General features: G+C 66.8%; 52 protein-coding genes and 1 tRNA gene (1 of these 53 running past the window's edge). 14 read left to right on the top strand and 39 right to left on the bottom strand.

The window, feature by feature from the left end; genetic code table 11:
- The 4 genes in view from murU to A6M56_RS20595 are tightly spaced (at most 8 nt apart) and all read right to left on the bottom strand, a layout consistent with a single transcriptional unit that may run on beyond the window.
- Positions 1-318 carry the 5' portion of an N-acetylmuramate alpha-1-phosphate uridylyltransferase MurU gene (gene murU / locus A6M56_RS20610; protein WP_102080969.1) on the bottom strand. Its footprint begins 390 nt before the window's first position, so only the first 318 of its 708 coding nucleotides appear in the window; the start codon lies at positions 316-318; the stop codon falls past the left edge of the window.
- A gap of 8 nt (positions 319-326) precedes the next feature.
- Positions 327-653, bottom strand: coding sequence for an AzlD domain-containing protein (locus tag A6M56_RS20605; protein ID WP_045785829.1), 327 nt, complete (start codon positions 651-653; stop codon positions 327-329).
- Positions 650-1,375, bottom strand: coding sequence for an AzlC family ABC transporter permease (locus A6M56_RS20600; protein ID WP_045785830.1), 726 nt, complete (start codon positions 1,373-1,375; stop codon positions 650-652). The genes A6M56_RS20605 and A6M56_RS20600 overlap by 4 nt, the downstream gene beginning before the upstream one ends.
- A 5-nt stretch (positions 1,376-1,380) precedes the next feature.
- Positions 1,381-2,442: an aminoglycoside phosphotransferase family protein gene (locus tag A6M56_RS20595; protein ID WP_102080737.1), complete on the bottom strand. Its 1,062-nt coding sequence runs from the start codon at positions 2,440-2,442 to the stop codon at positions 1,381-1,383.
- Between the two features lie 165 nt (positions 2,443-2,607).
- Between A6M56_RS20595 and A6M56_RS20590 the strand changes: the two genes are divergently transcribed.
- From A6M56_RS20590 to rsmA, 4 genes are all read left to right on the top strand, one after another.
- On the top strand, positions 2,608-5,037 hold the full coding sequence (locus A6M56_RS20590; protein ID WP_045785832.1) for an LPS-assembly protein LptD: 2,430 nt from the start codon (positions 2,608-2,610) through the stop codon (positions 5,035-5,037).
- Positions 5,038-5,044: 7 nt separating this feature from the next.
- Positions 5,045-6,535, top strand: coding sequence for a peptidylprolyl isomerase (locus tag A6M56_RS20585; protein ID WP_180964282.1), 1,491 nt, complete (start codon positions 5,045-5,047; stop codon positions 6,533-6,535).
- Between the two features lie 84 nt (positions 6,536-6,619).
- Positions 6,620-7,636, top strand: coding sequence for a 4-hydroxythreonine-4-phosphate dehydrogenase PdxA (gene pdxA / locus A6M56_RS20580; RefSeq protein WP_045785834.1), 1,017 nt, complete (start codon positions 6,620-6,622; stop codon positions 7,634-7,636).
- A 28-nt stretch (positions 7,637-7,664) separates the two neighbouring features.
- Positions 7,665-8,510, top strand: a complete 846-nt coding sequence (rsmA, locus tag A6M56_RS20575) for a 16S rRNA (adenine(1518)-N(6)/adenine(1519)-N(6))-dimethyltransferase RsmA (RefSeq protein WP_045785835.1) — start codon at positions 7,665-7,667, stop codon at positions 8,508-8,510.
- Here the strand turns inward: rsmA and A6M56_RS20570 are convergent.
- The 26 genes from A6M56_RS20570 to A6M56_RS20445 form a co-directional block, all read right to left on the bottom strand.
- Positions 8,497-9,402: a DMT family transporter gene (locus tag A6M56_RS20570; RefSeq protein ID WP_102080738.1), complete on the bottom strand. Its 906-nt coding sequence runs from the start codon at positions 9,400-9,402 to the stop codon at positions 8,497-8,499. The genes rsmA and A6M56_RS20570 overlap by 14 nt on opposite strands.
- On the bottom strand, positions 9,386-9,793 hold the full coding sequence (gloA, locus tag A6M56_RS20565) for a lactoylglutathione lyase (protein WP_045785837.1): 408 nt from the start codon (positions 9,791-9,793) through the stop codon (positions 9,386-9,388). Before gloA ends, A6M56_RS20570 begins: the two co-directional genes overlap by 17 nt.
- Positions 9,794-9,893: 100 nt before the next feature.
- Entirely contained in the window at positions 9,894-10,775 is an 882-nt protein-coding gene (locus A6M56_RS20560; RefSeq protein ID WP_102080739.1) for a M48 family metallopeptidase, read from the bottom strand.
- Positions 10,772-11,524 carry a lysophospholipid acyltransferase family protein gene (locus tag A6M56_RS20555; RefSeq protein WP_102080740.1) on the bottom strand — a complete coding sequence of 251 codons (753 nt, stop codon included), beginning with the start codon at positions 11,522-11,524 and terminating at the stop codon, positions 10,772-10,774. The genes A6M56_RS20560 and A6M56_RS20555 overlap by 4 nt, the downstream gene beginning before the upstream one ends.
- 9 nt (positions 11,525-11,533) lie before the next feature.
- Positions 11,534-12,112, bottom strand: a complete 579-nt coding sequence (gene gmhB / locus A6M56_RS20550) for a D-glycero-beta-D-manno-heptose 1,7-bisphosphate 7-phosphatase (RefSeq protein ID WP_045785840.1) — start codon at positions 12,110-12,112, stop codon at positions 11,534-11,536.
- Positions 12,113-12,131: 19 nt separating this feature from the next.
- The gene (gene glyS / locus A6M56_RS20545; RefSeq protein WP_102080741.1) at positions 12,132-14,225 is read right to left on the bottom strand and encodes a glycine--tRNA ligase subunit beta; all 2,094 of its coding nucleotides are present in this window, start codon (positions 14,223-14,225) and stop codon (positions 12,132-12,134) included.
- 72 nt (positions 14,226-14,297) lie between these two features.
- Positions 14,298-14,957, bottom strand: a complete 660-nt coding sequence (locus A6M56_RS20540) for a hypothetical protein (RefSeq protein WP_045785842.1) — start codon at positions 14,955-14,957, stop codon at positions 14,298-14,300.
- Positions 14,954-15,934: a glycine--tRNA ligase subunit alpha gene (glyQ, locus tag A6M56_RS20535; protein WP_045785843.1), complete on the bottom strand. Its 981-nt coding sequence runs from the start codon at positions 15,932-15,934 to the stop codon at positions 14,954-14,956. The genes A6M56_RS20540 and glyQ overlap by 4 nt, the downstream gene beginning before the upstream one ends.
- A 165-nt stretch (positions 15,935-16,099) precedes the next feature.
- Entirely contained in the window at positions 16,100-17,620 is a 1,521-nt protein-coding gene (gene lnt / locus A6M56_RS20530; protein WP_102080742.1) for an apolipoprotein N-acyltransferase, read from the bottom strand.
- Between the two features lie 68 nt (positions 17,621-17,688).
- Complete coding sequence (locus A6M56_RS20525) at positions 17,689-18,582, bottom strand: CorC family transporter (protein ID WP_045785845.1); 894 nt, start codon at positions 18,580-18,582, stop codon at positions 17,689-17,691.
- Positions 18,583-18,714: 132 nt separating this feature from the next.
- Entirely contained in the window at positions 18,715-19,788 is a 1,074-nt protein-coding gene (locus A6M56_RS20520; protein ID WP_286758372.1) for a hypothetical protein, read from the bottom strand.
- A 356-nt stretch (positions 19,789-20,144) separates the two neighbouring features.
- On the bottom strand, positions 20,145-20,945 hold the full coding sequence (ybeY, locus tag A6M56_RS20515; protein WP_045785848.1) for an rRNA maturation RNase YbeY: 801 nt from the start codon (positions 20,943-20,945) through the stop codon (positions 20,145-20,147).
- Between the two features lie 12 nt (positions 20,946-20,957).
- Entirely contained in the window at positions 20,958-21,950 is a 993-nt protein-coding gene (locus A6M56_RS20510) for a PhoH family protein (RefSeq protein ID WP_045785849.1), read from the bottom strand.
- A 21-nt stretch (positions 21,951-21,971) separates the two neighbouring features.
- Complete coding sequence (gene miaB / locus A6M56_RS20505) at positions 21,972-23,330, bottom strand: tRNA (N6-isopentenyl adenosine(37)-C2)-methylthiotransferase MiaB (protein ID WP_102080743.1); 1,359 nt, start codon at positions 23,328-23,330, stop codon at positions 21,972-21,974.
- Between the two features lie 56 nt (positions 23,331-23,386).
- On the bottom strand, positions 23,387-23,797 hold the full coding sequence (locus tag A6M56_RS20500; protein ID WP_045785851.1) for a hypothetical protein: 411 nt from the start codon (positions 23,795-23,797) through the stop codon (positions 23,387-23,389).
- Between the two features lie 90 nt (positions 23,798-23,887).
- The gene (locus tag A6M56_RS20495; protein ID WP_045785852.1) at positions 23,888-24,886 is read right to left on the bottom strand and encodes an NAD(P)/FAD-dependent oxidoreductase; all 999 of its coding nucleotides are present in this window, start codon (positions 24,884-24,886) and stop codon (positions 23,888-23,890) included.
- 151 nt (positions 24,887-25,037) lie between these two features.
- A complete protein-coding gene (locus A6M56_RS20490) occupies positions 25,038-25,964 on the bottom strand; it encodes an OmpW/AlkL family protein (RefSeq protein ID WP_062739044.1) in 927 nt (308 codons plus the stop codon).
- Positions 25,965-26,164: 200 nt separating this feature from the next.
- Positions 26,165-27,055: a DUF1571 domain-containing protein gene (locus tag A6M56_RS20485; protein ID WP_045785854.1), complete on the bottom strand. Its 891-nt coding sequence runs from the start codon at positions 27,053-27,055 to the stop codon at positions 26,165-26,167.
- A 29-nt stretch (positions 27,056-27,084) separates the two neighbouring features.
- On the bottom strand, positions 27,085-28,827 hold the full coding sequence (locus A6M56_RS20480) for an AMP-binding protein (RefSeq protein ID WP_102080744.1): 1,743 nt from the start codon (positions 28,825-28,827) through the stop codon (positions 27,085-27,087).
- An 85-nt stretch (positions 28,828-28,912) separates the two neighbouring features.
- Positions 28,913-30,244: an acetyl-CoA C-acetyltransferase gene (locus A6M56_RS20475; RefSeq protein ID WP_045785856.1), complete on the bottom strand. Its 1,332-nt coding sequence runs from the start codon at positions 30,242-30,244 to the stop codon at positions 28,913-28,915.
- A 4-nt stretch (positions 30,245-30,248) separates the two neighbouring features.
- Positions 30,249-31,181 (bottom strand): MaoC family dehydratase, encoded by a 933-nt coding sequence (locus tag A6M56_RS20470; RefSeq protein ID WP_102080745.1) that lies wholly within the window; start codon positions 31,179-31,181, stop codon positions 30,249-30,251.
- Positions 31,182-31,188: 7 nt separating this feature from the next.
- A complete protein-coding gene (locus A6M56_RS20465; protein WP_062739041.1) occupies positions 31,189-32,601 on the bottom strand; it encodes a 3-oxoacyl-ACP reductase in 1,413 nt (470 codons plus the stop codon).
- 32 nt (positions 32,602-32,633) lie between these two features.
- Positions 32,634-35,144 carry an acyl-CoA dehydrogenase gene (locus A6M56_RS20460; protein WP_102080746.1) on the bottom strand — a complete coding sequence of 837 codons (2,511 nt, stop codon included), beginning with the start codon at positions 35,142-35,144 and terminating at the stop codon, positions 32,634-32,636.
- A gap of 117 nt (positions 35,145-35,261) precedes the next feature.
- The gene (locus A6M56_RS20455) at positions 35,262-36,296 is read right to left on the bottom strand and encodes a TetR/AcrR family transcriptional regulator (RefSeq protein WP_102080747.1); all 1,035 of its coding nucleotides are present in this window, start codon (positions 36,294-36,296) and stop codon (positions 35,262-35,264) included.
- A gap of 257 nt (positions 36,297-36,553) precedes the next feature.
- Positions 36,554-37,588, bottom strand: a complete 1,035-nt coding sequence (locus tag A6M56_RS20450) for a histone deacetylase family protein (protein ID WP_062739038.1) — start codon at positions 37,586-37,588, stop codon at positions 36,554-36,556.
- Between the two features lie 24 nt (positions 37,589-37,612).
- Complete coding sequence (locus tag A6M56_RS20445; protein WP_045785862.1) at positions 37,613-38,920, bottom strand: MFS transporter; 1,308 nt, start codon at positions 38,918-38,920, stop codon at positions 37,613-37,615.
- Positions 38,921-39,062: 142 nt separating this feature from the next.
- Between A6M56_RS20445 and A6M56_RS20440 the strand changes: the two genes are divergently transcribed.
- From A6M56_RS20440 to A6M56_RS20430, 3 genes are all read left to right on the top strand, one after another.
- Positions 39,063-40,061: a LysR family transcriptional regulator gene (locus tag A6M56_RS20440; protein ID WP_286758375.1), complete on the top strand. Its 999-nt coding sequence runs from the start codon at positions 39,063-39,065 to the stop codon at positions 40,059-40,061.
- A gap of 224 nt (positions 40,062-40,285) precedes the next feature.
- Positions 40,286-41,899 carry a DEAD/DEAH box helicase gene (locus A6M56_RS20435; RefSeq protein ID WP_102080749.1) on the top strand — a complete coding sequence of 538 codons (1,614 nt, stop codon included), beginning with the start codon at positions 40,286-40,288 and terminating at the stop codon, positions 41,897-41,899.
- Between the two features lie 5 nt (positions 41,900-41,904).
- Positions 41,905-42,948, top strand: coding sequence for a serine/threonine protein kinase (locus A6M56_RS20430; RefSeq protein ID WP_102080750.1), 1,044 nt, complete (start codon positions 41,905-41,907; stop codon positions 42,946-42,948).
- 27 nt (positions 42,949-42,975) lie between these two features.
- On the opposite strand, the gene A6M56_RS20425 is transcribed toward A6M56_RS20430, so the two are convergent.
- Positions 42,976-43,872, bottom strand: coding sequence for a pirin family protein (locus A6M56_RS20425; RefSeq protein WP_045785866.1), 897 nt, complete (start codon positions 43,870-43,872; stop codon positions 42,976-42,978).
- Positions 43,873-44,021: 149 nt separating this feature from the next.
- On the opposite strand from A6M56_RS20425, the gene A6M56_RS20420 reads away from it, so the two are divergent.
- The 3 genes from A6M56_RS20420 to A6M56_RS20410 all read left to right on the top strand — a co-directional run bounded on the left by A6M56_RS20420 (position 44,022) and on the right by A6M56_RS20410 (position 46,559).
- On the top strand, positions 44,022-44,939 hold the full coding sequence (locus A6M56_RS20420) for a LysR family transcriptional regulator (protein WP_062739033.1): 918 nt from the start codon (positions 44,022-44,024) through the stop codon (positions 44,937-44,939).
- Positions 44,940-45,405: 466 nt separating this feature from the next.
- Entirely contained in the window at positions 45,406-46,146 is a 741-nt protein-coding gene (locus A6M56_RS20415) for a response regulator transcription factor (protein ID WP_045787765.1), read from the top strand.
- 116 nt (positions 46,147-46,262) lie between these two features.
- Positions 46,263-46,559, top strand: coding sequence for a cupin domain-containing protein (locus tag A6M56_RS20410; protein WP_045787766.1), 297 nt, complete (start codon positions 46,263-46,265; stop codon positions 46,557-46,559).
- Here A6M56_RS20410 and A6M56_RS20405 read toward each other — a convergent pair.
- From A6M56_RS20405 to A6M56_RS20395, 3 genes are all read right to left on the bottom strand, one after another.
- Positions 46,543-46,683 (bottom strand): hypothetical protein, encoded by a 141-nt coding sequence (locus A6M56_RS20405; RefSeq protein ID WP_180964297.1) that lies wholly within the window; start codon positions 46,681-46,683, stop codon positions 46,543-46,545. The genes A6M56_RS20410 and A6M56_RS20405 overlap by 17 nt on opposite strands.
- Before the next feature lie 20 nt (positions 46,684-46,703).
- Positions 46,704-47,912 (bottom strand): FAD-dependent oxidoreductase, encoded by a 1,209-nt coding sequence (locus A6M56_RS20400; RefSeq protein WP_062739032.1) that lies wholly within the window; start codon positions 47,910-47,912, stop codon positions 46,704-46,706.
- A gap of 74 nt (positions 47,913-47,986) precedes the next feature.
- On the bottom strand, positions 47,987-48,634 hold the full coding sequence (locus A6M56_RS20395) for a TetR/AcrR family transcriptional regulator (RefSeq protein ID WP_045785869.1): 648 nt from the start codon (positions 48,632-48,634) through the stop codon (positions 47,987-47,989).
- A 94-nt stretch (positions 48,635-48,728) separates the two neighbouring features.
- On the opposite strand from A6M56_RS20395, the gene A6M56_RS20390 reads away from it, so the two are divergent.
- Together A6M56_RS20390 and A6M56_RS20385 are read left to right on the top strand one after the other, a co-directional pair.
- Complete coding sequence (locus A6M56_RS20390) at positions 48,729-50,258, top strand: flavin-containing monooxygenase (protein WP_102080751.1); 1,530 nt, start codon at positions 48,729-48,731, stop codon at positions 50,256-50,258.
- A gap of 15 nt (positions 50,259-50,273) precedes the next feature.
- A complete protein-coding gene (locus A6M56_RS20385; RefSeq protein WP_102080752.1) occupies positions 50,274-51,236 on the top strand; it encodes an alpha/beta fold hydrolase in 963 nt (320 codons plus the stop codon).
- Here the strand turns inward: A6M56_RS20385 and A6M56_RS20380 are convergent.
- Complete coding sequence (locus tag A6M56_RS20380; protein WP_045785872.1) at positions 51,233-51,556, bottom strand: hypothetical protein; 324 nt, start codon at positions 51,554-51,556, stop codon at positions 51,233-51,235. The two genes, A6M56_RS20385 and A6M56_RS20380, sit on opposite strands and share 4 nt — an antisense overlap.
- A gap of 435 nt (positions 51,557-51,991) precedes the next feature.
- Here A6M56_RS20380 and A6M56_RS20375 point away from each other — a divergent pair, with 435 nt between their 5' ends.
- Together A6M56_RS20375 and A6M56_RS20370 are read left to right on the top strand one after the other, a co-directional pair.
- On the top strand, positions 51,992-52,396 hold the full coding sequence (locus A6M56_RS20375; protein ID WP_257984089.1) for a hypothetical protein: 405 nt from the start codon (positions 51,992-51,994) through the stop codon (positions 52,394-52,396).
- Positions 52,397-52,573: 177 nt separating this feature from the next.
- Positions 52,574-53,815, top strand: coding sequence for an RDD family protein (locus A6M56_RS20370; RefSeq protein ID WP_102080753.1), 1,242 nt, complete (start codon positions 52,574-52,576; stop codon positions 53,813-53,815).
- 144 nt (positions 53,816-53,959) lie between these two features.
- On the opposite strand, the gene A6M56_RS20365 is transcribed toward A6M56_RS20370, so the two are convergent.
- From A6M56_RS20365 to A6M56_RS20350, 4 genes are all read right to left on the bottom strand, one after another.
- Positions 53,960-54,036: transfer RNA gene (locus A6M56_RS20365), tRNA-Met, on the bottom strand.
- Positions 54,037-54,089: 53 nt separating this feature from the next.
- A complete protein-coding gene (locus tag A6M56_RS20360; RefSeq protein WP_045786038.1) occupies positions 54,090-55,793 on the bottom strand; it encodes an MFS transporter in 1,704 nt (567 codons plus the stop codon).
- A 211-nt stretch (positions 55,794-56,004) separates the two neighbouring features.
- Positions 56,005-56,310: a DUF4212 domain-containing protein gene (locus A6M56_RS20355; protein WP_102080754.1), complete on the bottom strand. Its 306-nt coding sequence runs from the start codon at positions 56,308-56,310 to the stop codon at positions 56,005-56,007.
- The coding region (locus A6M56_RS20350; protein WP_286758371.1) for a sensor histidine kinase at positions 56,307-56,621 on the bottom strand (315 nt) is incomplete at its 5' end. The genes A6M56_RS20350 and A6M56_RS20355, both read right to left, overlap by 4 nt.

The raw sequence follows: 56,621 nt of genomic DNA, 5'->3' as shown, positions 1-56,621 counted from the left end.
GATGAACACGCCGTTGCCTTCGCCGGCCTGCAGCAGCGGTATGGCCTGGGCCACGCCGCCGGCCGTCTCCAGCGCCTCGCCTTCGGGCGAATACGCGATCCGCACGCCCCAGGCACCGCCGTCACCGAGCGCCGCTTCAATCTGCGCACCGAGCCACGCGTGGTTGATGACGATGTGGCGCACGCCCGCTGCGGCCAGGCGCTCGATCTGCCAGACGATCAGCGGTTTTCCACCCACCGGCAGCAGTGGTTTGGGCGTGTGGTCGGTCAGCGGACGCATGCGGTCGCCGCGTCCGGCGGCGAAGATCATCGCCTGGATCGTCGAATTCAAGCCATCACCTTCATGAGAATCAGCAGCACGGCCATGCCGCCCACGATGGTCCACATCGCACTGTTGGTGACGCGCGCAATGGCGATGGCGACGATGCCCGCGACCAGGCGCGGGTTGTCTGCCGATACCGCCAGCGCACCGTCGCGCATCAGCAGGTCCGGTGCAATCAGCGCGGTCAGCATGGCGGCCGGCACGTAGGGCAGGGCGCTGCGAAACCACAGCGGCAGGTTCATGCGCCCTTCAAGCGCGATGAACGACAGGCGGATCAGGTAGGTGGCTGCGCCCGAGATCAGCAGCACGCCAAGAAGGATCAGGGCCTTCATGCGGCCGCCTCCTTGTTGCGCCGGTCCACCAGCCGCTCGACCAGCGCGCCGATGGCGATGCCGACACACGCAGCACTCATCAGCCCCAGCTTGTGCGGCCAGCCCGTCCATGCGACGGCCAGCGCGGCGCCGGTCAGCGCGGCGGTCAGTTGCGCGCGTGTGCGCAGCGCCGGCACCACGATCGCGATGAAGGTGAGCGGCAGGAAGAAATCGAGCGGCCACGTGTTCGGCACCTGTGCTCCGAGCACCACGCCGACGATGGTCGACGCCTGCCAACTCGTCCACAGCGCCACACCGGCGCCCAGGAAGTACCAGTGGCGATACGTGGCTTCTTCCGTGCCGGGGCGCGAGTTGACGACGCGCCGGTTCATGGCCGCAAACGCCTCGTCGGTCAACAGGTAGGCGATCAGCCATTTCCAGCGGCGCGGCAGGTGCGCCAGGGTCGGCGCGATGCTGGCCGAATACAGCGCGTGCCGCAGGTTCACCATCGAGACCGTCGCCGCAATCACAAGCGCGGGCGCGCCCCCGGCCCACAACTGCACGAGGATCATCTGCGACGCGCCGCCAAAAACGATTGCGCTCATCGCCACGGCCAGCCACGCGGGCATGCCGGCCGACGTGGCCAGCACGCCATAGATGAGGCCGAACGGCACCACACCGAGCAGCATCGGTGCGAGCGCCAGCATGCCGGCGCGGAACTCGACAGCCCGTGCGGAGGCCATGGGAGTCAGAAGGTGTAGCCGACCTGCTGGGCGCGATCTTCCAGCTGATCGAGCAGGCGAGCCAGTGGCGCCAGCGCGTTGTAGCGGCTGCATACGCGGCGCAGGTAGGCGATGAAGCGCGGGGTGTCTTCCACGTAGCCGGCCTTGCCGTCGCGGTAGCACAGGCGCGCGAAGATGCCCGCCACCTTCAGGTGACGCTGCGCGCCCATCCATTCGAGGGCGCGGTAGAACTCGCCGAAATCGGCGTCCACGGGCAGCTTGGCGGCGCGGGCGGCTTCCCAGTAGCGCACCGCCCAGTCCAGCTCGTGTTCTTCATCCCACGACAGGAAGGCGTCGCGCAGCAGCGAGGCGGCGTCGTACGTGATCGGGCCGTAGACCGCGTCCTGGAAGTCCAGCACGCCCGGCTGCGACGGGTCGGCCGCGTTGATCATCAGGTTGCGCGGCATGTAATCGCGGTGCACGTACACGCGCGGCTGGGCGAGCGCGCTGTCGACCAGCAGCTTGAAGATCTTGTCGAGCGATTCGCGCTGCGCGGCATCCAGCGGGCGCTGCAGGTGCCGCTCGACATACCAGTCGGGAAACAGCGACAGCTCGCGGCGCAGCAGGGCCTCGTCGTACGGCGGCAGCTCGCCTTCGCGCGAGGCGAGCTGCCAGCGCACGAGCGTGTGGATGGCGGGGCGGAACAGCGTGTTGGCGTAGGCCAGGTCGAAATCGTGCTCGCGCAGCGATTGCAGATACGTCTGCGGGCCGAGGTCGGTCAGCAGCAGGAACCCCTGCGCGAGATCCTGTTCTAGCACCTGCGGCGCGCGCACGCCTGCCCCGTTGAGCAGGCCGGCCACGTGGACGAACGGTCGGCAGTCTTCCTGCGGCGGCGGGGCGTCCATGACGATCAAGGTGCCGCCGGCGCCTTCCAGGCGGAAATAGCGGCGGAAACTGGCATCGGCCGAAGCGGGTTGCAGCGTGTTGATGCGCAGGCCGTGCGCAGCGGGCAATGTGCCGAGCCAGTCGCGAAGTTGGGTCAGGCGTGCGTCGGTCGCGCCGGTGGTGGCGCCAGGGGTCGAAACCATGCTGAGAGAACGCTGGAATGGGGCTGGAAGGAAGCCCCGTATAATACCCGACCGAGTTTCGCCGCGAGCGAGCGCCAGCCCTGTCGGGGCCGCGCGCAGCGGCGGGACACCGACGATGATGTGCCCCCGTGCGCGCCTGCGCGCGCAGCCCTGTTCCCGATCTGCATGACCGAACCGAACCGAGCCAGGAAAAACCGGCAGCGCCCTGCTGTTGCCGCGCCCGACCAGCGAACCGCCCACCGGCGCAACACGCTGGCATTGCGCCCGCTGGTGTTCGCCGTGGCCGGTGTCTGGACGGCGACGTCCGCGGCGCAGAGTGCGGACCCGACGCAATCGACCGCGTCTGCGGCGACACCGGCTTCATCCGTCACGGCCCTGGCCACGTCCGGGCCCACCACCCCGGGCGGCAGCCCGCTGGTGCCCAAGATGGCCGAGCCCATCAAGCGTCCGGACAACACGGTCCCCACCTTCACGGCGGCCGACACGATGGACGGCCGCACGAACGAGGACATCCACCTGCGCGGCCACGGCGAGCTGCGCCGCAACGGTGCCGTCATCAAGGGTGACACCCTCGATTACAACCAGGACACCGACGTCGCCACCGCCACCGGCAACGTGCGCATCTTCCGCGACGGCACGCTCGTCACCGGGCCGGATGCCAAGCTGAAGGTCACGGCCAACGAAGGCACCATCAGCACGCCGGCCTACGAGTTTCACACCACGGGCGGCCACGGCACGGCCGAGCGCATCGACTTCCTGGACAAGGACAACAGCCGCATCACGCGCGGCACGTACACGACGTGCTCGCCGGACAACGTCGACTGGTACTTCAGCGCAAGCCGCATCGACATCGACAGCGACCGCCAGGTCGGCACAGGCCGCAACGGCGTGCTGCACTTCTTTGGGGTGCCCGTGTTCGCCGCGCCGGTGATGGACTTTCCGCTCAACGACGACCGGCGCAGCGGCTTCCTGCCGCCGGTGTTCGGCTACAACAGCCGCAGCGGCGCAGACGTCACGCTGCCGTATTACTTCAACATCGCGCCGAACCGTGACCTGACGCTGTATCCGCGCCTGCTCACGCAGCGCGGCCTGCAGCTCGGCGCGGAATACCGTTATCTCGGCTCGAGCTACGGCGGCGTCCTGCGCGGCGAATTCCTGCCTAACGATCGCGAGGCCGACCGCGACCGCTGGTCGATCGCGTTGCAGCACACGCAGCGCCTGGCGCCGGGGCTGAACGCCTACGTGAACTACAACAAGGTCTCCGACAACACGTATCCGGATGACCTCGGGCGCAGCATCGTCACGGCGACGCAGCGCCAGTACACGCAGGAAGGCGGCGTCACGTATTCCATCGGTGATTGGCTCGCGACGGCGCGCGTGCAGAAGTTCCAGACGCTGTCGACCGAGACCACGCCGCTGTCCCCGCCGTACGAGCGCCTGCCGCAGTTGAACCTGATGTACAACCGGTACGACATCGGCGGGTTCGACATCAACTTCCAGACCGACTACACGCGATTCTCGATCCCCACGGCCAACACCGTGCAGGGCGAGCGCCTCTTCATGCAGCCGACGATCAGCTACCCGATCGTCCGCCCCGGTTGGTACGTCACGCCGAAGTTCATCCTCAACACCACGGCGTACCGCCTCGATCGCCCCGCCGGCGACACGCAGGACACGCAGATCAACCGCACGCTGCCCACGTTCTCGCTCGATTCGGGCATGACGTTCGAGCGCGATGCGCCGATGGTGTCCAAGCTCTTCGGCGTGAGCTACATCCAGACGCTGGAGCCGCGCCTGTTCTACGTGTACACGCCGTACCGTGACCAGTCGCAGATTCCGCTGTTCGATACCGGCCAGTCCGACTACAACCTCGGCCAGATCTTCACCGAGAACCCGTACACCGGTTACGACCGCATTGCCGACAACAACAAGCTGACCGCGGGTGTGACCACGCGCTTCATCGAGGCCGAATCCGGCATCGAGCGCCTGCGCGCCACCATTGCGCAGCGGATCGACTTCGAGGGGCAGCGCGTCACGCTGGCAGGCGCGGCGCCGACGTCGGTGCGCCGCTACTCGGACCTTCTGGGCGCGACCACGATCCAGATGTTCCGCGGCATCTTTTTCGATACGAACCTTCAGTACAATCAGGACATCGACCGCATCATGCGTTCGACCGTGGCGTTCAGCTGGAAACCCGAGGCCAACAAGGTCATCAACCTCGGCTACCGCTATTACCGGCAGGACGCCAACACCGGTCAGTTGCCGCTGGAGCAGGCCGATATCTCTGCGCAGTGGCCGATCACGCGGCGCCTGTACGGCCTGGGCCGCATCGGCTACGACATGGATGCGAAGAAGCCGTCGGATATGCTCCTTGGCTTCGAATACGTGGCCGACTGCTGGGTGGGCCGGCTCGCCGTGCAGCGCTACAGCAATGCCGTATCGGGCTACACGACACACATCTTCGCCCAGATCGAATTCAAGGGCCTGTCGAAGGTGGGGAACAATCCGATCGATGTGATCCGTTTGAACGTGCCCGGCTACCAGCCGGTGTCCGCGCAGCCGATTACGCCGTCCGTGCTGGATCAATATGAATAACGACATCATGGCTTTCCAATCGACCGCTTTTGCCACGCGCGTGGCACCACTGGGCCGCCTGCGTGTGGCGACTGGCGTGCTGGTCGCGCTCATGGCCGGGACCATGCTGTCGCCCGCGGCTCATGCCCAGCAGGCGCAATCGACAAAGAAGGGTGCGCCCGCGGTGCGCGGCATCTTTGCGAACCCGGGCTCGTCGCCGACGCAGCCGCTGCTGCAGGGCACGCTGCCGGGCCCGACCGCCGCGGGCACGCAGCGCAGCCAGCTTGTCGACGAGGTGGCGGCCGTGGTCAATACCGACGTCATCACCCGCCGCGAACTGCTGAACCGCGCCGACCTCGTCGAGCGGACCTTCCGCGCGCAGAACCGTCCGCTGCCCCCGCGCGCCGACCTGCTCGGTGAGGTGCTCGAGCAGCTGATCCTGGAGCGCGTCCAGGCACAGACAGCCAAGGAGAGCGGCATCCGCGTGTCCGACGCCGACGTGGACCGCGCCGTGGAAAGCGTGGCCCAGCGCAACAACCTGTCGGTGGCGCAGCTCAAGGGCAAGCTGGCGGAGGCAGGCATGCCGTACGACAAATACCGCGCCGACCTGCGCCAGGAGATTCTGCTGGCGCGCCTGCGCGAGCGCGAGGTCGACTCCAAGGTGCAGGTCTACGACGGCGAGATCGACAACTACCTCGCGCAGCAGGGCGGTGGCGCGGCACCCGCCGGCGAAGAGCAATACAACGTCGCGCAGATTCTCGTACCGGTGCCCGAAGACGCCACGGATGCGCAGAAGGCGGCGGCTCGCAGCAAGGCAGAAGGCCTGCTCAGGCAAGCCCAGGGCGGCGCAGATTTCGCCAGACTGGCGCGTGACAATTCCGCGGCCCAGGATGCCGCGCAAGGTGGTGAGCTGGGGCTGCGCCCGATCGGTCGCCTGCCGGCGGTGTTCGCCAACGCGGTCGTCGACATGAAGGCCGGCCAGGTGGCGAGCCAGGTCGTCGAGAGCCCCGCCGGCTTCCACGTGCTGAAGCTGCTGGAGAAGCGCGCCCCGAGCACGGCCATCGCCGCCAAGGTCCAGCAGACGCAGGTGCGCCACATCCTGATCAAGACCGGGCCGACCATGTCGGCAGACGATGCACGCCGCCAGCTGGCGGGATTGCGTGATCGCATCGTCCACGGCTACGACTTTGGCGATGCGGCGCGCCGTTACTCGCAGGATGGCTCGGCCAGCGCGGGCGGTGAGCTGGGTTGGGTGTCGCCGGGCCAGCTCGTGCCGGAGTTCGAACACGCGATGAACGAACTGAAGCCGGGCGATATCTCGCAGCCGGTGCAGAGCCAGTTCGGCGTGCACCTGATCCAGGTGGAGGGCCGCCGCGAGGCTGAAGTGCCGGTGGACCGCCAGCGCGACTATGCGCGCTCGGTGATCCGCGAGCAGAAGATCCAGGCTGCGTACGAAGACTGGCTCCGCGAGCTGCGCGATACGGCGCACGTGGAGTATCGCGTGAACCGTCAGCAGTAAGCTGGCGGATGTCCGCATCGCTCACGGCCGCCTGCGGGCGGCCGTGGCGTTTTTACCGACCGAACACGTTGCAATGAACGTTCCATGCTGAACATCGCCATCACCACCGGAGAGCCCGCCGGCATCGGTCCCGACATCACCGTGGCGGCTTTGCTGCACATCGCGCGGCAGGGCCCGGCGCGCTATGCCGACGTGCATTGGCACGTGATCGGCGATGCGGCCTTGCTGCAGGCGCGTGCAGACGCGCTCGGGCAGGGCGATTTCTGGCGCGTGGCGTCGACGGCGTTGACGATCGTGGAACGTCCTCTCGGCGCGCCGGCGCGAGCGGGCGTGCTCGATGCCGCCAACGGGCATTACGTGCTGGAGCTGCTCGATGCCGCCATTGACGGCTGCCTGGCCGCCGCGCCCGACGGCGTGCGCTATGACGCAATGGTCACGGCACCGGTGCAGAAGAGCACGATCAATGATGCCGGGGTGCCCTTCACGGGCCACACCGAATATCTCGCCGAGCGCAGCCGCACGCCGCGTGTGGTGATGATGCTGGCCGGCCCGCAGCCGGCGCACGGCAACGCCATGCTGCGCGTGGCCCTGGCGACGACGCATCTGCCCTTGCGCGAGGTGCCGGACGCGATCACGCCGGCCGTGCTCGACGAGACGCTCGATATCGTCGCGCGTGATTTGCGTGCGCGCTTCGGACTGAACGCCCCGCGCATCCTCGTGACCGGGCTGAACCCCCACGCCGGCGAATCGGGGCATCTGGGCCGCGAAGAGATCGAGGTGATCGAGCCGGCCATTGCGCGGGCGCTGGCACGCGGCATCAACGCGCGGGGCCCGTATCCGGCCGATACGCTGTTCCAGCCGCGCCTGCTGGCCGATGCCGACTGCGTGCTGGCGATGTATCACGACCAAGGCCTGGCGCCGCTCAAGTACGGCACGTTCGGCCATGGCGTGAACATCACGCTGGGGCTGCCGTTCGTGCGCACGTCGGTCGACCACGGCACGGCGCTGAACCTCGCGGGCACCGGCCGCGCCGACTTCGGCAGCATGATCGAGGCGATCGACACTGCCATTGCCATGGCCCGGCACGATCTACGTTCCTGATTTCACCTTTCCCGACACGAGTTTCGCGATGGCACGATCCACGACCGGCGTACACCAGGGGCACCAGGCCCGCAAGCGCTTCGGCCAGAACTTCCTGGTCGACGACGGCGTGATCCACGCCATCGTTGCCGCCATTGATCCGCAGCCCGACGACGTGCTCGTTGAAATCGGCCCCGGCCTCGGCGCGCTGACCATACCGTTGATGGACCGCGTGCGCACGCTGCAGGTGGTCGAGCTGGACCGCGACCTCGTCGCGCGCCTGCAGAAGCGTTTCGGCGATCGGCTGATCGTGCATGCCGGCGATGCGCTGGCGTTCGATTTTGGCGCGCTGCATGAGGCGGGGCGGCCGCTGCGCATCGTCGGCAACCTGCCGTACAACATCTCGAGCCCGCTGCTGTTCCACCTCGCGGCGTTTGCCGACCGCGTGCGCGACCAGCACTTCATGCTGCAGAAGGAAGTGGTCGACCGCATGGTGGCCGCGCCGGGCAGCAAGGCGTTCAGCCGGCTGTCGGTGATGCTGCAGGTGCGGTACTACATGGAGCCGGTGCTCGATGTGCCGCCGGGCTCGTTCAATCCGCCACCGAAGGTCGATTCGGCCGTGGTGCGGATGATCCCGTGGCCGGCCGGCAAATCGCCGTATGCGCCGGTCGACATGCGCGCCCTCGGCACGGTGGTGACGATGGGGTTCTCGCAGCGGCGCAAGGTGCTGCGCAACACGCTGGGCGCGTTGCGCGACGTGGTCGATTTCGATGCGCTCGGCTTCGATCTGGGACGGCGCGCCGAAGAGGTGCCGGTGGAGGACTTCGTGGCGGTGGCCAACGCGCTGCCGGCCGAGCGCATCGCCGGCAGCTTCCCGGATATCACCGAAGGTTGACGAGCAGGATGCCGGAGAGCACCAGTACCGCGGCCAGCGCAAAGCGCAGGCCCACCGGCTCGTGCAGCAGCAAGACGCCGAAGGCCACGCCAAACAGCGGCGTCAGGAACGAGAACACCGACAGGCGCGACGCCAGGTAGCGGCGCAGCAGCCAGAACCACGTCAGGTAGCTCGCGAACGCAATCAGCACGGCCTGGTAGGCCAGGCTCGCCAGCGCGGTCGGCGTGAGGTTGGCCGTGGCGATCTGCCCCGTGCCGGCGGCCATCACCATCAGCATCACGGCGGACACCGCGAGTTGGTACAGCAGTGTCTTGGCGGCCGGCGCTTCCGAGAGCTTGCTCGCCCGCACGACGATGGTCGTCGCGCCCCACAGCGCGCCTGCCGCCACGCCGAGCGCATCGCCCAACGACGTGGACGGACCGGCGGCAGGGTGCAGGATGCCGTCGGCAAAGGCCAGCACGATCCCTGCAAAGGCGATGCTGATGCCGGTCCACTGACGCGGGCGCAGGTGCTCGCCGGGCACGAAGAAGTGCAGGCCGAGCGCGGTGAAGATCGGGGCGGTGTAGAGAAACACCGCCATGCGCGAGGCCGTGGTGTAGCTCAGGCCGATGAAGATGCACAGGAACTCGACGCCGAACAGCAGGCCCGCCACGAGCCCGCCGGGCAACGTGCCGTCGCGCACCGAGAGGGCCGTGCCGCGCCACATTGCAAAGGCGAGCACCAGCACCGACGCAATCGCCGAGCGCACGCCGGCCTGCATGACGGGCCCGACGTCGTGCGCCGCCACCTTGATGGCAACCTGTTGAAAGCCCCAGCACATGCACAGCACCACCATCAGGCTGATGGCGGTGGCGTCCAGGGGCCGGCGCGTGAGGTTAGTGGCGGTTGCCATCGGGCATCGAGCGGGCCTGGATCAGTTCGATCTTGTAGCCGTCCGGATCTTCCACGAAGGCGATGATGGTGCTGCCGCCCTTGACGGGGCCGGCTTCGCGCGTGACCTTGCCGCCGGCCTTGCGGATCTGCTCGCAGGCCTCCGCGGCGTTCTCCACCTCGATGGCGAGATGGCCGAACGCGGTGCCGAGCTCGTACTCGCTCACACCGTAGTTGTAGGTCAGTTCGATGACGGTGTTGCTGGCTTCCGGGCCGTAGCCGACGAAGGCGAGCGAGTACTTGTATTCGGGGTTGTCGCTGGTGCGCAGCAGTTGCATGCCGAGCACCTTGGTGTAGAAGTCGATCGAGCGCTGCATGTCGCCGACGCGCAGCATGGTGTGAAGCATTCGCATGGGATTTCCTTCCTGGGGGACTGCGGGGGAAGGCGATATTGTAGGAGGGTGTTGCCCAACGTGCAGAGCCCCCCGGTCCGACCACCCCTGCGCCAGCGAATCAAAACGCTGGCAGGTATTCCGGCGGATGCGAGCGCAGCTGCTCGCGCGCTTCGCGGAACTCGGGGAAGATCGACTCGACCGTGTCCCAGAAGCGGGGGCTGTGGTTCATCTCCTTCAGATGCGCGAGTTCGTGCGCGACCACGTAGTCGATCAGGCTCAGCGGAAAGTGCACGAGCCGCCAGTTCAGGCGGATCTTGCCGTCGGCCGTGCAGCTTCCCCAGCGCGTGGCAGCCGAAGACAGCGCATACGCACTGTGCCGCACGCCCAGGCGCTCGGCATACACGTCGAGGCGCTCGCCGAAGACGCGCCGCGCCTGCGTCTGCAGCCAGCCCTGCACGCGGTCCTTGATCTGCTGCTCGGTCGCGGAGGGCGGCAGGCCAAGGTGCAGCATGCACGTGTCGGCATCGAACATCAGCGCGCCGATGGGCGATTCCAGCTTGAGCGTGATCGTCTTGCCGAGGAAGGGCAGCGTTGCGCCGTCTTCCCATGCCATGGGCGGCAGCACGCGGCGTGCGGCACTGCTGCGCCATTCGGCCAACTTGGCGAAGATCCACTTCTGCTTTTCGGCGATGGCGTGCTCGATCTCGGCAAGCGTGACCCAGCGCGGCGCCGTGATCGACAAGCCGCGGTCATCGATGACAAAGCCGATGGTGCGCCGCGAAGAACGCTTCAGGTTGTAGACGAGCGCGCGTTCGCCCAGCGCCAGCCGGCGCTGGTTGGGGCCCAACGGCACGGTGGAAGGGTCGAATGCCGGCGGCGCGAGCAGGCTGGCGTCCGACGGCGCACCAGGCTCCGACGGCGCCTCGGGCGCGAGCAACGGCAGCTCGAGCTGAGTGCTGTCGGCGGCGGTGGGCGAAGTCGGTGGGCGCAGCAGTTTCATGCGGGCTCGCGGTAGCTGTCGACGTCGATTCTACGCATTTCGGTTTCGATCCATGTCTGGACTTCGCGGTTGAGCTCATCGCTTGTCTTGCCGGCGCTCGAAATGGCGGGGCCGACAGACACCGTGATCAGGCCGGGATGCTTGAGGAACGCGTTGCGCGGCCACAGCCGCCCGGAATTGAGCGCGATGGGCAGCACCCATGCGCCGGTGTCGACGGCAAAGCGCGCGCCGCCGCTCTTGTAGCGCGGATTGGGTGCGCCAACCGGCGTACGCGTGCCTTCAGGGAACATGATCATCCACGCGCCGTCGGCCATGCGCGCCTTGCCCTGGCGCGCCACCGAGGCGAACGCGTTGGCGCCGTCCTTGCGGTTGATGTGCACCATCTTCAGCATGCCAAGCGCCCACCCGAAGAACGGCACGTACAGCAGTTCGCGCTTGAAGACATAGCACAGCGGCCGGGGCATGGTGGCCGGAAACGCCAGCGTTTCCCACGCAGACTGGTGCTTGGAGAGCAGCACAATGGGCTTGTTGCTGGCGACGGCCGCCTCAACGTGTTCCCAGCCTTCGTACTTCCAGCGGATGCCGACGAGCCAGCTTGCCACCCACAGCGTGATCTTGGTCCACGCGGCCGCGACCCAGAAACGCCGATGCGGATTCAGAAACGGAAACGTGATGAAGCAGAACACCGCATGCAGCGGCGTATAGACGATCAGGTAGACCAGGAACAGCAGCGAGCGGATGAAGGTCATGGTGCGGGTTCAGGGTGCCCGTGACGGCGTGCCGTGCGGTGCGGGCGAAAGCAGCGCGCGCGCGAACGCGCGCAGGTCCTGGTGAATCTGGGTGCCGGGCGGCAGGTTGCCGGCATCGCGCGTCTTGGCGCCCTTGCCGGTCAGCACGAGATGCGGCACGGCGCCAACCTCCACGCCGGCCTGCAGGTCGCGCAGCGAATCGCCGACCACGGGCACGCCCGACAGGTCCACGTCGAAGCGCCGGGCAATCTCGCGCAGCATGCCGGCCTTGGGCTTGCGGCATTCGCACGCGTCCGCGGCGGTGTGCGGGCAGAAGAAGACCGCATCGACGCGCCCGCCGAACGTGGCGAGCGCCTTGTACATCTTCTCGTGCATCGCGTTGAGTGCGGCGGCCTCGAACAGCCCGCGCCCGATGCCTGACTGGTTGGTCGCCACCACGACCTGGTAGCCGGCCTGGTTCAGTTCGGCAATGGCTTCCAGGCTGCCGTCGATGGCGATCCACTCGTCGGGCGACTTGATGAACTGATCGCTGTCGAGGTTGATGACGCCGTCGCGGTCGAGGATCACCAGCTTGGGGACATGCGGCATGGCAGGCTCCGGACGAGGCTCAGGCGGCCAGCTTGGAGATGTCCGCCACGCGGTTCATCAGGCCGTGCAGCTGGCCCAGCAGCGCGAGACGGTTGTTGCGCAGCGCGGTGTCGTCGGCCATCACCATCACACCGTCGAAGAAGGTGTCGACCGCTTCGCGCAGGCCGGCCAACGTCTTCAGGGCGGTGGTGAAATCGCCGCGCGCAAAGGCATTGTCCACTTGCGGCTCGGACGAGGCGACTGCATCGTGCAGGGCGCGCTCGGCGTCTTCCTTGAGCAGCTGCGGCTGCACCGCCCCGATGGCCGCGTCGGTCTTCTTCAGGATGTTCGTGATCCGCTTGTTGGCGGCAGCCAGCGATTCGGCCTGCGGTAGGGCGGCAAACGCACGCACGGCTTCGAGGCGCGCGACGATGTCATCGAGGCGTTGCGGGCGCTGGCTGACCACGGCTTCCACCTCGTTGGTGCTGTACCCCTTGTCCTTCAGATAGCCGCGCAGGCGGTCGTACAGGAAGTCCGTGATGGCGGCCAGGTCCGGCTTGACGGCCGCGATGCCGTCGAAGCTCGCGGCAGCCGTCTGCAACGCGTCGTCGATGGTCAGCGTCAGCGGCTTCTCGATCAGCATGCGCAGGATGCCGAGCGCGTGGCGGCGCAGCGCGAACGGGTCTTTCTCGCCCGTCGGTTGCAGGCCGATGCCCCAGATGCCGACCAGCGTTTCGAGCTTGTCGGCCAGCGCGACCACGGTGCCGGTGGCGGAGCTGGGCAGCGCGTCGCCAGCAAAGCGCGGCTGGTAGTGCTCCGAGCAGGCCAGCGCCACGTCGTCGGGTTCGCCGTCGTGGCGGGCGTAGTAGGTGCCCATCGTGCCCTGCAGCTCGGGGAACTCGCCGACCATGTCGGTCAGCAGGTCGGCCTTGGCCAGCAGCGCAGCTCGCGAGGCGTGCGCGACATCGGCGCCCAGCTTTTCTGCGAGTTGACCGGCGATCGCCTGCAGGCGCGAGACACGCTCCAGCTGCGTGCCGATCTTGTTGTGATAGACCACGCGCGAGAGCAGCGGCACGCGGTCGGCCAGCGGCTTCTTCTTGTCCTGCTCGAAGAAGAAGCGGGCGTCGGCCAGGCGCGGGCGCACCACGCGCTCGTTGCCTTCGATGATGGCTTCGGGCGTGCTCGTGGCCAGGTTCGAGACGATCAGGAAGCGGTTGCGCAGGTTGCCTTGGGCGTCCGTCAGCGCGAAGTACTTCTGGTTCGTCTGCATGGTCAGGATCAGGCATTCCTGCGGCACGGCGAGGAACGCTTCCTCGAAGTGGCACGGGTAGACCACGGGCCATTCGACCAGCGCGTTGACTTCATCCAGCAGCGCTTCGGGCATCACCACCGTATCGTTGCCGGCCGTCCTGAGCAGCTCGGCGCGAATGGCTTCGCGGCGCTTGGCGTAGCTCGCGATGACCTTGCCCTGTGCTTCGAGCGTGCTCGCGTAGGACGCAGCGTCCTTGATGACGATTTCACCGGCCGACAGGAAGCGGTGGCCCAGCGTCACGTTGCCCGATTGCAGGCCGAGCACGCTCGCGGGAATGATCTCGCTATCGAGCAGGGCGACGAGCTTGTGTGCCGGACGCACGAACTGGACGCTCTCGCCGTTCGGGCGCTGGTACGTCATCACCTTCGGGATCGGCAGGCTGGCGATGGTCTGAGACAGCGCGGTCTGCAGCCCATCGGCCAGCACGGCGCCGCGCGCGGTGTAGCGGTAGAACAGCGACTCCGCCTTGCCGTCCGGCGCGCGCTCGAGCGACTCGGGAGCGATCGTCTCCACACCGACCGTCTTGGCCAGTGCAGCCAGCTTCTTGATGAGCGGCGCGGCGGGTTTGCCCTCGGCGTCGAAGGCGATCGTCACGGGCAGCACCTTCTCGCGCAGTTCGCGATCGGGCGCCGCACGGCGCACACCGGTGATCGATGCCGCCAGGCGGCGCGGCGTGGCAAAGCCTTCCACGGCAGCGCCTTCTTCAAGCAGGCCTTGCGCCGACAGACCATCAAACAGGCCGCGCGCAAACGCGTCGCCCAGACGGGCCAGCGCCTTGGGCGGCAGTTCTTCGGTCAGCAGTTCGATCAGGAGGGTGGACATAGCGTTGAAAATCGGTGACGTCGTTGTTCTGCGCCGCTCACGTTCCATGGGCGGCAATTACGTAATGGGGGCTCAGCAAGGCGACCCGGGCACGGGTTCCACGGCGGAAAGCAGCCACACGCCGTTCTGCTGCTGGAACTGCAACTGCGTGCCCGCGCACTGGCCCGGCGGGGGCGGCGGCGCGATCGGCGCGGGGTTGGTCCCGGGCGTGGCGGCGTCGCGGCGCAGGAAGCGGGCGGAAAGCGTGCCGCGGCGGGCGTCGTAGCGCACTTCCTGCAGCGTGCCCGATACGTTGAACTCCAGCCGGCTCGGCAGTTGTCCCAACGAGCGGAAGACGCGCGCGCGGCGCTGTGCCTTTGCACCGGAGCCTTGCCATTCCACCCAGGTGAACGGGAAGCGCAGGGCCGTCGCATACGTGCGCAGCGGCACGCGGTGCCAGCCCAGATCGCGCGCGCCGGACAGGTCGCACGCCATGGTGCGCGCGAGGCTCGTCCATTGGTCGAGCGAGGGCGGCGGCGGCGTCCATGCCGTGCTCAGCGCCTGTTGCAGCGGTTTGGAATCGGCCACGCACAGCTGCGTGAGGCTGCTGGGCACGACAAAGATCTTCTCGGCCGATGTTGGCTTGGAAGTGCGGTGCCGCGCGGCCTGTGCCACGCCTGTCGGCAGCGCCAGCGCAGCAACGGCCGCGGCCGTCAGCAGCGCCAATCCACGCCGTGCACGGACGGCGGTCATGCGGCCTCCGCGGTCTTGGCACCGGCAGCGGCCGTGCCGCACATCGGAAAGCCCAGGCGCTCGCGCGAGTCGTAATAGGCCTGCGCGACCAGACGCGACAGGTTGCGGATGCGGCCGATGTAAGCCGCGCGCTCCGTCACCGAGATGGCGCCCCGTGCATCCAGCAGGTTGAACGTGTGGCCGGCCTTGAGCACCTGCTCGTAGGCGGGCAGGGCGAGCTGCACGACCGGTGCGCCGTCGTCCGCCGCACCTTCCTCGCGCACGCCCATCAGGCGCTTGGCCTCGGCTTCATGCTCGGCAAAGCGGCGGAACAGCACGGCGGTGTCGGCCTGCTCGAAGTTGTAGGTCGATTGCTCGACTTCGTTCTGGTGGTAGACGTCGCCGTAGGTCAGGCGGCGCTTGACGGGGCCGTTGGGGCCCGGCTCTTCCCATTCCGTCCAGACAAGGTCGTAGACGTTCTCGACCTGCTGGATGTACATCGCCAGGCGCTCGATGCCGTACGTGATTTCGCCCGTGACGGGCTTGCAGTCGAGGCCGCCCACCTGCTGGAAGTACGTGAACTGCGTGACCTCCATGCCGTTGAGCCAGACTTCCCAGCCCAGACCCCACGCGCCGAGCGTCGGGTTCTCCCAGTCGTCTTCGACGAAGCGGACGTCGTTCTGCTTCAGGTCCAGGCCCAGCGCTTCCAGCGAGCCCAGGTACAGGTCGAGGATGTTCTCGGGTGCCGGCTTGAGCACCACCTGGTACTGGTAGTAGTGCTGCAGGCGGTTCGGGTTCTCGCCGTAGCGACCGTCCTTGGGGCGGCGCGACGGTTGCACGTAGGCCGCACGCCAGGGTTCCGGGCCGATGGCGCGCAGGAAGGTGTGGACGTGCGAGGTGCCGGCGCCGACTTCGAGGTCAATCGGTTGCAGCAGGGCGCAGCCCTGGGCGTCCCAGTACGACTGCAGCTTGAGAATGAGTTGCTGGAAAGTAAGCATGGTGGTCCCGAAGGTCCGTCGAGGCAGCACAGTGCTGCGCGGCGGTGGAATGCAGCGGCGGGCACCGCGCGTTTTGCTGCGGTGCCCGCCGTAAAACGTTGAATTTTAGCGTTTTTTGTCGGCCGTCCCGGAAAGTGGCTGCAAAGCCCTCCGGGCCGTCGTCGATCAGTGCGCTGCCGCCCGCCGACGGCGCGCCAGCACAACCAGCAGCACCAGCAGGCTCACGCCCAGCGCAGGCGTGTTGCCGGCGCGTACAAACGGCGTCAGGCCTTGCATGCCCTGCACATCGGCCTGCAGCGTACCCAGCGTGAAGGCGGGCAGGCGCGCCTGCACGGTGCCGTCCGGACGGATCACGGCGGTGGCGCCGGTGTTGGTCGCGCGCAGCATCGGGCGGCCGGTTTCCAGGGCTCGCATGCGGGAGATCTGCAGGTGCTGGTCCAGCGCGATCGTGTCGCCAAACCATGCCAGGTTCGTCACATTGGCGAGCATCGTGGCGGGGTGGTCCGCGTGCCGCAGCGACGCAGCGATCTCTTCGCCAAACAGATCCTCGTAGCAGATGTTGGGCGCGACGCGCTGGCTCGCGACCGTCATGGGCGGCTGCACGCGCTGGCCGCGGCGGAAGTCGCCCAGCGGCATGTTCATCATGTTGACGAACCAGTGGAAGCCGAAGGGGATGAACTCGCCGAACGGCACGAGGTGGTGCTTGTTGTAGCGGTACACGCCATGGAAGTCGGGGCCGATGCCGAACACGCTGTTGGTGTAATCGACGCGCGAATCCTCGCTGGCGGCGCCGAACAGGATGCTGGAGCCGGTCGTGTCCGCATACGTGCGCAGGGCCAGCGCAATCTCCTGCGGCATCTCCTGGATCATGATCGGGAACGCCGTCTCGGGCGTGACCACCAGTTGCGCGGGCTTTTCGGTGACGAGCTTGGTGTACAGCGCCAGCGAGCGCTCGATGCCGGTCTGCTGGAACTTCACGTCCTGCGGCACGTTGCCCTGCAGGAGGCGCACGGAGATCGGTCTGCCCACCGGTTGCGTCCACGCAATGCCGTGCAGCGGCCAGCCGGCGACCAGCACGATCGCGGCCGCGATGCCGGCCAGCCAGGGCAGGCGGCGCTCGGCGGCCACGCACAGCAGGCCCGCCAGCGCCGCGGCGATGAGCACGATGCCGTACACGCCCACCAGCGGTGCGTAGCCGGCCAGCGGGCCATCGGTATGCGCGTAGCCGCCGTTGATCCACGGAAAGCCCGTCCACACGGTGCCGCGCAGCCATTCCGTCACCGCCCACGCCGCCCCGAACGTGAGCGCCGATGCGGCACCCGCCCACTGGCCGCCGCGTCGACCTCGGGTGAGCCATTGCCAGGCCCACGCCGCCAGGGCGGGATGCAGCGCCAGGTACCCGGAGAACAGCAGCACCGCCAGCGCGGCCATCCACGCCGGCATGTCGCCGTAGACGTGCATGCTGATGTAGAGCCACCAGATGCCAGACAGGAACCAGCCCAGCCCGAAGGCATAGCCGACCCACGCGGCATCACGCAGACGCGCTGCGCGCTCGGCCAGCGCCGCCAGCCCCGCGAGCGACAGGATCTGCAGCCACCACCAATGGTTCGGCGCGAACGACAGCGTGTGCATGACGCCGAGCAGCGCCGCCAGCGGCATGGCCAGACGCAAGCGTGCAAGCGGCACGACCGGGGTGTCCTGCCGGCGGGACGAATCGGCGGCAGGCGAAGAGAACAGAGCGGGCACGGAAAGGATCAGGCGGGGTTGGAACCGGAAGACGCGGCCGCAGCGCTGCCGCCGGCCGGCGAGGCGACGCGGCGCACGAGCAGGACCTGCACCTGGCGCGCATCGGCGCGCAGCACGTCGAACTGCAGCGAGCCCATGACGATCTTCTCGCCGCGGTGCGGCACGCGGCCCAGGTGATTGGACAGCAGCCCGCCGATCGTATCGACGTCCTCGTCGGAGAACTGCGTGCCGAACGCCTCGTTGAACTGGCTGATCTCGGTCAGGCCGCGCACGCGCATGTGGCCGTCGGCGGTGGGCAGGATGTTGTCTTCTTCCTGGTCGAAGTCGTACTCGTCTTCGATATCGCCGACGATCTGCTCGAGCACGTCTTCGATGGTGATGAGGCCGGCCACGCCGCCGTATTCATCGACGACGATGGCAATGTGGTTGCGGTTGACGCGGAAGTCACGCAGCAGGACGTTCAGCCGCTTGGACTCCGGGATGAACACGGCCGGGCGCAGCATGTCGCGCACGTCGAAGCCTTCGTCCGTATAGAAGCGCAGCAGATCCTTGGCCAGCAGGATGCCGATGATGTTGTCCCGGCTGCCCTCGTACACCGGAAAGCGCGAATGCGCGGCTTCCTGCACGAAGGGAATGAACTCGGACGGCGCGTCGGCGATGTTGATCGCGTCCATCTGGGCGCGCGGGATCATGATGTCTCGCGCACACAGGTCGGAGACCTGAAACACGCCTTCGATCATCGACAGGGAGTCGGCGTCGATGAGATTGCGCGCGTGGGCGTCTTGGAGGATTTCGAGAAGCTCGGCCCGCGATTCGGGCTCGGGCGAGATGAGGTCGGTCAGGCGTTCCAGCAGCGAGCGAGGTTTGTCGGCTGGCTTCGGACTGGGATACGGATCATTCATGGCGCGGTCGCGCGTCGTTAAACATCGGGCCAGCATACACCAAAAGACCTCGCGCCCAGATGACAGCCGGTGGCAGCCGGCTCTATGGAAGTGCGTGGATTTTCACTTCCGGAGGCCGGCCCGAGTGCGGTGCTAATCGTCGCCCCGATGATGGCCGCCGTCGTGGTCGCCGCCTTTGCGACCGCCTTGTCCGGTGTCGTCACTATGGCGGCTGCGGTCATGGTCGCCATCGCCAGCCCGGTCATGATGACCGCCATGGTCGTGGCCTTGGCCGTCGTGGTCGCCGTCGCCGCCATGGTCGTGGTCGCCACTGTGGCGGCCATGGTCACCGTCCCCACCGTGGTCTCCTCCGTGTGGGCCGCCGCTGCCGCCATGGTGACCGTGCTCGCCGTCGTGGCCATGATCGTGATCGTGGCCATGGTGATGGCCGCCATGATGATGCCCGCCGTGGCAGCTTCCGCACGGGGATGGAACCGGTGCCGGGGTCGGCGTCGGCGTCGGTGTTGGTGTTGGTGTCGGAGTCGGAGTCGGAGTCGGAGTCGGAGTCGGAGTCGGCGTCGGCGTCGGCGTCGGCGTCGGCGTCGGCGTCGGCGCCGCACCGGGGCCGGGTGCTGGCGTCGGGCCAGGGCTCGGCGATGTGCCGGGTGCGGGAGCGGGCGTCGGGCTGGGCTTGCCTGGTGCGTTGTTGTCGTTGGGCGGCGGGCTGGTGTTGTTGCTTGTCGGTGCGGTAGCCGGTGCGGCGGCCACCGGGTGCGAGTTGCCGTGATACCGGCCGAGCGTGCTCGCGCCGCCGTAGGCTGTCCAGCGTCCGGCGAGCTCCTTGTCGAGGCCCGCCAGCCAGTGGTCGCCCGTGACGCCCACCCCCATCAGCGCCTTGCTGCTCGCAAAGTCATAGCCGCCGCCGATAAGTGCCTGCACGCTCGTGCTGCCGACGACGGCCTGCACGCGCGGCCGGATCGTCCCTTGCGCAACCATCAGGTTGATTTCCGCACCGACCACATTGTTGCTGTCCGATACGTTCACCGTGCGGCAGCCCACCACGGCGCCCGGATGCCACGCACCGTCGAATACGACGACGATGCCTGCGTAGCATGACTGCCGGTGATCGGCGCGTGCCGTTCCGGGCGTGACGGCTAGCGCGGTGCCGACACCCACGCCGACGAGCAGCGTGGTCCACGGAATGCTGTCCATGAAGCGTTGACGCATGATGACCTCCCCGCTGGGCCGTGCCGGTCTGTGCGCGGGTTGGCCCGATGGCGCTCGTTCGCGCCGATGGATTCAGCACGCTCGAGTGGCGGCTTATGCGTCGAGGATAGGAATCGACGTCGCGCGAGCCCATGGGCCGTACGGACACGGCGCACGTGTCGAATGACCGATGCCAAAAGCCGTACGCATGCGCGGTTTGACGGGCGCGCCCATGCGCCAAATGGCGGAGGACCGGCCGCCCACCGGTGTCAGGGCTGGATGCGCGGCAAACCGGGGGACGATTCAGGGCTGAAACATCCGGGCCCGCAAAGCAAAACGCCGGCATGGAGCCGGCGTTGCAGGGGGGGCGATGCGCTTCAGCGATCGGCGTACGGATCGGCAAAACCGAGTTCGCCGAGGATCTGCGTTTCGATGCCTTCCATCTCTTCGGCATCGGCGGGGTCTTCGTGGTCGTACCCTTGCGCGTGGAGCGTGCCGTGCACGATCAGGTGCGCGTAGTGGGCAAGCACCGGCTTGCCCTGCTCCTTCGCCTCGTTCACGACCACCGGGTGGCACAGCACGATATCGGCCGAGACCGGGTCATCCTCGTTCTCTGCGTAGGAGAAAGTCAGCACATTGGTGGCGTAGTCCTTGCCGCGGTACGTGCGATTGAGCGTGCGGCCCTCCTCCTCGCCGACGAAGCGCACGTTGAGCTGCGCATCGGCAAACAGCGCCGGCGCGATCCACGCCTCGATGTCCTGCTCCTTGGGCAGCGCCTTGCGGGCGGCGGCCTTCAGTTCATCGCCGTGCTGCACGGTCAGGTCGAGCGTGAGCATCTCTGCGCCGCCGAATGCCTCGTCGATGTCTTCGGCTTCAGCGGGCTGCGTCGCATCGGCTTCGACGCTTTCGATCTGCAGCGTGATGCTGTCGTGGTGCTCGGGGCGCAGCGACAGCATGGCATGCGTGTTGGCATCGGAGTGCTCGGCGACGAGCGTGATGGCGCCGTCGGCCGTGTCCGGCAGGCTCACGATCAGGCTGCGGCCGTCGGCGAACGCGATGCGCAGGGCGCTGGCGTCCACGGTCTTCGGCTTGCCCTTGGCGTCGAATACGTCGACGCGCGGGCCGGTGGCTTGAGGTTGGATCTTCTTGCTTTTGGTCTTGGTGTTCGCTTTGGCCACGTTCAGGCGTCCTTATGCATCTTTATGCTGGGCATGGAATTCGTCATAGGCCTCGACGATGCGGGCCACCAGCGGGTGGCGCACGACGTCGATGCTGGAAAAGCGGGTCATTGCCACGCCGCGCACGTCGCGCAGCACATGCTGCGCTTCCACCAGGCCGCTCTTCTGTCCGCGCGGCAGGTCGATCTGCGTGGTGTCGCCGGTGATGACGGCCTTGGAGCCGAAGCCGATCCGCGTGAGGAACATCTTCATCTGCTCAGGCGTGGTGTTCTGCGCTTCGTCGAGGATGATGAATGCGTGATTGAGCGTGCGGCCGCGCATGTAGGCGAGCGGCGCGATCTCGATCATCTGCCGCTCGAACATCTTCTGCGTCTTGTCGAAGCCGAGCAGGTCGTACAGCGCGTCGTACAGCGGACGCAGGTACGGGTCCACCTTCTGGGCGAGGTCGCCGGGCAGGAAACCCAGCCGCTCGCCGGCTTCCACGGCTGGGCGCGTCAGCACGATGCGCTTGATGGCGTCGCGCTCGAGAGCATCCACCGCGCAGGCAACGGCCAGGTAGGTCTTGCCCGTGCCCGCCGGGCCGATGCCGAACGACAGGTCGTGCGAGAGGATGTGGCGCAGGTACTGGCGCTGCATCGGCGTGCGGCCGTGCAGGTCGGTGCGGCGCGTATGCAGCACCGGCGAGAGGTCGTTGCCGTCCGACGTTTCGAGGTGGGACGCCGGCAGGTGTGCGCCGTGTGCGGCCACCTGGCGCGTCTCGACCAGGCCAAGCTGGATGTCATCCACCGACAGCGGCTCGCGCGCGGCGTTGTAGAACGTTTCCAGGGCATTCGCTGCGCCTTGCGCGTTGGCGCCGCGCACGGTGAACTTGCTGCCGCGCCGGTTGATCGTCACGTCCAGCGCCTGCTCGATCTGCCGCAGGTTCTCATCGAGCGGCCCGCACAGGTTCTGCAGGCGCGCGTTGTCGTTCTTGGGCGCGGTGAATTCAGCGAGGGTCGGTTTCATCAAATCGGTCTGTGTCGATGATCAGTTGACCGCGTCCGCCACCACTTCGCCGCGTAGCGAGTGCGGATACGCATGGACGATGCGCACGTCCAGCATCTGGCCGACGAGCTGGTCGCGGCGCGCCTGCGGCAGATCGGGCAGGGCGAAGTTGACCACGCGGTTGTTCTCGGTGCGGCCGTGCAGTTCGGTCGGGTCCTTGCGCGACGGGCCTTCCACGAGAATCCGCTGCACGCTGCCGACCATGCCCTCGCTGATGCGAACCATGTTGGCGTCGATGGTCGATTGCAGCAGCTTCAGGCGCTCGAGCTTTACCGCGTGCGGCGTGTCGTCCTGCAGGTTGGCCGCCGGCGTGCCGGGGCGCGGGCTGTAGATGAAGCTGAACGAGTTGTCGTACCCGATTTCGTGAATCAGGTCCATCGTCTTGGCGAAGTCCGCATCGGTCTCGCCCGGGAAGCCGACGATGAAGTCCGTGGCGATGGAGATGTTCGGCCGGATCGCGCGCAGCTTGCGGATGATGCTCTTGTATTCGAGGACCGTGTAGCCGCGCTTCATCGCCATCAGGATGCGGTCGGAGCCGTGCTGCACGGGCAGGTGCAGGTGGTCGACCAGCTTGCGGTTGGTCGCGTACGCCTCGATCAGGCGCGAGGTGAATTCCTTCGGATGGCTCGTCGTGTAGCGGATGCGCTCGATGCCGGGAATCTCGGCCACGTATTCGAGCAGCAGCGCGAAATCGGCCCGCTCGTTCGTGTCGCCCATCTTGCCGATGTAGGCGTTGACGTTCTGGCCCAGCAGCGTGACTTCGCGCACGCCCTGTTCGGCCAGGCCGGCCACCTCGGCGAGCACGTCGTCGAACGGGCGGGAGACCTCCTCGCCGCGCGTGTACGGCACCACGCAATAGCTGCAGTATTTCGAGCAGCCTTCCATGATCGACACGAACGCGGTGGCGCCTTCCACGCGCGCCGGCGGCAGGTGGTCGAACTTTTCGATCTCGGGGAACGACACGTCGACCTGCGAGCGGCCCGTGCGGCGGCGCGCGGCGATCAACTCCGGCAGGCGGTGCAGCGTCTGCGGGCCGAAGACGACGTCCACGTAAGGCGCGCGCGCCACGATGGACGCTCCTTCCTGGCTCGCGACGCAGCCGCCCACGCCCACCACGAGGTCCGGCTTGAGCGCCTTGAGCGCTTTCACGCGACCGAGTTCGGAAAACACCTTTTCCTGCGCCTTTTCGCGCACGGAGCACGTGTTGAAGAGAATCACGTCCGCATCTTCGGGCGAGTCGGTGGGGACGAGGCCTTCAGCCGCATTGAGCACGTCGGACATCTTGTCCGAGTCGTACTCGTTCATCTGGCAGCCGTAGGTTTTGATGAAGACTTTTTTCATGTGCCGTTCACAGTGGTTGACCTGGGGGCACGTATTTCGTGGGGTTGCGGACTGCGCTATTGCGACGGGCTCTGGGCCTGCGCGGCCACCGCGGCCTTGTAATCCTCGTCGCTGACCACCCAGGCGGTCAGCAGCTGCTGATACAGGTCGAGCTGGTAGCGCACCTTGAACGTCTGGCCGACCACCGAACCCGGCGGCAGCAGGCGCCCGTCCAGCGACAGGATCCGCACACCCGGAGCGAAGCGGATATCGGCGCTGCTGCTGCCGAAACCGAGCAGCAGGATGCGGACCAGGCCGGTGCTGCCGGTGCTCAGCGTGCCGGTGTTGGCCGAATTGACGGTCAACTGGGCCGCCGGCGCCGTCGCCGGGATATTGCGCAGCACCTGCGCACGGGCGGACAGCGAAACCGTTGCCGCTGCAGCGGCGGCGGCAAAGGCTAGGGCGAGGACTTGGCGTCGGGTGCGCATGGCGTCGTCAGGGGAAAGCCACCGCCGGGTGAGCGACCCGGCACACGAAACACGAGACAACCCGACATTGTAACGCCGGCAGGTGGGTTCCTATCGCGCCCCGGCAATCTGTGCGGCCAGCGCGACACCGCTGAGGAAGGCGGCCTCCACGCGCGGCCCTTCGCACCAGTCGCCGCAGGCGCCCAGGCGGGTGGCGGCGTCCCAGTGGCACGGCACGCCGGCGGGCTGCTCCACGAGCGCGTGCGGCCACAGGTGCGCGGCCATCACGTCCGGCTCCGGCATGCCGGGGAAGACCTCGGCAAAGCGGGCATGCATGGCGTGCAGCGCCTGCTCCGGGGTGTCGTGCGCGTGCGCGGCAGACCAGCCCGGCGACGCATGCACGACCCACGATTCGTCGACCATCACGCGGCCCGGCTTGGTATTGTCGCGGGCGGCCCAGGCGAGCATGTCATCGTCGATGCGGATGCCGTCGTAGGGCACGCTCAGCGGTTGGGCGAAGCCCATCATCAGCGCCCAGCACGGGGCGTAGCCGACCGGGGCGATGGTCTCCTGCAACGAGGCCGGCGTTGCGCCATGGAACAGCGCCGGCAGCTCGGGCGCCGGCAGGGCGAGGGCGACGATGTCGGCGTGGACGGCTTCCGCGCCGTGGCGCTCGAGGGTCCAGCGGCGGCCGTCGTGGGCCACGCGCGTGACGGCATGGCCGAATCGCACGTCGAGCGGCGTGGCGAGGCTGCGCACCAGCGCGCCCATGCCGGGCAGGCCGACGTAGCGGGCTTCGTCGCGCGTGTCGGGCTGCAGCGCGTCTGCGGTGCGATGGCCCCAGCGTGCCGGCCAGGGCATCACCGAGCCCTGCCGGCGGGCCGCGTCCACTGCGCGGCGGAAGGCCTCGCTGCGTACGTTGAACGACTGCGCGCCGTGGTCGAACGCATAGGCGGGCGCCCCCTCGGGCAGCACCGTGGTGGCCAGCCGGCCGCCCACGCCGCCGGCACGCTCGTAGACCGTGGCGGCGATGCCCTCCGCGGCGAGCGCATTGGCACAGGCAACACCGGCAATGCCGGCTCCGACGATGGCGATGGAAGGCTGGGTCATGGGCGGGGCAGGAAAGGTGGGACGGCTGGCCAGAAGGGCGGCAGCAAACTCCCGCCATCATATCGGGTCGCGCCGCAACGAAAAACGCCACCCGGAGGTGGCGTTTGCCGTGGATCAATGGCCCGGCCAGCACGGCCGGCCGGTCGGCCACTTAGAACTTGTAACCGATCGCCAGCCCGAAGACGATCGGGTCGACCTTGATGTCGGTCTTGTTGACGGCCAGCACCTGGCCCTGCTGGCTGCGGATCGTGATCGTCGAGGTCGTCTTCAGCGGCAGGTACGACACGGTGCCGATGGCAGTCCAGTTCTTGGCGAATTCATACGACACGCCCACGTTGGCCACCGGCGTCCAGGAGCTCGACGTTTCCGCTGTCACCTTGGCCGGCCCGGTCGGGACCTGGCCCATGCCGAGCTGCAGGACCTGCCCGAGGTTCTGCAGCGCATTCACGAAGTTCGAGTTCAGGCGCAGGTTGGTGAAGAAGTTGTAGCTCACGCCGGCACCGAGGAACGGGCGGAACTTGCTCTCCTTGGTGCCGAAGTAGTACTGCGCGACGATGGCCGGGCTCCACTCGCGCACGGTCGCGACGGGGTTGTTCTGCGGCAGGCCCAGGTTGATGAGTGTGAGCGGACCGACGACGGGCACCGGCGCGATCACGTTGCCGCTGCCGTAGAGGTTGAATTTCGGCGGTACGCCGCCCACGAACGTGCCGGCGAGGTTGTCGGTAAAGAAGTGCGTGAACGTGAGCGACAGCGTGTTGGCGTTGCTGACTTTCACGTCAGTTCCCGGCGACTGGTACGTGCCCAGGCCCAGCGCGCTGGTGGTGGTCGTCAGCGGCGTGGCGGAGTCCATCGGGCGGATGTAGAACCAGCCCATCGCCATCACGTTGCGGCCCCAGACGTAGTCGTCCATGAACTTGCCGAACCCGCCGCCACCGCCGCCGGAGCCTTCGGCGCCCGTGCTGGCGCTTGCGGCGACATTGGCCTCGGCGGTGGATTGGGCATGGGCCAGGGAGCCAGCGAAGGTGCTGGCGGCAGCGCAGGCAAGCGCTGCGGCAAAGCGGCGGGCAGTGCGGTTCATGTGGTTGTCTCTCTGGATGGGATTGTTATTTCGCCGGGTGGGGCGATTTGTGTTTTCGCAGCATAACGCAGCGTTTTCGCCGGATTGACCGAAGCTTTCCTCTAGCTGGTACGCACGCAACAAGGGGTTTCCCCTAGTCTCGTTTCATACCGTCCGCCGGCCGGCGGTGCCTTGGTGCACAACGGTCCGCGGGCGGTGCACTAAAACTTGTATTCCGGGTTTTTGGGGTTGAAGGTCTGGTCGCTCCACGTCTTGCGCGTCACGCTTTCGATGACGATTTTCTCGAGCTGGTTGCCCGATTCGTCCCACGATTCTTCGATGCGAACCCATGGGTTCCGGAGGTCGAAATACAGGCTCACGCGCTTGGCGTAGAACGCCGGCGGCCCGCCGGGCGCATCCCAGGTCAGCCGCAGCATGCGCTCGCCGTTTTCGGTGACGACCCGGGCGTCGTTGAACTTGCCGGTGCCGCCGGCCGCGACATGCGCGCGTCCGTCGCGCTCGACGGAATCGACGATGAACTGCAGGCCCAGCTCCCGCGCCGTGTGGTTGGACTGCGATTTCGCCAGCGCGCCATCCAGCGCACTCCAGATGGCCGCAAAGCCGAAGACGCCGCCCAGGTGGCCGTACATCTCGTCCTTGCGCACAGTCTCGTCGTAGAGGATTTCCTGCCCGGCATGCGCGCCGCCCTTGAGCCAGCGCGCATACACCTGGCGCGGCGCGTTGCGGTAGCGCACCAGCATGAGGGAGGGCTGGCTTTGCCACTGTTCTTTCACGCGCTCCTGGCGGCGCATGCGGTATTCGTACTCGGGCAGCTTGGCGACTTCGGCGCGCAGCCAGCGCACCAGCGTCTCGGGCTTCATGGCCTGGGCCATGGCGAGGATGTCCTCGTCGGACCAGTTGGCGAAGGCATTGGCGTGGACCTGGCTGCCGAGCCATGCCGTCTGTCTGGCGACGTCCATGGCGGCAAAGCTGCCGATGGCGGCGGACGGCGTTGCGGTGCCGGCGGCTGGGGCAGAGGCCTCCGGCGTCTGCGGCTGGGCCGCGGCGCTCCAGGCCAGTGCGGCCACCAGGACGAGGGTGCGCAGCTGCATGCGGGTCTCCCGTGCGATGGTCGTTGTACTCATTGCTGTGCCTGCGCGGCCCGGGCGCGCTGGATGTCGGGGTCGGCATCGCGCAGTTCGCGGCGCAGGATCTTTCCGACGGTCGATTTGGGCAGTTCTTCGTGGCGGAACTCGACGATGCGCGGCATCTTGTAGCCGGTCAGATGCGCACGACAGTGTTCGAGCAGCGCGGCTTCCGTGAGCGCGCCGGTGCGTGGCACGACGATGATCTTCACGCGTTCGCCCGCCACCGGGTCCGGCACGCCGATGGCGGCCACCTCGAGCACCCCGGGATGGAGCGCCACCACGTCCTCGATTTCGTTCGGGTACACGTTGAAGCCCGAGACGAGGATCATGTCCTTCTTGCGGTCGATCAGCCGGATGTAGCCGTTGGCGTCCATCACGCCGATGTCGCCGGTGGAGAACCACCCGTCGGCGTCGATCACCTTCGCGGTCTCGTCCGGGCGCTGCCAGTAGCCGCGCATGACCTGCGGGCCGCGCACCTGCAGCTCGCCGGGTTCACCGATCGGTGCGATGGTGCCGTCGTCGCGCTTGAAGCGCACTTCCGTGGACGGTGCCGGCAGGCCGATCGTGCCGCTGAACTCGGTGATGTCCGGCGGGTTCATCGACACGACCGGCGAGCATTCCGTCAGCCCATATCCTTCGACGATGGTGTGGCCGGTGACCTTCTTCCAGCGCTCTGCAATCGCGCGCTGCACGGCCATGCCGCCGCCGATGGTGATCTTCATGGCCGAGAAGTCGCGGTTGGCGAATTCCGGGTCTTCCAGCAGCGCGTTGAACAGCGTGTTGACGCCCGCGATGCCCGAGAAGCGTTCCTTGCGGAGGATGAACAGCACGCGCTTGGTATCGCGCGGATTGGCGATCAGGATGTTGCGCCCGCCCATGGTCATGAACATCAGCAGGTTCACCGTGAGCGAGAAGATGTGATACAGCGGCAGCAGCGTGACGTTGGTCTCCGCCTCATCCGAGAGCATGCCCTTGGACCACACTTCCGCCTGCAGCAGGTTCGCGATGATGTTGCGGTGGGTCAGCATCGCGCCCTTGGCCACGCCCGTGGTGCCACCGGTGTATTGCAGGAAGGCGATGTCTTGGGGTTCCAGCTGCACCGGCTGCAGCGTGCGCGAGCGTCCCGTGGCCAGCGCATCGCGCAGCCAGACGGGGGAGGGCAGCGTGTACGGCGGCACCTGCTTCTGCACGTGGCGCATCACGAAGTTCAGCGCGCGGCCCTTGAGGTTGAGCGCGCCGCCCATCAGGTCGCCAATGCCGGTGATGACGATGTTGCGCACCTGGGTGCCAGGCAAGGCCTGCTCCAGCGTGCGCGCGAAGTTCTCCAGCACGACGATGGTCTGCGCGCCGGAATCGCGCAACTGGTGCGCCAGTTCGGGCACCGTGTACAGCGGGTTCACGTTGACGACGATGGCGCCGGCCAGCAGCGTGCCGAACAGGCACACCGGGTACTGCAGGCTGTTGGGCAGCATGATTGCCACGCGGTCGCCCTTCTTCACGCCGCGCGACTGCAGCCATGCCGCGAAGTGCTTCGCCTGGCGTTCGCATTCGTCGTAGGTCATCTCCGTGCCGACACTCACGTAGGCGACGCGGGTGCGGTATTTCTCCACCGATTCGCGAAACACCTCGGCCAGGGAGTGGTAGCGGTCGGGGTCGATCTCGGCAGGCACGCCTTCGGGATACGACTTCAGCCAGATGCGGTCGGTCAGATTGCTGCGGTCGGCAACGGTGTTCATGGTGTCTCCGTCCATGAAACGCGGCATGGTTTTGTTATGTGCCGCGCGGGTTGGATGAGCGGGCCGTTCCCGTAGGCCCGTCGGTTCAATGCGACATGTTTTCGGGGCGCTCCAGGATGGCGACCACGCCCTGGCCGCCTGCCGCGCAGATCGACACCAGCCCCCGCCCGCTGCCGCGCTGCGCCAGCATCTTGGCGAGCGTGGCGACGATGCGCCCGCCCGTGGCGGCAAACGGGTGGCCGGTGCCGAGGGAGCTGCCGTTCACGTTCAGCCTGCTGCGGTCGATACTGCCGAGCGGGCTGCTGCGGCCGAGCTTTTCCCGGCAGTACTCGGGCGACTCCCACGCCGCGAGCGTGCACAGCACCTGCGCGGCAAAGGCCTCGTGGATCTCGTAGTAGTCGAAGTCCTGCAGCGTCAGGCCCGCGCGTTGCAGCATCCGCGAGACGGCATAGGCCGGCGCCATCAGCAGGCCTTCGTTCTGCTCGGGGGTGCCGCTGAAGAAGTCGACGGCGGCCGTGTCGGCGCAGGTCATGTAGGCGAGCACGGGCAGGTTGTGCGTGCGCGCCCATTCCTCGCTGGCGAGCAGCACGCACGATGCGCCGTCGGTCAGCGGGGTCGAGTTGCCTGCGGTCAGCGTGCCGGCCTCGCTGCGGTCGAACACCGGCTGCAACTTCGCCAGTTGTTCGATGGTGAGGTTGGTGCGCAGGTTGTTGTCGCGGTCGAGCCCGAGGTGGGCGGTCATCAGGTCGGTGAAGAAGCCGCGCTCGTAGGCGGCGCTCAGGTTCTGGTGGCTGCGCAGCGCGAGGGCGTCCTGGTCTTCGCGGCGGATGCCCCAGCGCTTGGCCATCAGTTCGCAGTGCTCGCCCATCGACAGGCCCGTGCGCGGCTCGCTGTTGCGCGGCAGCAGCGGGCGCACGAACATCGACGGCCGCAGCCCGGCAAGCGCCTTGATGCGTGCGCCGGTGGACTTGGCGCGATTGGCCTCCAGCAGCACCTTGCGCATCTTTTCGTTCAGGCCGATGGGCGCGTCGGACGTGGTATCCGTGCCGCCGGCAATGCCCACGTCGATCTGCCCCAGCGCAATCTTGTTGGCGATGAGGATGGCGGCTTCGAGGCCGGTGCCGCACGCCTGCTGCACGTCGTAGGCGGGCGTCTGCCTGGCCAGCGTGGTGGAGAGCACCGTCTCGCGCGCCAGGTTGAAGTCGCGTGCGTGCTTGATGACCGCGCCGGCCACCACTTCGTCAAGCCGCTGGCCATGCAGGTTGAAACGGTCGATCAGGCCCTGCATGGCGGCGGTCAGCATCTGCTGGTTCGATGCCGTGGCGTAGGCGGTGTTCGAGCGGGCGAACGGGATGCGGTTGCCGCCGAGGATGGCGACGCGGCGCACCTGCGCGCTGCCCTGCGCATTCACGAGCATGGGTTCAGTCTCCGGTGTGTTTCTGTTGTGCCGGCAGCAGCGTGAGCACGCCGCGCAAATAGGGTTTGTCGCCCGCGATGTTGCGCACCTCAAAGGCGCGCCCGGGTGTCGCGGCTTCGGCCTGCCACAGCGTGGCCGCGCCCGGCAGCGAAAGCGGCGTCTTGAACTCGGCGACGACCTCGCCTGCCGTGAGCGGCGTGGCCGGCAGCAACGCCGCCACGGCGCGCGCCTTCGTCCACATGCCGTGAGCGATCGGGTGCGCAAAGCCGAACAGTTTCGCGCCGATGGCCGAGACGTGGATCGGGTTCCAGTCGCCCGATACGCCCGCGTAGCGGCGGCCCGTGTCGGCAGGCACGTCCCAGTGGCCGTCGGGCGACAGACCTTGCGCCGCGGGCAGCGCAATCAGCGGCGCCCCCTGCGGCGATTGCACGCCAACGCGCAGATACGTGGACAGCGATTCCCACACCACCGCGCCCGTCCGGACAATGGCCGTCTCGATGGCGAACGCCTGTCCGCGCGGATGCTGGAACAGCCGCCGCGGGCGCACCTCCACCCGCACGCGCTCGCCGATCTGCAGGCGCTGGTGCTGCCGGATCGTGTTGCACAGGTGCACCAGGCCGATCACCGGATACGGAAACGCCGACTCCGTCATCAGCATGAGCTGCAGCGGAAAGCCCAGCACATGCGGATACGTCATCGGCACGCCGTGCGCCGGCGAAAAGCCGCACACCGCCCCGTATTGCGCGATGTGCGCGGCATCGAGCGGCACCTCCTGGCGGACCAGCGTGCGGCGCGGCAGCGGCCCGCCGCGCTTGCCCTTGCGTTGCGACAGCAGCGCCCGCCATGCCAGCGTGCCGGGCGACGGCGCTTCCGTCACCAGCGTCTGCGTGGCAGTGAACGGCGTGGCGGGCAGGCGTGCGGTGGGGGTGGCGCGCATGGTCGTCTCAGGCTCCGAGCAGGCTTTGGCCGCACACGCGCACGACGTTGCCGGTCACACCGTTCGAGGCGGGGTTTGCAAACCACGCAATCGCTTCGGCCACGTCGACCGGCTGGCCGCCCTGGCTCATCGCGTTCATGCGGCGGCCCGCTTCGCGGATTGCGAACGGTACGGCCGCCGTCATCTGCGTCTCGATAAAGCCGGGCGCGACGGCGTTGATGGTGATCCCACGTTCGGCCAGCAGCGGCGCGCTCGCCTGCACGAGGCCGATCACGCCTGCCTTGGACGTCGCGTAGTTGGTCTGCCCGAGGTTGCCCGCAATGCCGCTGATGGACGACACGCAGACGATGGCGCCGCCCGAGCGCAACGCGTTGGCCGCGAGCAGCGCCTCGTTGATGCGCAGCTGCGCTGCCAGGTTGATGTCGAGCACGGCCCGCCATGCGGCTTCGGTCATGCGGGCGATCGTCTTGTCGCGCGTGATGCCGGCGTTGTGCACGAGGACGTCGATGCCTCCGAGCGCGGCGATCTGCTGTGCGAGCAGGGCAGGCGTCTGCGGCGCGGCGATGTCATACGCCAGCGCTTCGCCGCCGATCTCCTGGGCGACGCTGTTCAACCCGTCCTGCGCGGCTGGCACGTCGAGACACAGGACCCGCGCACCGTCGCGCGCGAGCACGTGCGCAATGGCAGCACCGATCCCGCGCGACGCGCCCGTGACCAGCGCGGTGCGCCCGGCCAACGGTTTTTGCCAATCCACCGAGCGCGGCACCGCGGCGCCAACGCGCACCACCTGCCCCGACACATAGGCCGAGCGCGCCGACAGCAGGAAGCGCAACGTCGATTCCGCCGCGCCTTCGGCGCCTGCCGCAACGTAGACGAGCTGTGCCGTGCAGCCGCGCCGGATTTCCTTGCCGAGCGAACGGGTCAGCCCTTCGAGCGCACGCTGGGCAATGGCGGCCTCCGGTGTCCTGCAGCGTTCGGGTGGGCGTCCGATCACGACTACGCGGCCGCAGCGTCCGATCGCGCGCACACCGTCGTGGAAGACGTGGTACAGCGCGTCGAGCCCGTCAATGGAGGTGATGCTCGTTGCATCGAAGACGATGCCGCCGATGCGGTCGAACGCATCGCCGTCCTTGCCCGTCGGCGCGACGAAGCGGCCTGTGATCTGCCCATGCCGGTTGGCCGCGCCGAGCCATTCCGGATCGCTTTCATGAAAGCGTGTCGGCACACCGATCCCGGCAAACAGCGCGGCGAGCACCTCGCGCATCGCGCCGCCCGGTGCCGCACCCACCAGGAACGGGCCGACGAATTCCGGCTCTCCCGGCCGATAGCGGCGCAGCGGCACCGGCTGCGGCAGGCCCAGGTTGGCCGAGAGCCACTTGCCGAAACCGGAACCGACGAAATCGAGGTACTTGTCTTGCATCGTTGTGGTTGTGTGGTGGCGCGTTGGTGGTGTTACGCCGCGCGGCGCTCAGTGGTCTGCAACGCGTCGAGCGCATCCTTGCGGCGCTGCAGGTCGGCCAGCAGGTTGAAGTCCGGCGGGAAGTCATCCACGGCGACGGCGTGTTCGCCGAAGCGCGCGTAGTCGCACAACTGCTTGCGTTCCGCCTCGTCGATGAGCTTCTGTGCCACGGCTTGCGCGATCCACGCTTCAAAGTCGGGGAGGCTCTGCGGCACGGGCGGAAGCTTCCCCTCGCGGATGGCGGGTTTCAGGCGCTGCTCGATGGCGTCCACGGTCGGCTGCAGGCGGAAGGCTTCTTCGCCGTAGGCGATCGGGTCGATGTCGGGCGTGGGGCAGTACGAATCGGCCAGCAGGCGATCGCGTGCGGCCCCCGGCGTCTGCATCAGTTCGGCCACCTGCGCCGCAAGCGCATCCGACGGTTTGCGATACGGGGCACCGAACGGGAAGATCATCGCGCGAAGCAATCCGGCGATGCCCGCGCTCGGGAAGTTCGCCAGCACGCCGTCGAGCGCGTCCTGCGCACGCACCAGCGCATCCTGCACCGACCAATGCACGAGCGGTGCATCTTCGGCCGGGCGGCCTTCGTCTTCGAAGCGCTTGAGTGCAGCCGAGACCAGGTACATCTGCGAGAGGATGTCGCCAAGGCGCCCGGTGATGCTCTCGCGGCGCTTGAGTGTGCCGCCCAGTGTGAACATCGCCACGTCCGACAGCAGTGCCAGCGCCGTCGAGAAGCGGTTCACGGCGCGGTAATAGCGCTGCATCTCGGGCGCGGCGTTGCCTGGCGCCGGCGCCACGCGGCCGCCCGACAGCGCATGCAGGAACGCCCGCACGAAGTTGCCCGCGATGAAGGCGCCGTGGCCGAACAGCGCTGCATCGAACGCGCGCAGCGTCTCGGGCGAGTCGGCGCCTTGCGCGGCGGTCATCTCGCGCAGCACGTACGGATGGCAGCGGATCACGCCCTGCCCGAAGATGATCAGGCAGCGCGTCATGATGTTCGCGCCTTCCACCGTGATCGCGATCGGCACCTGCTGATACGCGCGCGCCAGGAAGTTGTTCGGCCCCATGCAGATGCCCTTGCCGCCGACGATGTCCATCGCATCGTTGACCACATCGCGCGCCCGTTCGGTGACGTGGTACTTGGCAATGGCGGAGATGACCGAAGGCTTCTCGCCGAGGTCCACGGCAAGCGCAGACAGGCGCCGCGCCGCATCCATCATGTAGAGATTGCCGCCCATGCGGCCGAGCGCCTCCTGGATGCCCTCGAACTTGCCGATGGGGGTGCGGAACTGGCGGCGCACGGCGGCATAGGCGCCCGTGCTGCGCACCGCCAGCTTGGCCAGCCCCACGTTGGACGACGGCAGCGAGATCGCGCGGCCCGCAGCGAGGCATTCCATCAGCATGCGCCAGCCGCGGCCGACCTGCGCCTGCCCGCCGATCACCCAGTCGATCGGGATGAACACATCCTTGCCCCAGTTCGGGCCGTTCTGGAACACCGCGTTCAGCGGCCAATGGCGGCGGCCGATGTTCACGCCCGGATGCTGGGTCGGGATGAGCGCGCACGTGATGCCGGGCTCCTTGTCGCCGCCGAGCAGGCCATCCGGATCGACCGCGCGGAAGGCCAGGCCCAGCACCGTCGCAATGGGGCCGAGCGTGATGTAGCGCTTGCTCCAGGTCACGCGAAAACCAAGCGTCTCGCGGCCTTCGTGCATGCCGCGACAGACCACGCCGACATCCGGGATGGCCGCCGCATCGGATCCCGCATACGCGTTGGTCAACGCAAAGCAGGGAATCTCCTCACCGCGGGCGAGGCGCGGCAGGTAGTGGTTCTTCTGTGCCTCGGTGCCGTAGTGCAGCAGCAGCTCGGCCGGCCCCAGGGAGTTGGGCACCATGACGGACACGGTGGCCGCCGAGCACCGCGTTGCCAGCTTCATCACGACCTGCGAGTGCGCATAGGCCGAGAACCCTTTGCCGCCGTACTCCTTCGGGATAATCATGCCGAGGAAGCCGGCCTCCTTGGCATACGCCCACGCTTCGGGCGACATGTCCTGCCAGATCTGCGTGCTCTCCCAGTCGTTGGCCAGGTCGCAGAGCTTCTCGGTTTCCACGTCGAGGAACGATTGTTCTTCGGGCGACAGGCGAGGCTGCGGTGAAGACAGCAGGCGCGACCAGTTCGGCCGGCCCGAGAACAGTTCGGCATCCCACCAGACCGTGCCGGCCTCGATGGCGTCGCGTTCGGTCTGCGACATCTCCGGCATGATCTTGCGGAACATCGCCAGCACGCGCCGGGTGATCAGAGCGCGGCGCAGCGGCTTGATCGCGAGCACCAGCGCAGGCAGCACGAAGACGATGGCGAGTACGGTGGTCGCCGCCGGGCCCACGAGGCCGAGCCACGCGCCGGCGGCCAGCCACACGCCGGTCATGATCAGCCAGGCGGGCGCCGAGGCTTCCATGCTGGCAAGCCCGAGCGCGGCGATGCAAAGCAGGACGATCCAGATCGTCGTCATGAGGGTCTCCGTTGGATGCGTTCATGTGCCGTACGTGTCGGCGGGCGGCATCACGCCAGCGCCCGAGCGACTGCCGTGCCTGGGCGCGACGGCGCCGCGCGGCGAGTACCGGGGCGGTCAGGCTCCCGGACTGCGCCACGGGCGCATCGGGTTGGCCGGGAAGATCGCGCGCGCCGCGTTGCTGCGGCGGATGGCCAAGGCCCGTGTGCGTGCGGTCGGTGCAGCCGAGGTGTCGGCCTCGTCGTCGTGATCGCCGTGTTCATCGACGTTCAGTCCGTCGTGTTGCTGCATGGCGGTGCGTGCGCCAGGCGTGCGGCCAAAGAGATCGCCCGGGAATGGCGATGCGGTGGCCGGCGTGGCGCTGCGCTCCGTCAGGCGGCCGCCCTGACGGCCGGCGCCGCCGTGGCCGCCATCGTTGCCGCCGGCCGCGTCGTCGGCATGTGCCACCGGTGTGGGCACCTGCGCTTCGGCCAGCTCGACCACCTGGTCCAGCGCTCCCGCCTCGCCCGGCAACGGCGCATTCAATGTGGCCACCACCAGCGCGGTCAGGCGTGCCAGCAGCGATGCATCGTTCATCGGCTTGCCCTGCGTGAACAGCGGCAGCAGGTTGTTCAGGTCGTCACCCGCCAGCACGCCTGCCAGCGCCTTGAGCGCGAAGTGCAGGCGCCAGCCGAGTTCCGGGCGCGGCACGTGCGGCAACGCACGGGAGAAGGCTTCGAAGAACCGATCGAAGACCGGCGCGTAGTGGCCAAGCAGGTAGTTCTGCACGAACGGCGAGGTGTCGGAGTACACGCGGCCCATCAGGCGCAGGAAGGCGGGGCCGCCCGTTTCCGGATTGCGCGCCATCTGCAAGGCCGGCACGAACAGCGCGCCCAGCACGTGATCGCAGGAAAGCTGCTCCTTCGTCCAGCGCTCCTCGCAGGCGGTCAGCAGGGCGAGCCGGCGCGTGTTGAGCGGATCGAGCCGGCGTCCGAGCACCGACTGCATCAGCGCTTCCTTGCTGCCGAAGTGGTAGTTGACCGCCGCCAGGTTGACCTTGGCGCGCGCCGTGATCTGCCGCAACGACATCGCCTCGTAGCCGAACTCGATGAACAGCAGTTCGGTGGCTTCCAGAATGCGGCCCTTGGTGTCTCCTGCTCCAGGACGTCCCATGTCTCCAACCTCTTGTTTTGGTCCGATACCGGCGCGCGATTGCTGCATTGCAGCGCTCGAACGCACGATTCAAACATGTGTATTTGTGTTGCTCGGGCATGTTAGGAACAGACGTTTGAAAACGCCAAGCGTGCGATTCGAGCAAGCACTCTAGAGGGGGAGAGGTTTCGGCGGGGACGCCGGTGGGACGGGCCCCGCATGGAGAGTGGGCGCAAACATTCGGCGCAGGGCCGAAGCGCTTGCGCCCGGGCGGGAGGTCAGCCGGCCGGCCGAAGCGGCGCTTGAAGCCCGCCAAAGAATGCTGCGGCGTTCTGTGCGAGGGTGGCGAGGTGATACCCGCCTTCCTGCACCACCAGCGTCGGCAAGCCGGTCGCGCCGATGGCCTGCCCAAGACGACCAAAGCCTTCGGTGGATACGTCCACCTGCGATTGCGGATCTTCGCGGTAGATGTCAAAGCCGAGCGAGAGCACCAGCACGTCAGGCTCGAAGCGTGCCAGCGCGGCCAGCGCTTGGTCGAGCTTGTCAAAGAACACCGATTCCGGCGAGCGATGCGGCATCGGCAGGTTCACGTTCAGGCCCAGGCCGTCGCCGGTGCCGCGCTCGTCGTCAAAACCGGCGACGACGGGGTAGAAGTTGGTCGGGTCTCCATGGATGGAGACGTACAGCACATCGGCGCGGTCGTAGAAGATTTCCTGGATGCCCTGGCCATGGTGCATGTCGGTGTCGAGAATGGCGACGCGCTGGAACCTCCCGCGCAGCGCCTGCGCGGCGATGGCAGCGTTGTTCAGGTAGCAGAAACCGCCAGCGGCCTCGCGTCGGGCGTGATGCCCCGGCGGGCGGCACAGCGCATACGCCATGCGCTCGCCGTTGAGGATGGCCTGCGCACCGGCCGCTGCGCTCTGTGCAGACCAGTAGGCCGATCGCCACGTGTTCTCCCCCACGGGGCAACTGCCGTCGGCCAGGTACCGTGCCGCCTGGGCCAGCACGCCGCGCAGCGCGTTCGGTTCACGCACGAAGATGTTGGACATCACCTCGTCGCCCCAGTCTTCGGGCAGCCGCTGCCATTCGGCATGGGCGTTCTGCAGGAAGCGCAGGTAGGGCTCGCCGTGCACCGCGGTGAGCGGCGCCACGCCATGGTCTTCGGGTCGCGTGATGGTGAAGCCGAGATCGCGCGCCGCCTGCAGCAGGTGGATCGCGCGGTCGGGCACCTCTTGCGGCGTGCGCATCTTGCCGCGCGAGTAGTAGCTCTGCGGGTGGTGCAGGAGCTGTTCAGGATGGAAAAACGTGAGCATGGTGAAGCAGGTGGATGGAGATCGTTACGCGTTCACCGCATCGGCAGCCGGTGCGCGGCCGCATTGGCGTGCATCGATGGCCGCGATGCACAGCAGTGACACACCGGCGAGCAGCGTGTAGAACACCGCCAGCGGCCACCACTGGCCGTGAAAGCGCTGCGCGAGGACGGTGCCGACCAGCGGCGTGAGCCCGCCCGCCACCGCACCGCATACCTGGTACGACAGCGAGATCGCCGAGTAGCGCACGCGTGTCTCGAACACACCCGACACGAAGCCCGCGATCACCGAATAGAAGCTCGCCATGCACACCACGGCCAGCGCAATGCCCAGCACCATCAGCGGAGCGTGGCGCGTCTGCACCAGCAGGAACATCGGATACGGCGAGGCCATCGCCAGCAGCGCCATCAGCTTGAGGAAGCGCGCGCCGCCGAGCTTCTCGGAGAGCCACGCCGCGAGCGGCTGCGCGAGGAACTGGATGATCGCCACGGCAAACAGGCAATCGAGAATCAGCGTCTTGGGCAGCGACAGGTACTGCGTCGTGTACGCAATCATGAACGTGTTGGTGAAGTACACGCCCGCGATGCCGATCGTGTTGGCGCCGATGCACAGCAGCAGCGGCACGCGCGCCGTGCGCCAGACCTCGGCGATCGGCAGCTTGGCCGTCTTGCGTTGCGCCTGCATCTGCGCAAACTCGGGCGATTCGTTCACACCAAGGCGGATCGCCACGCCCACGAGCAGCAGCACCGCGCTTGCCAGGAAGGGCAGGCGCCAGCCCCAGTCCATGAACGCGTCTTTCTCCATCGACGTGACGAGGCGGAACGCCAGCAGCGAGAGGATCAACCCGGCCGGGCTGCCCAGCTGCGCGAACGAGGCAAAGAACGTGCGCCGGCCCTGGGGCGCATGCTCGCCGGCCATCAGCACCGCGCCGCCCCATTCGCCGCCGACCGCAATGCCCTGCACCACGCGCAGCACCACGAGCAGGACCGGGGCGATGGCGCCGGCGGTGGCGTACGTCGGCAGCAGGCCGATGCCGATGGTCGCCAGGCCCATCATCGTGAGCGTGATCATCAGGGCTTTCTTGCGGCCGATGCGGTCTCCCCAGTGGCCGAACACCACGCCGCCGAGCGGCCGGGCGAAGAAGCCCACCGCGAACGTGCCGAACGACGCGAGCGTGCTCAGGAACGGATCGCCGCCCGGGAAGAACAGCGGCCCGAATACGAGCGCGGCGGCGGTGGCGTAGATGTAGAAGTCGTACCACTCGATCATGGTGCCGACAAAGGCGGCGGTGGCCGCGCGCGCAGGCTGGCGCCCGCTCGGTTGAGACAGTTGCATGGTGGTGCTCCTCGCAAGTTTTTTTACTCGCCGCATCGAGGCGGCGATGCGTGTTTATTGCCGGTTGACGGGTATTAGTCAAATTCTGAATACTTATTCTTCGCATAAATTCAACTCATATTCAGAGGAACGACCGGCCATCATGGAACCGTCTGCCTTCGACCCCGCACTCGTCAGCGACCGGCTCGACTGGAACCTGCTGCGCACGTTCCTCACCATCGTCCACGAGCGCAGCATCAGCCGGGCTGCGGTGCGGCTGCACATCACCCAGCCGGCGGTGAGCCTCGCGCTACGGCGCCTGGAAGATCAGCTCGGTCACACGCTCATCGAACGGCGCGGCTCGCGCTTCCGCCTCACGCGCGCGGGCGAAGATGTGCTGCGCATTGCCACCGATGTCTACGGCAACGTCGCGCGGCTCGGCTCCGAACTCGGCGAGCCGCAGGCCGATGTAAGCGGCGTGCTGCATCTGCTGACCGTCAGCCGCATCCAATCGGGCGTGTACGACGAATGCCTCGCGGCGTTTCATCGGCATCACCCGCGCGTCGATCTGCAGGTGGACGTGATGCGCAGCGCGGACATCCTCGATGCACTGGCGCAAAAGCGCGCCGGCATTGGGCTGAGCCTGTGCCGGACGCCGGTCGAGAAGCTTGAGCGGCAACTGTTCCTGCGCCAGCGCTATGCCGTGTTCTGCGGACGGCACCACCGGTTGTTCGGGCGCACCGGGCTGTCGATCGACGACCTGCTCGGCGAGAACTTCGTCTCCTTCATGAGTGATCAGCTCGGCGATGCGCTCTCGCCGCTGGCGGTGTTTCGCGATCAGAAGGGATTCACCGGTCGTATCGTCGCCACCTCGCCGAGCCTGGACGAGATCAAGCGGCTGGTGTTCGCCGGCTACGGGATCGGCTGCTTGCCGGAACACATCGTGGCGGACGATCTCGCGCAACAGAGGCTGTGGCGCTTGCCGCCGGAGGAAGGGGTGGCGGATATCGACCTGTACTTGCTGTGGCACAAGGAGCGGCGGTTGACGCCAGCGGAGACGGCGTTTCTGGCGCACTTTCGGCGCTATATGGCCAGGTATTCGTTGGCTGAGCGGCTGGGGGATGTGGTGAATGCGCCCTTGGCGGCTTTGCGGGGGGGATGAAGGGGGGGCGGTGGTCCATCCGTGTTTCGTGCCCTGCCGGGCACGAAACACGGATGCACCACAACCCAAAAACCAACACCAACAAAACCCCCCACCCCGCATCCTGCTAAACTACGCCCCTTCTCGCAGTCCCCGGGGTCCAGTCGCCCCGTCACCTACCCAGGCTTTGTCCACGATTGGCGCACGAACGAATGCGCGGGACACGCCGGTCCAATCGCTTTTCCATGTCGTTTTCCGAACTCGGCTTGTCAGACAAGCTGGTACGTGCCGTGGCCGAACTCGGCTACGCAGAACCCACTCCGATTCAACGCCAGGCCATCCCCGCCATCCTCAGGGGCGGTGACCTGCTCGCCGGTGCACAGACCGGCACCGGCAAGACCGCCGGTTTCACGCTGCCGTTGCTGCACCGCCTGTCTGCATCGCAGCCCAACAAGGTGCAGACGCCGCAGGGCATGCGCTTCCCGATCCGTGCGCTGGTGCTGACGCCAACGCGTGAGCTTGCCGCGCAGGTGGAAGAAAGCGTGCGCGCCTATGGCAAATACCTGCCGCTGAAGTCGATGGTGATGTTCGGCGGCGTCGGCATCAACCCGCAGATCGATGCGCTCAAGCGCGGCGTCGATATCGTCGTGGCCACGCCGGGCCGTCTGCTCGACCACGTCGGCCAGCGCACCATCGACCTGTCGCACATTGAACTGCTGGTGCTGGACGAAGCCGATCGCATGCTTGACATGGGCTTCATCCACGACATCCGCAAGATCCTCAACATCCTGCCGCCGAAGCGTCAGAACCTGCTGTTCTCGGCCACGTTCTCCGACGACATTCGCGAACTGGCCGACCGTCTGCTCGACAAGCCGGCGCTGATCGAAGTCGCGCGCCGCAACACGACGGCCGAGACGGTCGAGCAGCGCATCTATCCGGTCGACCGCGAGCGCAAGCGCGAACTGCTCGCCAAGCTTGTGCGCGACAACGACTGGCACCAGGTGCTGGTCTTCACGCGCACCAAGCATGGCGCGAACCGCCTGGCCGAGCAGCTCACCCGCGACGGCATCCCCGCGCTGGCCATTCACGGCAACAAGAGCCAATCGGCACGCACGCGCGCGCTGACGGAGTTCAAGGCCGGGACGCTGCGCGTGCTGGTCGCCACCGATATCGCCGCGCGCGGCATCGACATCGACCAACTGCCGCACGTGGTCAACTTCGACCTGCCGAATGTGCCGGAAGACTACGTGCACCGTATCGGCCGCACGGGCCGCGCGGGTGCGCAGGGCGAGGCGATCTCGCTGGTCTGCGTGGACGAGCACGGCCTGCTGCGCGACATTGAGCGCCTCATCAAGCGCGAGCTGCCGCGCACCGTGCTGGAAGGCTTCGAGCCGGACCCGACGATTGCGCCGGAGCCGATTCCGAATGGGCGCAACAACGCGCGTGGCGGTCGCCCGGGCGGTGGCCGCGGCCAGCCGCGCCAAGCCGCTGGCGGCAATGCCGCGCCGCGCGAACCGCGTGCTCCGCGAGAGCCCCGCGAGCCGCGCCGTGAATCGACCGGCAGTGGCCAGGGGCAGAACCAAGGCCAAGGCCGCAATGGCGGCGCAAACCGCCAGCGCCAGGCGCAAGGTCAGCGCGACGGCCAGGCGGCACCGAAGCCGCGGGGCGGCAATGGCCAATCGCAGGCGCGCGGCCAGCGCCAAGGGCAGGCGCAAGGCAACGGGCAGGGCGGCCATCCGCGTCGTGCGCAGAGCACGCAAGCCGCGCAACCTGCACAGAAGACCGCACAGCCGGCCAAGCAGCCGTTCAACGGCCTGTTCGCCAAGGCCGCTGCATTGCTCGGCGGCCGCAAAGGCTGACGTTCATGCACGGCAGCGACGACAGCGGCCTGCCCGCATCCGCCGAAGCGCCATACGGCGGCCTGACGCCCGACAGCATCCTGGATGCGCTGGCGGAGGTCGGGCTGATGCCGGACGGCCGCATGTTCGCGCTCAATAGCTACGAAAACCGCGTGTACCAGGTCGGCGTGGAAGACGGCGCCCCGGTGGTGGTCAAGTTTTACCGGCCGGGCCGCTGGACCGACACGCAGATCGTCGAAGAGCACACCTTTACGGCGGAACTGGCGGCGGCGGAAATCCCTGTGATCGCGCCGCTGGAAATCGATGGCCGCACGCTGCACGCGTTTGGGCGCTGGCACTTCGCGATCTTCCCGCGCTGCGCCGGCCGCGTGCCCGCCATCGACCGCGACGACACGCTCGAATGGATGGGGCGCTTCCTTGGCCGCATCCACGCCGTCGGCGCGCAGCGTCCGTTCATGGCGCGGCCCGCGCTCGACATCGACACCTTCGGCGTGCAATCGCGCGACTGGCTGCTCGAACACGATTTCATCCCGTCCGATCTGCTGCCCGCCTGGCGCAGCGTCGCCGACGCCGCACTTGATGGCGTGCGCCGCTGCTACGACCGCGCGGGCGACGTCTCACTGCTGCGCCTGCACGGCGATTGCCACGCCTCCAACGTCCTCTGGATCGAAGAAGACGACGCCCGGCAAGGCGACCCGCTGCGTTCGGCCGGCCCGCACTTCGTCGACTTCGACGACAGCCGCACCGGCCCGGCCGTGCAGGATCTGTGGATGCTGCTCTCAGGCGATCGCGCATCGATGCAGTCGCAGCTGGCCAGCCTGCTCGCCGGCTACGAGGACTTCTGTGAGTTCGACACGCGCGAGCTGCATCTGGTGGAAGCGCTGCGCACGCTGCGCCTGCTGCACTACAGCGCGTGGCTGGCGCGTCGCTGGAATGATCCGGCGTTTCCTGCCGCGTTTCCGTGGTTCAACACGCAACGTTACTGGCAGGACCGGGTGCTGGAATTGCGCGAACAGATCGCGCTGCTGGACGAACCGCCGCTCTCGTGAAACCGAGCGGCGGTTTTTCTTTGAGGCTCAGGCGAACTTGCCGGCCTGGAAGTCACGCACGGCCTGGAAGATTTCTTCCTGCGTGTTCATCACGAACGGGCCGTACTGCACAATCGACTCGTTCAGCGGCTTGCCCGCGATCAGCAGCACGCGCGCCGGCGCATCGTCCGCGCGGATGTCCACGCCGTCGCTGCCTTCCGTGTTGGCCAGGATGGCCATCTGCTTGTCGTCCACACGCTGCAGGCCGGCGTTGCCCGGCGCTTGCGCATCGCCCACCATCGCGCTGCCGCGGAACACGTAGACGAACGCGTTGTGCTTTTCCGGCAGCGGCTGCGCGAACGACGCCCCGGCCGGCAGCGTGATGTCCAGATACAGCGGCTGCGTCGCTTCGCGCGTCATCGCGCCTTGTACGCCTTGCGACTCCCCGGCGATCACGCGCACGGCCACGCCGTCCTGCGTCGTGAACTCCGGAATCTCTTCGGACGGGATGTCGCGGTACCACGGCGTCGTCATCTTGTCGCGTGCGGGCAGGTTCAGCCATAGCTGGAAGCCTTCCATCACGCCGTCTTCCTGCTCGGGCATTTCGGAGTGCACGACACCGCTGCCTGCCGTCATCCACTGCACGCCGCCATGCTGCAGCAGGCCTTCGTGCCCGGCGCTGTCGCGGTGGCGCATGCGGCCCGCGATCATGTACGTCACCGTTTCGAAGCCGCGGTGCGGATGGTCGGGAAAGCCGGCCAGGTAGTCGTTCGGGTCATCGCTGCGGAATGCATCGAGCATCAGGAACGGGTCAAGCCGCCGTTGCAGGTTGTTCGTCAGCACGCGGGTGAGCTTCACGCCGGCGCCATCCGAGGTCGGCCGGCCCGTGATGATGCGCTCCACCCGACGGCCGCGCTGCACTTGGGCTTGCACGAGGGTTTCCATGTCGTTCTCCTGGGTCTGGGGATTTGTCATATCCCGAATGTAGGGTAGTTGCCCTGTTTGCACTAGTCGGTTATTGTGGGAAAAAATGTTGCTCACGGCGAGACAATGAAAACCACAAGCCGGCGGGCGCCCCAATCAGGAGGAAACCCATGGATCTGAATCAGCTGGCGCTGTTCGTGCGCGTCGTGGAGGCGGGGAGCTTCACCGCGGCGGCGGCGCGGCTCGATTTGCCGAAGTCGTCGGTCAGCCGTGGCATTGCGGCCCTCGAGCAGGATTTGAACGTTCGACTGTTACAGCGCACCACACGCACGCTGCATCTGACGGATGCGGGCCAGAGCCTGTATCAGGTGGCGTCGCACGCACTGGAAGAGATCGAACGCGCCACCACCTGCGCCGGTGAGCTCCAGGATGTGCCGCGCGGCAAAGTGCGTCTCACGTCGTCGGAAGACGTCGGGCGGTTGCTGGTGGCGCCTGTGGCCGCACGCTTCATGCAGCAGTATCCGGACATCGACCTCGACGTCGTGCTCACCCCGCGCAATGTCGACCTGGTGCAGGAGGGCTTCGACCTGGCGGTGCGTGTCGGGCGCCTGGCAGACAGCTCGCTGGTGGCCCGCCCGCTCGGCGTGCTGCGTATCGGCTTGTTCGCCTCGCCGGATTACCTGCAGCGCCGCGGCGCACCGCAGACCGTGCAAGGCCTGGCCGATCACTGCTGCCTCGACTTTCGCGGCAGCGGGCGCGGCGAAACGCAATGGCGCCTCGTCGGCCCCGATGGGCTGAAGACGGTTGCCGTGCGCGCCCGCCTGAACGCCGACAGCCTCTCGTACCTCGAGACCTTGATCGCGGCCGGCACCGGCATCGGCCCGCTGCCGTTGTATGCAAGCGCCGTGGCCCGAGCCAATGCGCCGCTGCCGCGCCTCGTGCGCGTGCTGCCCGATTACGCCACGAGCGGGGAGCCGATCCACCTCGTTACGCCGTCTGCTCGCTTCGTGCCCAAGCGCGTTCGCCTGCTGATCGACATGTTGACCGAATCGATCCGCCAGGAGCTCGAGAACGCAGATCCGACGTGATGCCCGGTTCGCCGCCCGGGGGAAGGACATGTCAAATATTGTCACGGGCGACGCGCTTGCGGGCTGCGCGAGGCATCATGTCACTCCCGTTTGCCGGACAAATACGTCGGAATCCCCTCCTTGACGTTACCCCGTGACGTTGCAGCGCGTCCCCCGGTGTGCTGCACGTGTCTGGCATACGAGACCCTTGGGTGTTTCTGATCCCGTCACATGTGAGAAACACCGCCGCCCGGACCCCGTTGTCCGGGCTTTTTTTTTCGCATCTCCCGCGCAAGACACGCTCGAAAATGGTCTGCAAGCATGTTCACAAATTGGGACTTTTCTCATGGTCCGTGGCAGACCTCGCCATGAAAATCGAAAACACGTAACACATGCAACGGATCGCGTGAAAGCACGGCGGACCGGGCGCCGGCCAGGGGCGCCGCCATTCTGGCGCGCATGTGGGCAAACTTTCATGGAACCGAACATGCGAATCGCCTTGCTCGAAGACGACCCCTTCCAAAGCGAAGTCATCGTCCAGATCCTGTCCCAATCCGACCACGAAGTCGTCACGTATACCGATGGCACCACGCTGCTGCGCATGCTCGGGCGCTGCTCGTACGACATGCTGATCCTCGACTGGCATACGCCGGGCATGCTCGGCATCGATGTGCTGAGCGTCGTACGGGGCCGTCACAAGGAGGTGCTCCCCATTCTGTTCGTGACGGCCGAGGAAGACGAAAAGAGCCTGGTGCGCGCGCTCACGCAGGGCGCTGACGATTACATCGCCAAGCCGTTCCGCATTTCTGAGCTGCGTGCGCGCGTCGATGCGCTGCTGCGTCGCGCGTATCCGATTCCGTATGGCCGCCTGCCGTTCGAGTTGGGGCCGTATCACTTCAACCCCCAGCGCCAGCAGGTCACGCTGCACGGTCAGCCCGTCGCGCTGACGGCCATCGAGTTCCAGCTTGCGCTGCTGCTGTTCTCGAACGTGGGCCGCACACTGTCGCGAGACCACATCTTTGGCCAGGTGTGGGGCCGCAACTCATCGGAATACACGCGCACGATCGACAGCCACGTCTCGCGCATCCGCATGAAGCTGAACATCGAGCCGACCAACGAAGTGCGCCTGGTGGCGGTGTACAAGCACGGCTATCGTGTGGATCACCTCAAGGCCGCGGAGGGCTTCGGCACCATGGCCGATATCGGCGTCGAGGCATACGACGCGTAGGCGCCGGCCGGTCTGGCTGTCGCGCCAGGGCGGTGCCGCAAGACGTGCGGCGCCGCCCTTGCTGTTTCTGCGGTGGCTGCTATGCTCGGCGCTTCTTCTTCCGTGCCGAGGTCGACGTGCCGCTCATCAATCTCAATGCCGTTGCCGACGCGTTGCCCCATGCATGGTCTTCCCACGTGGTGGAGCGGTTTGGCGGCGGCAACTTCAAGGTCCTGCGCATGGACGGTACGCCATACCCCGACGAAGCGCATGACTACGCCGAAGGCCTGCTCGTGCTCGACGGCGAACTGCGGCTGCGCATTGGCGGCGAGGCAGTGATGGTTTCCCCTGGAGAACTGTACGTGGTGCCCGCCGGTGTGCCGCACAGCGTCGATGCCGGCAGCGCAGGCACGCTGGTCATTCTGGACGTGTAGGCCGTACGTCGGGCGCCTCGGCGATCCGTTCGGCATCGAGCACGCAGCCGGGCGCCGCATCGATGCCGATGCGATGCTGTTCGCTGAACTGGTGCTCGGGGAGGAACGTGGGCAGCAGGCCCATGGTGACAGGGCAAAAGCTGTTCAGGCCTGCGGCTCTCCGCTGGCTGGTGAGGTGACCGGCGCTGGCGCGAAGGCCGCGTCGCGCGCGGGCGGTTCCGCAAGGCTGCGCTTCATCAACCATCTGACGCCGGGGATGCGCAGCCCGGTGGTGAACACCACGTCGCGCAACCAGCCGCCGTATTGCGCCTGGAAGCACGGTGTAAGCGCGCGGCTGAGCGTCTGGTACGCCTGCACGGTGCGCAGGCGGCGCGCGTGGTAGGCGAGGGCTCCGTCGGTCGGACCATGGGCTTGCACGCACGATGCCAATGCCAGTGCGTCCTGCACGGCCAGCGTCGTACCGAGGCCGAGCTGCGGGCTCATGGCGTGCGCGGCGTCGCCGATCACGCAATAGGGCGGTTTGGCGAGCGCGCGCGGCCACGTGTGGCGATAGACGGCAAACGGCAGGTCGTCATGCGAACCGATCTGCTCGACCATCGGCGCGGCTTGCGGCCACAGGCTCAGCACATGGGCCTTCCAGTGCGCGATGTCGGTCTGGCGCCAGGTGTGCACGGCATCGCCGGGCAGGCTCCAGAACATCGACAGGCGCGTGCGGTTGCCGTCGACGTCCGTAGGCAGCAGCCCCATCATCTCGCGCGTGCCGCGAAAGCGCTGCTGGAGCACGCGCGGGTTCCAGCCGTCGACCCAGCCCTGGAACCATAGCGTGCCCCATCGATAGGTGCTTGACGGGCCGGCCAGGCCTGCCGGCTCGCGCAATGCCGAAGCGGCGCCATCCGCAATCACGAACAGGTCGAACGCCGATTCGCCGTGCGTGTGCGCCACGCGTGCGCGCGGGCCGTCTGCTTGCAATTGTGCGATCGCGCAACCGAAGTGGAACGTGGCGCCGGCATGCAGCGCGGCGTCGTACAGCATCGACGAGAGGGCGTGTCGCGTGACGGCTCGGCCCGGCGTCTCGGCATAGTCGATGTCGAGCAGGCGCCAGCCGCGATGGCTCAGGCCGATCAGCCGGTCGATCGGCGCCCCGATGCCCTCGAGCGCGCAGCCCACGCCGAGTGCCTCGAGCGCGCGGATGCCCTGGGGCTGGATGAGCAGGCCCGCACCCATCGCTGTCAATTGCGGGTGTTTTTCGAAGACGTGCACGTCGTGTCCGTGGCGGGCAAACGCAATGGCGGCGGCCAGGCCGGCGTTACCGGCGCCGGCGATGCCGATGGACAGCGAGCGGGGTGCGGTCATGAAGGCGTGGCGGATCGTTTGCTCGAGATGATAACGATACGGCACGCACGTTAAGAAAGATCGCGCGGCGTGTGCTATGCGCCCGTCATTGCGCGCAACGTGCCGAGCAGGACTTGCCGACAGTTGCGCACCATCTTCTCTTCGGGATCGCGATAGCCGGTCAGCAGCCACGCTGCCCCGACGTTGGTCATGGCGCCCACCAGGGCCAGCCCGATGATGCGCTGGTCGGCACGCCGGTCGGCATCGTCAGGGGCGGCGGCTGGAACGTTCTCCATGATCTGCCTGCCGAATTCGAGCAGGTTGCGCTGATACGTCGCATCCGTTTCGGGGCTCACGCCCATCACTTCGAGCAGCAGCACGCGCGCCGCGCAGGGGTCCCTCAGGAACGCGAAGAATGCATGCAGGCCGGCATCGATGCGCGCTTCGAGGGTGCCGTCCACGGCGGCAGTGGCTTGCGCCACTCGGGCGCGCAGGTCGTCGGCGTGCTGCTGGTATGTCGCGCGCAGCAGGTCCTCGGTACTGTCGAAGGCGGCATAGAAATAGCGGTCGTTGAGCTTGGCTTCCTGGCAGATGGCCCGCACGGTGGCCTTGCGGAAGCCGACCGTTCCGAACACCCGTGTGGCGGCACGCATCAGCGCGTCGCGGCGCTCCGCTGCACGTGCCTCGGGCGCCACACCCGCGTATGGGCGACCTTTCCTGGGCGTTTCAAGTGTTTTCTCCATTCCGCTATTTGACAATATCGCGCGCGAAAATTAAAGTGGTGACAATGCACACCAGATTAAGGCGGAAGCCGCCGTGCCGCCAACAGGAGACCGCATGGAGCCCATTGAACAGCGCACCCGCCACCCATCTGATTCGGACACCGACCTCGACGTGCTCATCGTCGGGGCGGGCCTGTCAGGCGTGGGCGCCGCGTACCACCTGCGTGAGCGTTGCCCATGGGCGCGGTTTGCCATCCTGGAAGCGCGCGAGACGATCGGCGGCACGTGGGACTTGTTCCGCTATCCCGGCATCCGGTCTGACTCCGACATGTTCACGCTGGGCTACAGCTTCCGGCCGTGGCACAGCAACAAGGCTATCTCCGACGGCCAGACGATTCTCGATTACATCCGCGACACCGCGCGTGTGTTCGGTATCGACAAGTCGATCCGCTTCCGTCACAAGGTGACGGGTGCGAGCTGGGATTCCACCGCCGCGCGCTGGACCGTGCAGACGCTGCGCAGCGATGGCACGCGTGAGGAGCCGGTGCAGTTCACGTGCAAGTTCCTGTACATGTGCAGCGGTTATTACGACTACGAGGAAGGCCATGCGCCCACGTGGCCCGACATGGGCGCATTCCGCGGCCGCATCGTGCATCCGCAGCACTGGCCGCAGGGCCTCGATTACGCAGGCAAGCGCGTGGTGGTGATCGGCAGCGGCGCCACAGCCGTCACGCTTGTGCCCGCGATGGCCCAGACCGCCGGGCACGTGACGATGCTGCAGCGCTCGCCCACGTACATCGTGTCGCGGCCCGAGCAGGATGCCGTCGCGAATCGGCTGCGCAGGTGGCTGCCTGCGCGCCTCGCACATCGGCTCGTGCGCGCGAAGAACGTGCTGCTCACGATGTACTTCTACAGCCTCGCGCGCCGCAAGCCCCAGGCATTCAAGCACTTCATCATCCGCATGGCCGGCAAGCAGCTCGGCCCGGAATTCGACGTACGCAAGCACCTCACGCCGCGCTACAACCCGTGGGACCAGCGCCTGTGCCTCGTCCCGGACGGCGATCTGTTCAAGACGATCCGCGCCGGCAAGGCGTCGATCGCCACTGATGAAATCGCCCGCTTCACTCCCGCCGGCCTGCAGCTCAAGAGCGGCGAGCATCTCGATGCAGACGTGGTCGTCACGGCCACGGGGCTCAAGCTGAAGGTGCTGGGCGGGGCGTCCATCAGCGTCGACGGACGTGCGGTGAACCTGGCTGACACGGTGTCGTACAAGGGCATGATGTACAGCGGCGTGCCGAACCTGGCGTCGTCGTTCGGCTACACCAACGCGTCGTGGACGCTCAAGGCCGAGCTGATCGCGCAGTACGTGTGCCGGCTGCTGAACCACATGCGCTCGGGCGGCTTCGACACCTGCATGCCGCGGCTGGACGATGAGGCCATGGGCCGCGAACCGGCCGTCGATCTGACGTCGGGCTATATCCAGCGTGCTGCCAGCATCCTGCCAAAGCAGGGCACGAAGCAGCCGTGGAAGTCGTATCAGAATTACGCGCGTGACCTGATGATGCTGAAGTTCGGCTCGCTGGCCGACAGCGCCATGCAGTTCGAGCGCCGCGCGCAACCGATGGGCGCGGCACAAGCCGCTTAACGTCACGGGGGCATCGTGATCCAGACCGTCCTGATTGCCGTCGCGCTCGTGATCGCAGCGCCGGTGGCGTTCACCTTTGTCATCGCACGTCGCGTAACCAAGGCGTTTCCGCCCGAAGGCAAGTTCATCGATATCGGGGCCGACCGCGTACACTACACCGACCGCGGCCAGGGTCCTGCCATCGTGTTCGTGCATGGCCTATGCGGAAACCTGCGCAACTTCGCCTACCTCGATCTGGAGCGGCTGGCGCAATCGCACCGCGTGATCGTGATCGACCGGCCCGGCTCCGGACGCTCGCTGCGCGGGGCGGCGTCGACGGCGAACATATACGCGCAGGCACGCACAGTCGCTCAGTGCATCCAAAAACTGGGCCTCGACCAACCGGTGCTGGTCGGGCACTCGCTGGGCGGTGCGATCGCGCTGGCGGTGGGGCTGAATCATCCGCAGTCGGTTCGTCGGCTTGCGCTTATTGCGCCGCTCACGCACAACGAGCACGCGCCGCCCGGTGCGTTCAAGGGCTTGGCGTTGACGTCGCCGCTGGCGCGCAGGCTGGTGTCGTGGACGCTGGCCGTTCCGCTGTCGATCCTCAACTCGCGCAAGGCGATTGCAGCCGTGTTTGCGCCCGAGGCCATGCCGGAGGATTTCCCGTTCAAGGGCGGCGGCCTGCTGGGGCTGCGTCCGCACGTGTTCTATGCGGCATCGTCGGATCTCGTGGCCGCGCCGGAAGACCTGCCCGACATGGAACGCCGCTATGCCTCGATGACGGTGCCCGTCGACGTGCTGTACGGCCGGGGCGACCGCATCCTGAACGTCAAGCGCCAGGGCGAAGCGCTCAAGCAGAAGCTCGAGCGCGTGAACCTGCGGGTGGTGGACGGCGGGCACATGCTGCCCGTGACGCAGCCCGCGCTGACGACGGACTGGATACTCGGTGTGGCCGCCGCGGTGCCCATACAAGCCGAGGCCGCCGCGTCAGCCTAGCCGCGCCGCACCCAGATCACCTTGCCGCCCTGGATGCCCAGGTTGCGGCGCTCCTCGCGGTAGTCCATCGTGCCGGGCAGCGCCTCGCCGTCGCGCTCGCTCACGCGCCACAGGCAGCCGGCCAGCAGCGCGGTCGCCGCCTGTTCCGATTTGCCGATCAGTGCATCGTCCGAGAACGGGGCGCGGCAGCTGCTGCCCGGTTGGGCCTGGCTGGCCGTGGGGGCGTCCTTTGCGTTCTGCGCGGGGCCCGAGGCTGCCGTCGTGCAGGCCGTGATGCCGGCGGCGGCAAGGGTGGTGACCAGCGTTGCGAACCGCATCATGCGACCTCCATTCGGTAGTGTTCCTCGCACGCTGAAGTATCGGCGCGGCCATGCCCGCCCGCCAGACTGCGCGTGGGCCTGCCAGAGCACATCGGAGGCCAGGACACGGAGGGGAGAGACATTGCCGATACGGCAGCAGAAAAGCAAAAAGCCCTGCTGAAGCAGGGCTTTCTGGTATTTGGTGGCGAATCAGGGGCAAACAGAAAATATGTCGAAGTAAGTTGCTAGCAGGTCGGAATTCGCGACGACTACGCGCCTGCGCGCGAGGGCGGAAACATTGCGGTCCATGAAAGAGCTTAGCCGCCAAAGTAGTGAAGAATAGTCAAGCGGGGCCGCCTAGCTTTGAAAACAATCAAAGGAAATCGAGGAGGGCTTGCCGCGTTGCAACGCCATCGCCTCGTGATATTTTCACTGAGGCTATCTGGGGAGAGGGGCATGAAAACGTTATTCCTGAGCGGAGCCGTTGCGCTGGTGCTGCAGGGCTGTGCAACGTACAACATCGATTTGATGCCTCGCGGTCCAGGGCCACTAGCTCGCGGTACAGCCAAGCAGGTCGACAAGTCTGTCGCCATCACACTGGGTGAAGAAACATATAGTGGGCACTATGTGTACGTACAAGGCGGCTCGTTCAGCCTTGGTACCGCTTTCGGCGGGGGGCAAGTTGCGACAGGAAACGCCGTGGGTGTGAGCGCCGTCGGAAATGGCAACGTGTTAGCGCAGTCAGCCTCCGGCCACAATCTGCGTTGCGTTTTCACCTTCAGCGGGTGGACACAGCAGGGTACGGGCGCGTGCCTGACGGATGCTGGCGTCGTGTATGACATGCAGATTAGCCGCGATTAGTGACTAGCCCTGCTGACCTCTCCTACGTTAGAGAAGAGTCATGTAGCCCTATGGGGCTGTCCGACTTCTCGCAGCCCTGGGGAATTCGGCCGCCAATGGCATCTACAATGCCGATTGGCAGTGGCCTTCTGCACGGTATAACCTCTGGCTAAACAATACCTGCCAGGGGAGAGCGCGATGGCCGAATGGTGGCACCAGAAGGGAGGCGCTAGAGTCGGGCCGCTCAACAAGGACCAACTGAGGGAGTCTCTGATAAGCGGCGCCATCGCCCCTACCACCTTAGTGTGGACGGAGGGCATGGCTAAATGGACTCCGCTTGGCGAAGTAGATGCGCTGCAAGATGTTTGTCATGCCGTTCCTCCGCCGCTGCCCACGCCTGAGGTTTCAGCGGTTTTGTCGGACACGCTAGCTAGTCCATGGCGCCGATTCTTCGCCCGCATATTTGACGTCTGGTGGGAACTTCTCACCGTGTCTTTCGTTATCTCCTGGGTACTAAGTACGACTTCAAGCGCCTTCGTGGCATGGTCCCAGGACCCCGTCAGTAGCCAGTTATTCACCATCGCATGTTTGCCCGTTGCGATGCTGCTGGATGCTCTGGTCTATCGCGCGTTCGGTAATACGCCTGGCAAGGCGTTACTCAAAGTGAAGGTTAGGACCATAAGGGGCGAGACGCTCGCCTTTGGCGCTTATGTACGGAGAAATTTTGGGCTTTGGGTGAAGGGCTTGGCGCTCGGAATACCGTTGGTGAACCTGTTCACCATGGCTGCGCAACATAGCCGGATTAAGCGCCACGAGCCAACGTCCTATGACGAGGGAACCGACTATCGGGTTTGCTCTAGGCCGATTGGCGCAGCTTCATATATCGCGTTTGCGGTCCTGTTCTTCGGCCTGCTTCTGGTGATGAGCTATCTCAAGACTGTCGAGCGGGAGAGAGATAGTCAACAGGTGGCGGCCCAGGCGGCCCCGTGGTTCACGTGGCAAAACCCGATTACCCATACGACCGTCAACCTCAGCAGTCGCTGGACATACAAGGCGCAGCAGAACGAGCAAGGCCGGCCTCTGATGACCTTCAACGAGCTATCCGATAAGGCTGTAGTAGTGATGGCTGATGAGGTTGTTCCGGGCGCAGACATCCATTCTTACGTGAAGGCGTTCCAGCAGGGCAATGTGGGGCGAATGGCGTTTGACGACGGTGGCATATCTTCCGCATATGGGGGGCTGCCGGCCTGGGTCCTAACGGGGCACATGTCCGAGAGCGCCGCCAGCCGTGTGCGCGTGGAAGTGATTCAACAGGGCAACCGGTTCTGGCGCATCGTGAGTCTTCAGGTGCGTCCCTATGAATACACTCAGCAGGCGGTGGACGAGCTACAGCAGACGCTGCGGAGTTCCATTACCACAGGAACAGGCTCAGGGACGTAGCGTGAATCGAGACGTTCAATGAACCGGTTCACTGAGCTACAGCGGGCCGGCATTTATTGACGCAATCCGCTTACAGGGCGGTTACACGGCTCGCAGAAAAGCAAAAGGGTTTGCAAGCGCTAACCTGCAAACCCTTCTGGTATTTGGTGGCGAATCAGGGACTCGAACCCCGGACCTGCGGATTATGATTCCGTCGCTCTAACCGACTGAGCTAATTCGCCGAAGAAGCGGGATTGTACCGTCTTCGGCGAGGTTGTCAAGCCCCTGATTGCGCTCAGTCGTTGCGATAGATATCCACGTCCTTGGTTTCCCGCACGAACAGCGCACCGATCACGAACGTGATGGCCGCAATCCAGATCGGGTACCACAGCCCGTGGTAGATGTTGCCGTTCTGGGCCACGAGGGCGAACGAGATGGTCGGCAGCAGGCCCCCGAACCAGCCGTTGCCGATGTGATACGGCAGCGACATCGACGAGTACCGGATGCGCGTCGGGAACATCTCCACCAGCATCGCCGCGATCGGGCCGTAGACCATGGTCACATAGATCACCAGGATCACCAGGATCACCAGCACCATGACCGTGTTCATCTGCGCCGGATCGGCCTTGCTCGGATAGTTCGCGGCCTTGAGCGATTCCGCCACCTGCTTCTTGAAGTCGGCGATCTTGGCCTTGCTTTCGGCGTCGAAGCTCTGGCCGTCAGCCGTGCGGCCGGCGTTGAGCGAGGCGATCTCCTTACCGGCGATCGTCACCGTGGCGACCGTACCGGCCGGGGCTTCTTCCGTCTCATAGCTGGCCGAAGACTGCGCCAGCGTGCGCTTGGCGATGTCGCACGACGAGCGGAAATCGACTTCCCGCGCGATTGGGCTGCCCTGGAACGAGCACTCCTTCGGATCAGCCTTCACGACGATCTGCGCCGTTTGCTGGGCACGCTCCAGCGCTGGGTTGGCGTAGTGCGTGAGCGCCTTGAACAGCGGGAAGTACGTCAGCACCGCCAGCAGGCAGCCGGCCATGATGATCCACTTGCGGCCGATGCGGTCGGACAGCGCGCCGAAGAACACGAAGAACGGCGTGCCGATGGCCAGCGCCACGGCAATCAGCACATTGGCCGTGAACGCGTCGACCTTCAGCACCTGCGTGAGGAAGAACAGCGCGTAGAACTGGCCCGTGTACCACACCACGGCCTGGCCGGCGGTCAGGCCGACGAGCGCCAGGATCACGATCTTCAGGTTGCGCCATTGGCCGAAGGCTTCCGTCAGCGGGGCCTTGGAGGTCTTGCCCTCCGCCTTCATCTTCTGGAATGCCGGCGACTCGCTCATCGACAGGCGGATGTACACCGAGGTGGCGAGCAGCAGGATCGACACCAGGAACGGGATACGCCAGCCCCAGTCGTCGAAGGCCTTGCCGGTCAGTTCGCGCACCACCAGGATGACGATTAGCGAGAGGAACAGGCCCAGCGTGGCGGTCGTCTGGATCCACGACGTGTAGGCGCCGCGGCGGCCGTGCGGGGCGTGTTCGGCGACATACGTGGCGGCACCGCCGTACTCCCCGCCGAGCGCAAGGCCCTGCAGCAGACGCAGCGCGATCAGAATGATCGGCGCGGATACGCCGATCGTGCCGTAGGACGGCAGCAGGCCGACGATGAACGTCGACGTGCCCATGATGACGATGGTGACCAGGAACGTGTACTTGCGCCCGATCATGTCGCCCAGGCGGCCGAACACCAGCGCGCCGAACGGGCGCACCAGGAAGCCCGCGGCAAAGGCGAGCAGTGCAAAGATGAAACCCGCCGTCGGATCCAGTCCCGAGAAGAACTGCTTGGCGATGATGGCCGCAAGCGACCCATAGAGATAGAAGTCGTACCACTCGAACACCGTCCCCAGCGACGAGGCGAAGATGACCTTCTTCTCCTCCTTCGTCATGGGTGCGGGCTGCACACGCCCGACGGGCGCGTTCGGTGCACTCTGCACGGTTGCCATGTTGTCTCCTGTTTTCATAGGTCGTCCCGCTGGGCATGGACATGACAACGCAACACAGTCGCCCGCGGAATTGTGAACGATTGTGGGAAGCGAAACTTACTGCGTTCTGACATGCACCCCCAGCGAACGCAGCAATTTCATCGGGGTATACGCGAGGCTGCGGCGCTTGCGTGCGCCAGCCAGTGCAACCAGCCAGGGCTGCTTCAGCGCGTCAAATGGAAGGTGGGGGAGGCGGCGCATAGGCGTCGTGCTGCGGCGCCTCGGTATCTTGCGCTGCAGCATCGGCGGCGCGGTTGGTGCGCCACGCGTACAGCACTGTGATCAGCACATAGACGACGGGCGCCCCCTGGCCCGCGACCCAGTAGGCGAAGGGCCAATCGAAGAAGCGCATGGTGAGGTCGCGCGCGAAGAACGCCACGACGTAAGTCACCACAAACCAGATCGCCAGCAGCGCGGCAACCCAGCGCATGTTCGCCATCCAGCGTCGGCGCGCGGGGGTTCCGGGCGTGATGCTCATGCGGCGGGCTCCTCGCCCGGCGCGCAGCGATGCAGCGTGATGCGAAAGCGCGCGCCCGCCAGCCGTGGCGCGCTCTGATAGACGTTGTCCAGCACCTCGATGTCGCCGCCGTGCTGCTGGACGATCTCGCGCACGATGGCCAGACCCAGGCCGCTGCCTTCGGCCTGCGTGCCCAGGATGCGATAGAAGCGCTGCATCACGCGTTCGCGCTCGGCCACCGGGATGCCCGGGCCCGTGTCGTCCACGTCGATGAAGACGAACGGCTCGAACGGCGCGGTGGTGACGCGCACCGTCACGCGGCCGCCGTCGGG

The organism is Ralstonia sp. RL (genome assembly GCF_001683835.1).
Classification (GTDB): Bacteria; Pseudomonadota; Gammaproteobacteria; order Burkholderiales; family Burkholderiaceae; genus Ralstonia; species Ralstonia mannitolilytica.
Note: the sequence above shows the minus strand (reverse complement) of the source record. Positions and strands in the feature narration are given on the sequence as shown.

Bases quoted from the DNA above. Each gene is read 5' to 3' on its own strand.
- A6M56_RS20605 (WP_045785829.1), bottom strand. From the start codon at position 653: ATGAAGGCCCTGATCCTTCTTGGCGTGCTGCTGATCTCGGGCGCAGCC.
- A6M56_RS20600 (WP_045785830.1), bottom strand. From the start codon at position 1,375: ATGGCCTCCGCACGGGCTGTCGAGTTCCGCGCCGGCATGCTGGCGCTC.
- A6M56_RS20595 (WP_102080737.1), bottom strand. From the start codon at position 2,442: ATGGTTTCGACCCCTGGCGCCACCACCGGCGCGACCGACGCACGCCTG.
- A6M56_RS20590 (WP_045785832.1), top strand. From the start codon at position 2,608: ATGACCGAACCGAACCGAGCCAGGAAAAACCGGCAGCGCCCTGCTGTT.
- A6M56_RS20585 (WP_180964282.1), top strand. From the start codon at position 5,045: ATGGCTTTCCAATCGACCGCTTTTGCCACGCGCGTGGCACCACTGGGC.
- pdxA (WP_045785834.1), top strand. From the start codon at position 6,620: ATGCTGAACATCGCCATCACCACCGGAGAGCCCGCCGGCATCGGTCCC.
- rsmA (WP_045785835.1), top strand. From the start codon at position 7,665: ATGGCACGATCCACGACCGGCGTACACCAGGGGCACCAGGCCCGCAAG.
- A6M56_RS20570 (WP_102080738.1), bottom strand. From the start codon at position 9,402: ATGGCAACCGCCACTAACCTCACGCGCCGGCCCCTGGACGCCACCGCC.
- gloA (WP_045785837.1), bottom strand. From the start codon at position 9,793: ATGCGAATGCTTCACACCATGCTGCGCGTCGGCGACATGCAGCGCTCG.
- A6M56_RS20560 (WP_102080739.1), bottom strand. From the start codon at position 10,775: ATGAAACTGCTGCGCCCACCGACTTCGCCCACCGCCGCCGACAGCACT.
- A6M56_RS20555 (WP_102080740.1), bottom strand. From the start codon at position 11,524: ATGACCTTCATCCGCTCGCTGCTGTTCCTGGTCTACCTGATCGTCTAT.
- gmhB (WP_045785840.1), bottom strand. From the start codon at position 12,112: ATGCCGCATGTCCCCAAGCTGGTGATCCTCGACCGCGACGGCGTCATC.
- glyS (WP_102080741.1), bottom strand. From the start codon at position 14,225: ATGTCCACCCTCCTGATCGAACTGCTGACCGAAGAACTGCCGCCCAAG.
- A6M56_RS20540 (WP_045785842.1), bottom strand. From the start codon at position 14,957: ATGACCGCCGTCCGTGCACGGCGTGGATTGGCGCTGCTGACGGCCGCG.
- glyQ (WP_045785843.1), bottom strand. From the start codon at position 15,934: ATGCTTACTTTCCAGCAACTCATTCTCAAGCTGCAGTCGTACTGGGAC.
- A6M56_RS20525 (WP_045785845.1), bottom strand. From the start codon at position 18,582: ATGAATGATCCGTATCCCAGTCCGAAGCCAGCCGACAAACCTCGCTCG.
- A6M56_RS20520 (WP_286758372.1), bottom strand. From the start codon at position 19,788: ATGCGTCAACGCTTCATGGACAGCATTCCGTGGACCACGCTGCTCGTC.
- A6M56_RS20510 (WP_045785849.1), bottom strand. From the start codon at position 21,950: ATGAAACCGACCCTCGCTGAATTCACCGCGCCCAAGAACGACAACGCG.
- miaB (WP_102080743.1), bottom strand. From the start codon at position 23,330: ATGAAAAAAGTCTTCATCAAAACCTACGGCTGCCAGATGAACGAGTAC.
- A6M56_RS20500 (WP_045785851.1), bottom strand. From the start codon at position 23,797: ATGCGCACCCGACGCCAAGTCCTCGCCCTAGCCTTTGCCGCCGCCGCT.
- A6M56_RS20495 (WP_045785852.1), bottom strand. From the start codon at position 24,886: ATGACCCAGCCTTCCATCGCCATCGTCGGAGCCGGCATTGCCGGTGTT.
- A6M56_RS20490 (WP_062739044.1), bottom strand. From the start codon at position 25,964: ATGAACCGCACTGCCCGCCGCTTTGCCGCAGCGCTTGCCTGCGCTGCC.
- A6M56_RS20485 (WP_045785854.1), bottom strand. From the start codon at position 27,055: ATGCAGCTGCGCACCCTCGTCCTGGTGGCCGCACTGGCCTGGAGCGCC.
- A6M56_RS20480 (WP_102080744.1), bottom strand. From the start codon at position 28,827: ATGAACACCGTTGCCGACCGCAGCAATCTGACCGACCGCATCTGGCTG.
- A6M56_RS20475 (WP_045785856.1), bottom strand. From the start codon at position 30,244: ATGCTCGTGAATGCGCAGGGCAGCGCGCAGGTGCGCCGCGTCGCCATC.
- A6M56_RS20470 (WP_102080745.1), bottom strand. From the start codon at position 31,181: ATGCGCGCCACCCCCACCGCACGCCTGCCCGCCACGCCGTTCACTGCC.
- A6M56_RS20465 (WP_062739041.1), bottom strand. From the start codon at position 32,601: ATGCAAGACAAGTACCTCGATTTCGTCGGTTCCGGTTTCGGCAAGTGG.
- A6M56_RS20460 (WP_102080746.1), bottom strand. From the start codon at position 35,144: ATGACGACGATCTGGATCGTCCTGCTTTGCATCGCCGCGCTCGGGCTT.
- A6M56_RS20455 (WP_102080747.1), bottom strand. From the start codon at position 36,296: ATGGGACGTCCTGGAGCAGGAGACACCAAGGGCCGCATTCTGGAAGCC.
- A6M56_RS20450 (WP_062739038.1), bottom strand. From the start codon at position 37,588: ATGCTCACGTTTTTCCATCCTGAACAGCTCCTGCACCACCCGCAGAGC.
- A6M56_RS20445 (WP_045785862.1), bottom strand. From the start codon at position 38,920: ATGCAACTGTCTCAACCGAGCGGGCGCCAGCCTGCGCGCGCGGCCACC.
- A6M56_RS20440 (WP_286758375.1), top strand. From the start codon at position 39,063: ATGGAACCGTCTGCCTTCGACCCCGCACTCGTCAGCGACCGGCTCGAC.
- A6M56_RS20435 (WP_102080749.1), top strand. From the start codon at position 40,286: ATGTCGTTTTCCGAACTCGGCTTGTCAGACAAGCTGGTACGTGCCGTG.
- A6M56_RS20430 (WP_102080750.1), top strand. From the start codon at position 41,905: ATGCACGGCAGCGACGACAGCGGCCTGCCCGCATCCGCCGAAGCGCCA.
- A6M56_RS20425 (WP_045785866.1), bottom strand. From the start codon at position 43,872: ATGGAAACCCTCGTGCAAGCCCAAGTGCAGCGCGGCCGTCGGGTGGAG.
- A6M56_RS20420 (WP_062739033.1), top strand. From the start codon at position 44,022: ATGGATCTGAATCAGCTGGCGCTGTTCGTGCGCGTCGTGGAGGCGGGG.
- A6M56_RS20415 (WP_045787765.1), top strand. From the start codon at position 45,406: ATGCGAATCGCCTTGCTCGAAGACGACCCCTTCCAAAGCGAAGTCATC.
- A6M56_RS20405 (WP_180964297.1), bottom strand. From the start codon at position 46,683: ATGGGCCTGCTGCCCACGTTCCTCCCCGAGCACCAGTTCAGCGAACAG.
- A6M56_RS20400 (WP_062739032.1), bottom strand. From the start codon at position 47,912: ATGACCGCACCCCGCTCGCTGTCCATCGGCATCGCCGGCGCCGGTAAC.
- A6M56_RS20395 (WP_045785869.1), bottom strand. From the start codon at position 48,634: ATGGAGAAAACACTTGAAACGCCCAGGAAAGGTCGCCCATACGCGGGT.
- A6M56_RS20390 (WP_102080751.1), top strand. From the start codon at position 48,729: ATGGAGCCCATTGAACAGCGCACCCGCCACCCATCTGATTCGGACACC.
- A6M56_RS20380 (WP_045785872.1), bottom strand. From the start codon at position 51,556: ATGATGCGGTTCGCAACGCTGGTCACCACCCTTGCCGCCGCCGGCATC.
- A6M56_RS20375 (WP_257984089.1), top strand. From the start codon at position 51,992: ATGAAAACGTTATTCCTGAGCGGAGCCGTTGCGCTGGTGCTGCAGGGC.
- A6M56_RS20370 (WP_102080753.1), top strand. From the start codon at position 52,574: ATGGCCGAATGGTGGCACCAGAAGGGAGGCGCTAGAGTCGGGCCGCTC.
- A6M56_RS20360 (WP_045786038.1), bottom strand. From the start codon at position 55,793: ATGGCAACCGTGCAGAGTGCACCGAACGCGCCCGTCGGGCGTGTGCAG.
- A6M56_RS20355 (WP_102080754.1), bottom strand. From the start codon at position 56,310: ATGAGCATCACGCCCGGAACCCCCGCGCGCCGACGCTGGATGGCGAAC.